A 51799-nucleotide genomic window follows, 5' to 3' on the forward strand; every position below is an offset into this window, starting at 1 on the left:
TAAAATTATAATGACGGATTTTACTTTGTAGCATGGACAAAATGAATAATGAATTTAAATGTAAAAGAATTTTTATAATGAAATAAAAAAGGAGTGGAAGAAATGGAAAAGAAAACAATGGGAATCCATCATATTACAGCGATTGTAGGGCATCCACAAGAAAATGTAGACTTTTATGCTGGTGTATTGGGGTTACGTTTAGTGAAACAAACAGTGAATTTTGATGATCCAGGTACGTACCATCTTTATTTTGGAAATGAAGGAGGAAAGCCTGGAACAATTATTACGTTTTTCCCATGGGCAGGTGCTCGTCAAGGTATTATTGGAGATGGTCAAGTAGGAATTACGTCTTACGTTGTACCAAAAGGTGCAATGGAGTTTTGGGAAAATAGATTAGAAAAATTCGATGTTTCGTATACAAAAATGACTCGTTTTGGAGAGCAGTATTTAGAATTTGATGATCCGCATGGTTTGCATATAGAATTAGTTGAAAGAGAAAAAGGCGAATTAAATAATTGGAGTTTTGGAGAAGTTACACCAGAAGTAGCAATTAAAGGGTTTGGAGGTGCTGTTCTTTTATCTACACAGCCTCAAAAAACAGCTGAATTATTAGAACATATTATGGGTCTTGAGAAAATTGGAGAAGAGGGTGAATTTGTTCGATTCCGTTCTTCTGCTGACATTGGAAATATTATTGATTTGAAATTATCAACAATCGGTCGTGGCCAAATGGGCGTTGGCACAGTTCATCATATTGCCTGGAGAGCGAGTGACGATGCTGATCAGCTAGACTGGAAAGAGCATGTGTCGCGTTTTGGATATCACGTAACTCCTGTACAAGATCGAAATTATTTTAACGCGATTTATTTTAGAGAACATGGTGAAATCTTATTTGAAATTGCAACAGATCCTCCTGGTTTCGCTCATGATGAATCGTTAGAGACGATGGGTGAGGAATTAAAGTTACCGGAACAATATGAACAACATAGAAAACAGATTGAACAAACGCTTTTACCATTTGAAGTGAGAAATTTAGATTAAAGTGATTGAAGGGGGAACAGGATTATGATGAAACATGTTTTTCAAAAAGGAAAAGATACGTCAAAACCAGTATTGTTATTACTTCATGGTACAGGTGGTAATGAATTAGATTTACTACCACTTGCAGAAATAGTTGATCCGGAAGCGTCGGTATTAAGCGTTAGGGGAAATGTGTTAGAGAATGGGATGCCGCGTTTCTTCCGCCGATTAGCAGAGGGCATTTTTGATGAAGAGGATTTAATTTTCCGTACGAAGGAATTAAATGAATTTTTAGATGAAGCGGCTAAAGAATATAAATTCGATAGAAATAACATTGTAGCTATCGGTTATTCGAATGGGGCAAATATCGCAGCAAGCTTATTATTCCATTACGAAAATGCATTGAAAGGTGCTGTACTTCATCACCCAATGGTACCAAGAAGAGGAATGCAATTAGCAAATTTAGCAGGTAAATTTGTGTTTATTGCTGCTGGGACAAATGATCCAATTTGTTCATCAGCAGAGTCAGAGGAATTGAAGATACTATTAGAAAATGCAAACGCGAATGTAACAATGCATTGGGAAAATCGAGGGCATCAATTAACGATGGGTGAAGTAGAAAAAGCAAAAGAGTGGTATGACAAAGTATTTTAAAAAAGAAGCATCTGCTAACGATTAGCAGATGCTTCTTTTTTATTTAAGACTGGATTGCAAGATGAGATGAAGAAAGTGGTAGCTCAATATCAACAATTGTACCTTTATTTAATTCGCTTGAAATGTGTAATTTACCATGATGTTCTTCAATTATTTTGTAACACATCATTAATCCTAGTCCTGTGCCTTTTTCTTTTAAACTATAAAAAGGTTCGCCTAGACGGGAGATACGATCTTCTGGAATGCCACAACCTTCATCGATAATTCGTATTAAGATGAAATTATCCTCTAATGGTTTTGTTTGGATGAAAATATTTCCGCCATTTGGCATCGCTTCTATCGCATTTTTTAATATGTTTATAAAAACTTGTTTTAATTGGTTACCGTCACATTGAATATCATATACGTAATCAAAATGATCCATGATGATATGAACGCTATGCATAATTGCAGTCGGTAAAATAAATGTAACTACCTCTTCAATTAAAGTTTGTATGCTACAAGTTTGGATAGATAATACTTGTGGCTTAGACATCGCCATAAATTGACTCGTGATGGATTCCATTTGTGAAATTTCACTTAACATAACATCGATATACCATTTTTGCTCCTCATTTATTTCAGGGAGGAGCAATGTTAGAAAACCCTTTAGGGAAGTGAGTGGATTCCGAATTTCATGGGCAATTCCAGCTGTCAGTTGTCCGACTACTGCGAGCTTCTCAGATTTTCGTAGTAACTTTTCAGTTTCTTTTAGCTCAGTAACATCTCTCCCCATCACGATAAGACCTTTGCGAGAACCATCAGGATGATAAAGCGGAACTTTTGATATACTTAAGATTAAATCGAAATCATCTCTATGTATAATAAATTCCTCGCCATGAAGAATTTGTCTTTTTTGCCATGCTAGTTCATCGACTTCTTCACAATGTAAAAAAGCTTCTCGGTATGCTTCATTATATTGAATGAGTTCGCTATCTTTTTTCCCGTGGTAAGGTACATGATGGAAGTTGAAGCAAGAAAGTGCGTAGTCATTTGCCTCAAGCCAGCGCCCTTCATGATCTTTAAATATAACAAACGCAGGCATGGAGTTTACTAATGTACGTAATCTCTTCTCACTTTCTTTTAGCATATTCTCAATTCTTTCTGATTTTTCAAGTGGCTTCATAATAGCGTATACACCAGTAAGACGATTTTGAACAAAAATAGGAACTAGTTTTGTCACAACATCTAATAAGAATCCATTTTTATGATAAATAGATAAGATATACTCTTGTTGATTATCCGCTTCAGTATTCTTTATATTTTGTAATACTTGCTCAGAAATATGGGCTCCTAAAATAGAGGTAATATTTTTCTGTTCTAATTCTAAAGAAGTGTAACCTAATATTCTTTCGGCAGAAGGATTTATATGTAGAATAACTCCTTCTAAGTTTAATGAAATAATACTATCAGGATTATGTTCGAACAGAGATGCGTACATTTCTGTTAATGAACGATCTTGTATATGGTTTCGCAAACGTCTAGAAATGTTCGGATGACGTTTTTTTTGAGTTGGTGAATATTTTTTACGACTCATAATAGTTCCTCCGTACAAATAGCATCTAAAAAGATTTGTCTATTCATAACTATAATATAGATGTGATGTGTATTTCTATAAAAAATGGAAGTTATAGAATAAATTTTGTTTTTTTATTTTTTTGCAAAGTGAATGCAGGATGGTAATAAGGGGAGCTTATATTGTTTTATAACCCTTTTGTAAGTTACAGACGGCTGTTTTCCGTATAACATTAGGGTAGAGGAGGGGGAGAGAAAATGAAAAATTATATTCAAGGGATTGATCACGTGCAAGTAGCTGCACCTGTAGAGTGTGAAGAAGAGGCGCGTGATTTTTATGGGAATAAAATTGGTATGGTAGAAATTCCAAAGCCAGAAGAGTTGAAAAAACGAGGTGGATGTTGGTTTAAATGTGGAAATCAAGAAATCCATATTGGTGTCGAGCGGAACTTTACACCAGCTAAAAAGGCTCATCCAGCTTTTTATGTGAATGAAATTAATGAATTTAAGCAAACACTTATAGAGCAAGGTGTAAAAGTGATTGATGATTATGCACGGCCAGATGTAATTCGATTTTACGTATCAGACCCGTTTGGAAACAGAATTGAATTTATGCAAAATAAAGACTAGGTGTATTCCCACCTAGTCTTTAACTTCTTCTGAAAAGTCCTAACACTTCTACAGTTTCTGTAATATTAACGAATGCATTCGGGTCAATTTCAGAAATTGTAAGTTTCATACTTGCTAATTCTTCACGAGAAACGACCGTCATAAGTACACGCTTTTTCTCGCTTGAATAAGCGCCTTCGCCATCAAGTAACGTTATTCCACGTACAACAGTTGAAAGAAGCTGTTTTTTCATTTTTTCTGCTTCATTTGTTACAATCATAAGTGTAACTTTACGATGTTTTGTATGAACAGCATCAATTACTTTACCAGTTACATAAATTGAAAGTAAGCTTGTAAGTGCAACATCCCAGGTGAAGAAGAATCCTGCGATTATTACAACGACTGCATTTAAAATAATAAGGAATCCGCCAAGTTTAATGTCTCGCTTGCGGGATAAAAGCATACCGATAATATCAAATCCACCAGTGGATCCATTACAGTTAAAAACAAGACCAATACCAGCTCCGGCGATGACACCTCCGAAGATAGAAGATAACAATGGATCTGTTGCTACGACTTTTACTGGAACGTAGTATAATGCAACAGATAATACAACTACAGAGACAACTGTGTTAAAAATTACTTTTTTTCCAAGGCCTATGTACCCTAAAATAAGGATAGGTAAGTTTAATACAAAGTTAATAATACCTGTGTTTACAGGGGTTACAATCCCTAAAATAATAGCAATTCCGCCAATTCCACTACTTAAAATTTTGTGGGGGATAAGGAAAAGATTAAAGGCAACCGCAATAATAATAGAACCGATAATAACACCAAGGAATCTGACCATTTCTTTCCCGTCCTTCACTGAAAAATTCATATTATTTCAAGATTATATATGATATTGAAAGTTTTGGGTAAAAACAGTTTATTTTGGTAAATTAGATTAATCGAAAGAATTTGAGTATTTTATCATTTGAAAGGGGATACAGTTGTGAAGATAAAAACATATCAACAGAAAAGCCCGTTGAAGCAAGAATGTGAGGATTCTTATTTTTGTAATAAAGATAAAAAGATTTATGGTGTATGTGACGGTGCAACACCACTTGTCCCGTTTCGCGATGAAAATGGACATAATGGAGCATACATCGCTTCGCATTTATTTGCAAATTATTTTACTGCATTACGAGAGAATCATAGTTTACAATTTGCAGTTGCCAAAGCAAATGAAGCATTACAAAGCAAAATGTTAGAATATGAAGTAGACACGAGAAAAAAAGAGCATTTGTGGTGCACATGTATCGCGGCAGTTCAAATAGTTGGTGAGAAAATTGAATATGCGCAGCTTGGGGACTGTATGATTGTCGCAACTTTTCAAAATGGAACGATGCAAGTATTAACGAAAGACACAGTTGAAGGAATTAGTAAACGAGCAAAAAGGAAGAGGGAAGAAGATCGTAAGAAAGGTTTATCTGTGCCGGAAGAACCTGTTTTTCAAGATGTTCGAGAACAATTAAAGTACAATCGTTATCTTGCAAATATGCCAAATGGTTACTCAGTTGCAAATGGAATGAAAGAAGCGATACATTATTTACAACATGGTGAATTACATACAGATGAAGTGAGTGGAATTTTTATTTGTTCAGACGGGTTATTTCACCCAGATTGGTCATTAGAACAAACTGTTGCATATATAAGAAAGAATAGTATAAACGAATATGTAGCAATCATTGAAGAGCTAGAAGCGGAAAAGAGAATAAGGCCAGATGATAAAACGATTATTATGATTGATTTTTAAGAGGAGGCAGTTCAAATGGAAATTAAATATGTCAATCTAACATTTCAAGATGAATTAGTTCCTTTAGAAAAAGTAAATCAACTGATTATCCACCATACAGCTGAAGATGGATGGGACGTGTATAAAACGCATGAATTTCATCAAACTGTAAGAGGGTGGAGCGGGATTGGTTACAACTATTTTATCGAAAAGGACGGAACTGTAGTGGAAGGGCGAGGTTTACATATTGGAGCGCACGCGAAAGACCATAACCGCCATACAATTGGAATATGTATGACGGGAAATTTCGATAAATACGATCCAACTCCTGCACAAGTGAATGCATTATATTCTTTATGCAAAATGTTTATGAAGCAATTTGCTATAAAGAAAGAAAATATACTAGGTCATAGGGAGTTAGAAGGAGTTACAAAAAGCTGTCCTGGTAATCGTTTTTCTATGGTAGAGTTAAGGAAGATATTATCTTAAATATAGAGGAGTAACAACGATGATGAATATAAAAATACCAAATGATAAAAAAGAAGAACTTGTAGCGCAAATTCAGCAATTTTTCGTTGAAGAAGATTTAGATGAAATTGGACGTTTCCAAGCAGAGCGTTTAATAGAAGAAATGGTTAAATTAGTTGGACCATTTGCATACAATCAAGCAATTGGAGATGCAAGAAAGCTTGTAAGTGAGAAATTAACGAATATCGAAGAAGATTTATACGTGTTAGAGAAGAATGAAGGAAAATAAAAAAAGAGCCGATGGGCTCTTTTTTTATTTGATTGATAGCAAAAAAACATAGGGAAAACACGGAAAAGACATTGAAAATACACCTTTTATTTTTAGAATATTCTTAGTTTTAAAATACTTCAGAAAGGAAGATTGTAATGAGATTAACGCCAAGAGAAATTGATAAACTGCTAGTAGTTGTTGCGGCTGATTTAGCTTATCGACGAAAGGAGAGGGGGCTTAAGTTAAACTATCCAGAAAGTATCGCTATTATTACGTATGAAATTTTGGAAGGAGCAAGAGATGGTAAAAATGTAGCGGAATTAATGGAACTTGGAAAAACCATTTTAAGTGCTGAAGATGTTATGGATGGTATTGCAGACATGATATCAGATATTCAAGTTGAGGCAACTTTTCCTGATGGAACAAAATTAGTAACTATTCATCAGCCAATTCATTAAAGGAAGTGAATGTTATGATTCCAGGGCAATATATCCTTGCGAAAGAAGACATAGTATGTAATGGAAATAAAAAAGCAATGAAAGTCAAAGTGATAAATCAGGGAGATAGACCCATTCAAATTGGATCTCATTACCACTTTTATGAAGTGAATGAGGCGTTAAAATTCAATCGCAGTGTAGCAATTGGACAACATTTAAATATTCCAGCAGGTACAGCGGTAAGATTTGAGCCTGGAGATGAAAAAACGATTGAACTAGTTCCATATTCAGGGGAACAAGAAGTATATGGATTTAAAAATAAAGTGGATGGCGATATTCAATCTTACACAAAAAGAGGGAGATAGCATGAGTTTTAAGATGTCACGTAAACAATATGCTGATTTATATGGTCCAACTACAGGAGATTCTATTCGTTTAGCGGATACACAATTATTCGCACATGTTGATCGAAATGCCACTGTATATGGTGATGAAGCTGTCTTTGGTGGAGGAAAATCAATTAGGGATGGTATGGGACAAAATTCACAACTTACAAGAGAACAGGGGGTTGTGGATGTTGTTATTACGAATGCAATTATTATTGATTATACGGGAGTATATAAAGCGGATATTGGTATAAAAGATGGGAAGATTTCAGCAATTGGTAAGAGTGGTAATCCTTCAGTTATGGATAATATTGATATCATCATTGGAACATCAACGGAAGTAATTTCTGGTGAGCGGAAAATCGTTACAGCTGGAGGTATTGATACACATGTGCATTTCATATCCCCACAACAAATTGATACGGCATTGGCTTCAGGTATAACAACTTTAATTGGTGGGGGAACAGGACCGGCAGAAGGGACTAAGGCAACTACAATAACACCTGGATCTTGGAATTTAAGAAAAATGCTAGAAGCAGCAGAAGCTTTTCCTATAAATCTTGGATTTTTAGGGAAAGGAAATAGTTCAAGTTTACCTGCCCTGGAAGAACAAATATTTGCAGGGGCTATCGGATTGAAAATCCATGAAGATTGGGGAGCAACTTCGTCAGCAATTAATCACTCGTTACAGATTGCTGATAAATATGATATTCAAGTCGCTATTCATACGGATACGTTAAACGAATGTGGTTTTGTGGAAGAAACGATAAAAGCTATTGATAATCGTGTTATTCATACGTACCACACTGAAGGAGCTGGAGGTGGGCATGCACCAGATATTATAAAGATTGCTGCGCTGAATAATATTTTACCATCATCAACGAACCCGACCTTGCCATATACAGTGAATACGCTGGATGAACATTTAGATATGCTCATGGTATGTCATCATTTAAAAGCGAATATTCCAGAAGATGTAATGTTTGCAGATTCAAGGATTCGAAAAGAAACAATCGCGGCAGAGGATATTTTGCAAGATTTAGGGGTTTTCAGCATGATTAGCTCTGACTCACAGGCGATGGGAAGGGTTGGAGAGGTTATTATTCGCAATTGGCAAACCGCCGATAAAATGAAAAAGCAGATTGGTAGTTTAGAGGGAGATAAAGAATATAACGATAATAATAGAATTCAACGTTATATAGCTAAGTATACAATTAATCCAGCTATTACACATGGGATTTCAGAATACGTGGGCTCTATTGAAATAGGAAAGTATGCAGACCTTGTAATATGGGATCCACAATTTTTCGGTGTTAAGCCAGATATGGTTTTGAAAAACGGAATGGTAGTGATGGCATTAATGGGAGACGAGAATGCTTCAATTCCTACCCCACAACCATATTATGAAAAAAAGATGTTTGGTGCATATGGAAAAGCAGTACAGTCAAGTTCGATTACATTTGTATCGAAAGTAGCTTATGAGAATAATATTAAAGAAAAATTAGGTTTAAATAAAGTTGTATTACCTGTTAAAAATACGAGAGAGATTTCGAAGCAAGATATGAAGCTAAATAATGCAACACCAAAAATTGAAGTAGATCCGCAGACATATGAAGTTAAAGTTGATGGACAAGTAATCACGTGTGAAGCAGTAGATGTACTACCTATGGCTCAAAGATATTTTTTATTTTGATATAACGGGGGAGATAAAATGATTATTGAAAAAATTAATAACAACGTATGCAATATGAATGATTTCTCAAACACAAAAAAGCATCTTGATAAGATATTAATTTCTAGTGAGCTTTTACTGAAGAGAGTTCAGAAATTATATTCAGAATCTGGTTTTGAAATTGGGGTGTCTTTAGATAGTGGAGAAACATTGAAGAACGGTGATATTTTATATGAAGATGAAAATCGAATTGTGTATATTGAAGTATTACCAGAAGAGGTAATTGTAATTACTCCAAAATCAATAAAAGAAATGGGGATTATTGCTCATAACTTAGGGAATAGACATTTACCAGCACAATTCGATGAAGGGTGCATGATTTTGGCGAACGACTACTTAGTAGAAGATTTACTTAAAAAGGAAGGTGTTCCTTATCAAAAAGAAAATAGAGTATTACCAAAACCGTTCAAGCATGCTTCGCACAAACATATTTAACCTACTTAACCTACTCCAAATTAGTGATTCGAACTTCCCAACAGGAAGTTTTAGTCACTCTTTTGGATTAGAAACATTTATTCAAGAGGGACAAGTTACAAATAAAGACGGGTTTTTCAAATGGGTTAATCGATATGTAAAAGTCCAATTAACATACACGGACGGCTTAATTTGCAAATATACTTACGAAGCCATTAAGAATAATGAGGGAGAACAAATTACATTTTTAGATGATTTAATAACAGCACAAACATTGCCTTTTGAATGTAGAAAAGCAAATAGAATGATTAGTAAAAGTACTTCTAAATTATTGTGTGAATTGTTCTCGTTTGTAAATTTAAATATATATAAAGAAAATATTATGGGTAATAAATTACAAGGTCATCCGAGTATTGTATACGGAATATTAGGGGCGGAATTGAAAATGACAATAGAAGAAACGCTCTTAGTTTTCTTATACTCAAGTGTTGGAAGTATAATTCAAAACGGTGTGAGAGCCATTCCTCTTGGACAAACAGATGGTCAAAAACTATTACAAGAATGCCATGAATTAATCTGCGAATCTATTGATAGAATTCAAATACTTTCATTAGAAGATTTTGGATTGAATGATCCTGAATTCGAAATAAATCAAATGCAACATGAAGATGTAAATGTAAGGGTCTTCATGTCATAGGGAGGAAGAATAAAATGATAAAGCCTATTAAAATTGGTATTGGTGGCCCCGTAGGTGCTGGGAAAACCATGTTAGTTGAAAAGTTAACAAAACATCTAAATACAGATTATGAAATTGCAGCAATTACAAACGATATTTATACGAAAGAAGATGCAAAGATTTTATTGAAAACAGGTGTTTTATCAGAAGATAGAATTATTGGTGTAGAGACAGGGGGGTGCCCGCATACAGCAATTCGAGAGGACGCTTCTATGAATTTTGAAGCAATTGAAGAACTCATGATTAGACATAATAATTTAGATATTATTTTTATTGAAAGCGGGGGTGATAATTTAGCTGCCACATTTAGTCCGGAGCTAGTGGATTTTTCAATTTATATTATTGATGTGGCACAGGGAGAAAAGATTCCGCGTAAAGGTGGACAAGGAATGATCAAATCTGATGTATTTGTAATTAATAAAACGGATTTGGCACCTTATGTAGGAGCTAATCTTGGAGTTATGGAGCAGGATACGAAAAATTACCGACATAATAAACCATACTTTTTTACAAATTTGAAGGATGAGGAAGGTTTACAAGAATTAATAAATTGGATGAGACAGAACATTATGTTAGAAGGACTGAAAAAATGAAATCCCCTACAGGTGTCTTAAACATTGATATGATGGAAAAGAGACATAAAACCGTACCTATTAAGGTTTATCATAAAGATGCCTTAAAAGTAACGCAGCCAATATATTTGGATGAGTATGGTAGAGCATATTACTATATTATGAATTCTGGTGGAGGCTATTTAAAAGGAGATTTCTATTCTATAAATATAAATGTTGGTAAAGATGCGAAAACATATATAACAAGCCAATCAGCAACGAAAGTTTACAAGACTCCAAATAGTTATGCTTTGCAAGAATTGAATTTTTATATTGGTGAGAATGCTGTTATGGAGTATTTACCAGACCCGTTAATTATGTACAAGGATGCAGCATATAAGCAAAAAACAAATATATATATGCAAAATAATTCTACATTGATTTTATGCGATTCAGTTACGCCTGGTTGGTCGCCAAATATGGAGAAGTTCACATACCAATATTTTAATTCGTTAACAAAAATATATATGGAAAATAAACTTGTAGTATACGATCATTTATTGCTAAACCCTTTCAAAGAGTCGTTAGATCAAATGGGAATATTAAATCAATATTCCCATTATGGTACTTTCATAGTTATTAATGAGAACATTACAAATGATTTAATTGCAACATTGAAAACATCACTTTCTAACACTAACAATATGAAAATTGGAATATCTTCTACACCATGTAAAGGCTTTGTCATTCGCATACTTAGTCATAATACTGAGGATATGGAGTCTATATTTTTTCAGTGTCATCGTTTTGTTAGAGAGAATTGTCTACATGAAGAATTAACATCCTATCGAAAATATTAAGTAGGAGAAGGGGATACTATGACTAATGTGGGATTATTGTTTGTCGGTGCAGTTCTATTTATGAATTCACTAGCAGCTTTTAAACTTATTGATAGCAAAAGTGTAGGATACTTTAATTTATTTGTAGGGGCATTACAAACTTTGACACCATTATATTTATTATTTACAGGAAGTCAATCCGATGAGTGGACTATCCTATCTAATGGAACTATTTTTTTATTTGGTTTTACTTATTTATATGTTGGTCTTACGAATATATTAAAACTTGATTCTTCAGGTGTAGGTTACTATTCTCTTTGGGTTGCTATCATTGCAACGGTTATGGGAATTGTGAATCAATTACATGAGAGTGGTAGTTTGCAAAGTACAATAATTTGGTTCTTTTGGGCATTCCTTTGGTTTTTATTTTTCCTACAAGATGGATTGAAAAAGAAGATTCATATTTATGTAGGTATTGTTTGCTTCATTGAATCTTGGATTACTGCAACAGTACCAGCTCTGTTAACACTTACAAATCATACCGACGTGTTAAATAATTTTGTAATTATTTTAGCGACTATTATAACGATTTTAGTTTTTATTATGGCACTTTTCTTTTTCAAGAGTATTCAATTTAAAGTAGAAAGGGTTAGTAACTATGTGGAAAAGTGAACTGAAAAAGGCAACCGAATTTTTTGTTATTATTATATTTCTTCATGTGCTTGGAATTTTATTATTATTACCGGCGCTATATAAAGGTAATAGCATAATCGGAATGGCTATTATTGCATATTCTTTAGGGTTGCGTCATGCGTTTGATAGTGATCATATTGTCGCAATTGATAATACTGTTCGGAAATTAATTGAAAAAGGTAAAAACTCACAGGGGGTGGGATTTTACTTCTCATTAGGACACTCTACGGTAGTATTTGCGATGATTGTATTAATTGCTTTAATTGGAAAAACGGCAAAACATGGAATGGAGAGCTTTTCAACTATAGGCGGTATTATCGGTACAATCGTTTCTAGTACATTCCTTATCATTATTGGTCTTACCAATCTGTTGTACCTTATTAAAGTGTTGAGAAGCCACGAGGACAAACAGCCAGAAAATTTAGGGTTTATATATCGTTTCACACAGCGCTTATTTACGTTTATTGATAGTCAGAAGCAATTGTATATAATCGGTTTTTTATTTGGACTTGGTTTTGATACAGCGAGTGAAATTGGATTAATTGCTCTTTCTACAGTAACTGCAACAAGTCAATCTATTCCACTTGTAAGTATATTTGCTTTCCCCGTTTTGTTTGCTGCCGGAATGTCATTGATGGATACATTAGATAGTACATTCATGAATACGAATTATAAGTGGGCAATGGAAAATAGTCGAATAAGAAATTCATATAATGTATTAATTACCTCAATATCTGTTATTACGGCTTTTTTAATAGGGGGATATCAACTATTATCTTTGCTTATTGAAAGCTATAATTTACAGGGCCCGTTTTGGAATCTCATACAAGTAGTTAATTTTGATTATCTGGGTATATGTCTTGTTGCATTCTTTATTATTTCTCTTATTGTTTTTGTTGTATGGAATAGAAATGCCTTTAAAGAACCGCTTACAAAGAGCATAGAGAAATAAAAATATATCATATGTCGTTTGGTTCATTATGTATATAAAGTAAAATAAAAAACACGTTAGATGAAAATTCATCCAACGTGTTTTTTATTATTTATGTTCCTTATATTCATGTACTTTTTCTTTCACATTACCAACTGTATCTTTAGCAGTGCCTTTCACCTTATCCCATTTTCCTTCAGCTTGTAATTTCTTATTGTCAGTTACTTTCCCAACAGCTTCTTTTACTTCGCCTTTTACCTTATCAATGGCACCTTCTACTTTTTCTTTTAAACCGTGTTCATGCTTAGTCATACATTTCTCCTCCTTGTAGTTTGATTAGAATTCTCTTTTCATAGTGCAAGTTGAATGATGTACCTAGTAATAGCGTAACAAATCTAGTTGGAATATTCAAATGATTAATAGGATAGAAAAGGAATTGTCATAAAATGTTTAAAAATGTAACGGAAGGAGAAATAAGGTAAATTATAATATGTCTCTTGCGGTCCATATTGATTTTGTATAAGCAATTTTCATGTGGGCACGTTCCATGTTATTTTGACTGCCGCTACCGAACCTTGCTTGTCCAACTATTAAAGTACAATTGGATTCAATAGCTGTCTTAATTCGCTTTTGAATTAATGCAGTATGACAGCCTTTACGCTGAAATTCTGGCAAAGTAGCAGAAGCAGCTAATGATGCGACACCCTTATTTATATACAGGACACCAATACCAGCAGGGATATTTTGAACTTCAGCTATGAAAAAATGCCATCCTGGTTCATTGTAAAGAATTTCATTATTTTGGCGCACGCTATCTTTTGTAAAGGATGGCATATTAAATCCACATACATAAATGTCTGCAAAAATATCAAACTCATTTTCTTTTAGTTTTCGTATTGTAATATTAGAAGGAAGAAGTGATGAACCCTCTCTCGGTATACTATACAAAGCGGTATGGAAGCTAGATTGATAAAACCCTTTTTGAGATAAGTATTGAAATAATTCAGTTGTACCTTGTGCTGGGGTAATTTCAAAACGACAAGGGATTTGTAGTGATTCATAATAAGAAATGATTGCATCAATCGCATCTGCATTTGTAATACCTTTTACCGTATTAAAAGCAGGACCAGCAATTATTTTTGATGAAAAGGCAGTGGCGCTACCGAATTTTTTCATTTGTACTTGCATGGGGTTTCCGCTTATTGTTTGTAGTCTCTCTAATCTAGAAGAGAGCATATCAATTTCTGCATTTTCAATTTCTGTTGCTATATCGAGTGTTATAACAGTAGTCATAAAATTCCTCCGTTAATAAATATATTTCATAGTACATATACGATTTTTGTTTTGAGATTCCTGTTGAAATGTGAGAGAATAAGAGGTTTTTTGGAAGGGAAATGGAAGTGAGCTGTCGAAGGGAGTGGAAACAGATTAAAGGTGGTGCTCTCATGAAACAAAAAACCGTGCAGACATGCTCTAATTGTGGTTCTCAAAACATAGGAGAAGGTGAGTTTGTCGGATATGCACAAATACGGAAAAAGGAAACGATGTTCACATCTTCACCGGTGGATGCTTATATTTGTACAGATTGCGGGAATATCCTTTTATTAAAAGTACGACATTATGAAAAGTTTAAGCAGAAGCCGTTATAATTATTGAGAAATGGTCATATCCAACGTTGTATACGAAACGACTTATGTTAAGGAAAATGAATATGAGTGATAGTTTACATATATATGAGTATGCTACAGATAAAGAGATGACAACTTTTACTGTATGGGATGCTCATCGATCGTTATGTGACACATATAACTATGTAGAAGAAATTGTGGGGCAATATAATGAAGGGCAAGTAGCACCTCTTGGAATTGTATTAAAAGAGGAGAAGAAACTTATAGGCACGTGTGGATTTATAAAATATGATTTGGTCACACATACAGCAGAAATTGCATACGCCTTATCTCGAAAATATTGGGGAAGAGGATTAGCTACGGAGGCTGCATTAGCTTTTTTCTACTATGGTTTTCATGAGTTGCATCTTAATAGTATTGAAGCGGGATGTGATTCAGAAAATGAAGCATCTGAAAAATTAATGAAACGTTTGAATATGGAGTACGAGTGCACGATTCAAAAGGATATGTTCATTAAAGGTAAGTATCGTGACACGAAAAGATATTGTATATCTCGAGAAAGATATATGGATAAATGAAATATTTCATTTAAAAAACTCCTTTAAATGAATAAAGGAGTTTTTTTATTTTTTATAACAATAATTACCTTTAATTGTTATAATTGGTTGTTAAGGGGTCTTGGTTTATTAACGCCATAATCATAGAAGGAAAATAGCTAAATCGTCTATAAAACCACTAAATAACACAATCGCAACCGTAAGTTGACAAAGTGCAACCCCGGGAAGATAGAGATAAGGGCAATGTCTACATACAATTTAGGTAAGAAAACAAAGGGGGGCACACATATGGGATTTGGTGAAAAGCTTTTTAAATTAAGAAAGGAAAAGGGCTTTTCTCAAGAAGCATTAGCTGAAAAATTAAACACAACAAGGCAAGCGGTTAGTAAATGGGAAAACGGTCAAGGTTTTCCTGAGACTGAAAAGTTAATAATGATTGGAAATGCTTTTGAAGTATCACTCGACTATTTATTAAAAGAAACTGCAGAGCAAAGTAATGAAAATGTGGATGGCTATTACGTAAGTCAGGAAATGGCAGAAGGGTATATAGTGTACGGACAAAAGATTTCAAAATATATAGCGTTAGGGTTTAGTTTGCTTATTTTGTCTACAATACCGTATCTATTATTTAAAGAAAATGCAACAATGTCGACATTTCTTGTCATTATCATTGCTGTTCTTGGAATTGGAGCAATGATGGCACCTGTAACGATAGAAGAGAGTCGATACAATGTATTGAAAAAGGAAGAACTACTATTTGATCAAAACTTTCTAAAAGAATTGACAAAAAGATATGTGATTATTAAGAAGAAGTATGCTGCGGTAATGATCGTTGGATTTTGTTTTATAGCAGCAGGCGCGATCCCGTTTTTGTTTGAGAAAAAGCATATCACTTCAGGGGAATTAGTTCAGTATTATCCGTACTGTGTTGTACTTATTGCTATCGGAGTTTATCTTTTTGTTCGTGTGTTAGGAGTATGGGAGATATATCGAATTTTAGTAGAAAATAAGGAATACAGTAATCGTTTTATTTTTAAACTGAAAAAGAAAGTAAGAAAAAGGTAGATAGTTTATAAAAGATAAAAAACATGTTTCGAATCAATGTATTCAAAACATGTTTTTTATCTTTCTGAATTATTTCCAAAGAAATAATTCAGAAAAAACAGAAAAATGTCGTAACCATTTGCGGAATTCTGTTATAATAAACGAAAAATGAAAACGCTTTAAAGGGGGATATAACCAATATGATGATGAATGTACCGCTAACAATTAGTTCTATGATGGAAAGAGCAGAGAAACTGTTTTCGAAGAAAGAAATTGTTTCACGGACACATGATACAGTTACAACGTTAACGTATAAGCAGTTAGGGGAAAGGACGAGAAGACTTTCCAGTGCGTTGAAAAAGCTTGGAATTAAAGAAGGTGAACGTGTAGGAACGTTAGCGTGGAACCATCATCGACATGTAGAAGCGTATTTTGCTATTCCAGGTATTGCTTCTGTTTTGCACACGATTAATATTCGTTTATCTCCTCAACATATTTCATACATTATTCAGCACGCAGAAGACCGAATTCTACTTATAGATGAAGATCTCGTACCGCTCGTTGAAAATATTCAATCACAATTATCAACTGTACAAGCTTACATTATTATGACTGATAAAGATGAACTTCCAAATACTATGCTGGAGCCTGTATATCATTATGAAAAGCTATTAGAAGAAGGCGATCCCAATTTCCAATTTGTAAAAGATATTGATGAAAATACACCTGCTGGTATGTGTTATACGTCAGCGACTACAGGAAACCCAAAAGGTGTTGTATATACGCATCGCAGTACTGTATTGCATTGTATGGCACTCGGTTTAGCTGATACAGCTGCTTTATCGGAAAGTGACGCAGCAATGGCAATCGTCCCGATGTTTCATGTGAACGCTTGGGGACTTCCTTTTGCGGCTACTTGGTTTGGATCAAAACAAGTTCTTCCTGGACCGATGTTTACCCCGAAAATTTTATTAGAGATGATTCAATCAGAAAAAGTGACGTTAGCTGCGGGTGTGCCGACAATTTGGCTCGGCGTATTACAAGAGTTAGAAAATAATAGTTACGATTTATCTAGTATGACGAGAATACTATGCGGAGGTGCAGCGGCGCCGAAAAGTGTTATTAAAGCATTTGAACAGAAACATAATGTTCCGTTCATACATGCATATGGTATGACTGAAACGAGTCCACTCGTAACACTTGCACGTTTAAAAAGTTATGAAACGGAATTATCGTATGAAAAGCAACTAGAAATTCGCTCCAAACAAGGATATCTTGTACCTGGTGTCGAGATGAAAGTAGTCGGTACAAATGGTGAAGTGAAGTGGGATGGTACTGAGATGGGAGAATTATGTTTACGAGCACCTTGGATCGCTGAAAGCTATTATAACGATGATCGTACTGTTGAAGGTTTTCGCGATGGATGGTTATATACTGGTGATGTTGTCACAGTGGATGAGGAAGGTTGCGTGAAGATTGTTGACCGTACGAAGGATGTTATTAAAAGCGGGGGAGAATGGATTTCTTCGGTCGATCTTGAAAATGCTTTAATGGCACATGATGCTATATTTGAAGCGGCTGTCGTTGCAGTTCCTCACCCTCAGTGGCAAGAGCGACCAATTGCCTGCGTCGTTCAAAAGAAAAATAGTACGGTTACAAAAGAAGAAATATATGAGTTTTTAAAACCACAGTTTGCGAAGTGGTGGTTGCCAGACGATATTGTCTTTATGGAAGAAATACCGAAAACATCTGTTGGGAAGTTTTTAAAACAGGCGCTTCGGAAAGAACTGGAGCATTTGCATAGAGAGAAATAAGTGAATTCTTATTTGTAAACTTAAATGAAATAAAAGTTGACAAAAGAAGGGTGGAAAGATAATATAATTTTCGTGATATGTTATCTAAAACCACTTTTAAGTTTACAAACGGGAGAAGAAAATATGCATACAAAAAAATTAGTTTTCGTCGCTTTATTTAGTTCTATTATGGGAGTGTTAGGGTTAATACCTCCGATTGCTCTTTCTATTACACCAGTTCCGATTACATTGCAATCACTCGGTGTTATGCTTGCGGGTGGGTTGTTAGGGTCACGCCTTGGTGCATTAAGTCAGCTTATTTTCTTACTTATTGTAGGAGTTGGAGCACCATTACTTGCTGGTGGACGCGGTGGCCTTGGTGTATTTGTTGGGCCAAGTGCAGGATATTTACTTGGTTACATCATTGGAGCGTTTGTTATTGGTTATTTAATTGAGCGTTTACGTGAAGTTTCTATTATAAAAGTATTATGTATTAATATAATTGGTGGTATTTTCGTAGTTTATGTATTTGGTATTACTGTACAAGCGTTTTTAATGGATGTTTCTGTATGGGAGACAATGAAAGTGAGTGCTGTGTTTTTACCAGGGGATTGTATAAAAGCAATTATTGCGGCAGTACTCGTAACAAAATTACATCGTTCATTGAAACATATTATTACGCCCGCTTTAAAGAATGGAAAATATACAAATGCGGGATGATAAAGGGAAGAAACACGTTAATTCCGTGTTTCTTTTTATTATTTTTGTAAAGAAAGGACGTCTCATATGGGTATTACAAAAGAATACAAAAAGCATGCCTCTTTACAACCAAATAAAATAGCGATAAAGGAAAATGATAGAGTTTTAACATATAAAGAGTGGTTCGAATCAGTTTGTAAAGTAGCAAACTGGTTGCATGCAACAGAATCAAAAAATAAAACAATAGCAATCCTATTAGAAAATCATATAGAGTTTTTACAACTATTTGCTGGTGCCGCTATGGGCGGGTGGGTTTGTGTTCCGTTAGATATAAATTGGAAACAAGATGAGTTCAGAGAAAGAATTGAAATCAGTAATCCGGATATGATTGTGACAGAACGATATAAGGTAAATGATTTACCGCATGAAGAAGGAAGAGTAATTGAAATTGATGAGTGGAAAAGAATGATGGAGAAATATCTTCCTACACATTCCACTGTAGAAAGTTTACGAAATGCTCCCTTTTATATGGGATTTACATCAGGATCAACTGGAAAAGCAAAAGCATTTTTACGTGCACAGCAATCGTGGATTCATAGTTTTGATTGTAATGTACATGACTTTCATATGAAAATGGAGGATTCAATTTTAATAGCTGGGACGCTCGTTCATTCTCTTTTCTTATACGGGGCAATAAGTGCATTATATGTAGGACAAACGGTGCACATTATGAGAAAGTTCATTCCGAATCAAGTATTAGATAAGTTAGAAACTGAAAATATATCGGTTATGTATACAGTTCCGACAATGCTTGAATCTTTATATAAAGAAAATAGATTAATAGAAAATAAAATGAAAATTATTTCATCAGGAGCGAAATGGGAAGCTGAAGCGAAAGAAAAAATAAAGAATATATTTCCTTATGCGAAAAGATATGAATTTTATGGTGCATCAGAGTTAAGTTTTGTAACAGCACTAGTCGATGCAGAAAGCGAAAGAAGGCCAAATTCAGTAGGAAAACCTTGTCACAATGTGCAAGTTCGAATATGTAATGAAGCAGGCGAAGAAGTACAAAAAGGCGAGATAGGAACTGTTTATGTGAAAAGTGATCAGTTTTTTATGGGATACATAATAGATGGGGGTTTAACACGGGAGTTGAATGCAGATGGCTGGATGACAGTGCGAGATGTAGGCTATGAAGATGAAGAAGGCTTTATATATATTGTTGGTAGAGAGAAGAATATGATTTTATTTGGAGGAATCAATATTTATCCAGAAGAAATAGAAAGTGTATTACATGAACACCCAGCTGTTGATGAAATAGTTGTAATTGGTGTGAAAGATAGTTACTGGGGTGAAAAGCCCGTCGCGATCGTAAAAGGAAGTGCTACGAAACAACAATTAAAGAGTTTTTGCTTACAACGATTATCCTCGTTTAAAATACCGAAAGAATGGCATTTTGTAGATGGAATACCTTATACAAATAGTGGGAAAATCGCTCGTATGGAAGCAAAAAGTATGATTGAAAACCGGGAGAAAACATATGAATAAGGCAGTTATTGTAGAGGCGAAAAGAACACCTATCGGTAAGAAGGATGGGATATTAAAAGAGTATGAAGTTCAGCAATTAGCAACGCCGCTTCTTACGTTTTTAAGTAAAGGAATTAAGAGAGAGATAGACGATGTTATATTAGGAAATGTTGTTGGGCCAGGAGGGAATGTTGCAAGATTATCTGCTTTAGAGGCAGGACTTGGCTATCATATTCCTGGTGTAACGATTGATCGGCAATGTGGTGCTGGTTTAGAAGCAATTCGAACTGCGTGTCATCTCATTCAAGGCGGGGCAGGTAATTGCTATATCGCCGGAGGAGTAGAGAGTACAAGTACGTCACCTTTTCAAAAAAGAGCAAGATTTTCACCTGAAACAATTGGTGATCCTGACATGGGAGTAGCTGCTGAATATGTTGCGGAGCGTTATAACATAACGAGAGAAATGCAAGACGAGTACGCTTGTCTTAGTTATAAACGGACACTGCAAGCGTTAGAAAAAGGATATATACATGATGAAATATTTTCTTTTAATGGATTATTAGATGAATCTATAAAGCCAGAAATGAATTATGAACGAATCATTAAAAGAACAAAGCCCGCATTTTTACAAAATGGAACAGTGACGGCAGGTAATTCATGTGGTGTAAATGATGGGGCATGTGCTGTTCTTGTAATGGAAGAGGGACAAGCCCTAAAGTTCGGTTATAAACCTGTCCTTCGTTTCGTTCGTAGTACTGTAGTGGGAGTGGATCCCAATCTTCCAGGGACTGGTCCGATATTTGCGGTGAACAGATTATTAAACGAAATGAATGTAAAAGTAGAGGACATCGATTATTTTGAAATAAATGAAGCATTCGCCTCAAAAGTTGTTGCTTGCGCAAAAGAGTTACAAATTCCGTATGAAAAATTAAATGTAAATGGTGGGGCAATTGCGCTCGGTCATCCGTACGGTGCATCTGGGGCTATGCTTGTAACACGTTTGTTTTATCAGGCTCAAAGAGAGTCTATGAAATATGGAATTGCTACATTAGGAATTGGAGGCGGGATAGGGATTGCGCTATTATTTGAGAAAGTAGAAGACTAGTGAGGTAACTAGTTTTCTACTTTTTGAGGAACATAAACATTGCTGCCAGGCTTCGCTTTCATTTCGTTCCAAGCAGCAATCGCATCAGCTTTTGCTTTTCCTTTATTATTTGGATCTTCGAAAAAGTCCCGAGTAAAGCGATTGTATTCAAATTGCGCGCTGATCGTTGTTTTATAAGTAGGATCTTTTTTTCGTTCGTTTTCTTCATACCAAAATGTTATCGCGTCTTCATATGTTTTTCCAACATTCTCTTTAAAAAACTTTTGAAGAGCTACTGTAAAGCGGAAGTTTGTTCCGATTTTTTCTTTGAAAAAAGCACGAACATCTTCGCTACAGCGGTGATTTTTAGTAATAATCGTTTGAAGAGAAAGGTCTTTATAAGAGAGGGGAGCTTTGCTCACTTTTTGCACAGAGCTGTTTTTTAAGACTTTCCCCGTAGTTAAATAATGTGAGATACGCTCGGTTATTTCGGTCTTAGAGCCACTAGCTGGCAAACCATGCTCGCGACAAAATGTTTGCAGTTCTGCTTTTAACCAATAATAGTTTTGAAAATCTTCAAGTGATATAGATTTTGTTAAAGGTGGACGCATGAATATAACAACTTCTTTCTTCCATAATTTTCTTTAATTATAAAACGTATGTTCTCTTTGTGGAAGGATTAATTTGTAAATATAACAGGAAGAGGAGATTACATATGGAAAATGTAATGCAAGTTCGTGTTACGGGAATTTTAATTGAAGATGAAAAAGTATTGCTAGTAAAGCAAAAAGTGGCTAATCGCGATTGGTCTTTACCTGGAGGAAGGGTAGAGAATGGTGAAACGTTAGAAGAAGCGATGATTCGAGAAATGAGAGAAGAAACGGGATTAGAAGTTAAAATTAAGAAGCTACTCTATGTTTGTGATAAACCAGATGCTAGTCCATCTTTGTTACATATTACGTTTCTGCTTGAAAGGATTGAAGGTGAAATTACACTACCTTCTAACGAGTTCGATCATAATCCGATTCATGATGTGCAAATGGTACCGATTAACGAATTAAGTTATTATGGTTTTTCGGAAACTTTTATCAATCTTATAAGTGGCGGTTTTGCAAATGCAGGAAGTTATCAAGGGTTGAAACAACATATAGGCCTGTAAATATAGTTGAAGGATAGCCGTTAGCTATCCTTCATAAACATGTTTTACACTGCTGACTGTAAAGAAGAGACAAGCTGATTTAAAAACTCGTCCCCGTTCATCACCGCTTTTCCGCCGCCGCGTGCACTCTTTTTATTTCCGCCACCTTTTCCTTCAATTGCAGGAAGAGCATCTTTTAAAAGAGCATTCATATCGAGCGTTACTGTTTTTCCGCAAGCGAGAATACATTGTAGTTTGTCATCATTTTCGATGACGAAATACGTAATTGCATGCTCTTGTTGTTCTGTAATGATAGCTGATAGTTTTGCAATTTCTTGCATAGAACGATCTGTAAATGCTTTAGAAATAAGTAACCCAGCATGTATTTCGGTGGGCTGTTGCAGTAATTCATTTGCCTCTGCAAATAATAATTTTTCATTCATTGTTTGTATTGTTTTTTCGTTTTCCTTTTGAGAGGTAAGAAGCTGTGCTACTTTTGCTGGGATATCAGTTTCGCTACTGTTTAATTGTTTGGAAACATCTTTCATAATTTGTTGCTGTTGCCCCATTAATTTAAGTGTACGCCAACCAGCGATAAAGGTTAAGCGTATACCACCTTTATTGCGCTCCCATCCTAGTACTTGAATAGGACCAACTTCACCAGTGCATTTCGGATGGGTTCCACCACAGCCATTGTAGTCGTAATTTTCGATAATAACAACACGTATATTCTCTGTCATAGTTGGTTCTTTACGAAGAGGTAATGTTTTTGCTTCTTCTAAGTTCATCCACTCTATATGGATTGGGTGGTTTTCAAAAACGATTTTATTGGCAATTTGTACTGCCTTTTCAACCGTTTCTGCATGCAGATTTTCTGTTTCTAAATCAATTGTTATCGTTTCTTTTCCAAGATGGAATCCAATCGTAGGTATGTTGAAATAGTCCCAAAAAACAGCAGATAAAATGTGCTGAGCTGCATGTTGCTGCATATGATCAAACCGGCGCTCCCAATTGATTTTACCTTCTACGTCTTCTGTGTGTAATTGTTCTTCAATGAAGTGGCGGATTTCTTCGTCGACTTCTTCAACATCAAGTACAGCAATACCATTTAAAGTTCCAGTGTCATGTGGTTGTCCGCCACCAGTCGGATAAAATGCGGTTTCGTTTAAAACAACGTATAAGTTACCGTCTTTATCATAATCTTGCTTTATAATTTTAGTAGTAAATTCTTGCTTATAAGCGTCAGTGTAATATAATTTGTGCTCCAATTTTCTTTCTCCTCTCGCATTAACTAGTTTCATTGTAAAGCAATTGAAATTAGTTTCCTAATATTTCAGAAGAAAGAAACTATTTTTAGAATTTTCTTGCTATAATAAGAAGAAAATGCGGGGGTGGAATAAATATGTTATATGAAAATGGCGTAGATAAACTGCTTAGTTTAAGCAAAAATATTTCTGAATTGTATCGAGAATTAAATGAAGTGACCCGGATTTTAACGGATTGTAATCGAGAAAGTGTGAAGTTTGATCGGTTATATGTAAAAGAGTTACTTTGGAAGAAAGAAGATGTAATAGAGAAATATGACCAGCTACTTGTACAACTTTGTATTAACGAATGCTTTGATCTAAAAAGTGTCATTACAGGCGAATATAAGTATACATATGAAGAAGTGGAGAACATCGTTTTACAATTTAATGAGAAGTATAATGTTGCAATATTAATTAAAGATGTTTGTAAAGAATTACAGTTTACATATGGCATAGATATGGATATAACGAGAACAGCGCGGGTATCAACAGCGCAAGTATAAAAAGGGAAAAGAAAGCAGATCCTTTGCTTTCTTTTTTTATGTAAGAACAGGGAGAGTAGGTTTTTAAGATGAAGGGGAAGTTGCAAAATATTCATCCGTTAGGAATGACAATTATAATAGGGACTTTATTTGCGAGGTTCGCCACGTCAATGAGTATTCCTTTTTTAGCAATTTATTTAACGACTGTGAAAGGTGTATCAGCTGGAATGACAGGTGCTATTATCGGAACGAGTGCACTTGTTGGAGTGTTTGCTAGTTTTATCGGAGGGAATTTATCAGATCGATTCGGTCGAAATATGATTATAATATGGTCCATGATCGTTTGGGTCTTTGTATTCATTGGTTTTTCACTTGCAGATCATGTTTTAAGTTTCTTTTTATTAAATGCTTTGAATGGATTATGTAGGTCATTTTTTGAGCCAACATCAAGAGCGTTATTATCAGATTTAACGAAACCTGAGTATCGTTTACTCGTATATAATTTGCGTTACGGTGCAATCAATGTTGGAGTAGCGATTGGCCCACTTGTCGGGTTACAGATTGGAAGCGCAAAATCAACAATTCCGTTTTTAGTAGCAGCTGGAGTATACATTTTATATACAGCTATATTAGCGTTCCAATTTAAGAAGTATCCGATTGAAAAAAAGAAAGTAAATACAGAAAAGCCTGTCACAATGTTAAAGGCAATTCGTATTTTGCGAAAGGATGTCGTATTTTTAGTTGCACTAGTTGGTATTATTTTGAGTAATTGTGGTTTTTCTCATTTAACGACAACAGTATCTCAATATTTTGCAAATGCACATATATTTCAGGATGGAGTGAAATTATTTTCATATATGCTAGCTTTAAATGCGATTGTTGTAGTCGTAATTCAATACCCTGTTATTCAAATTTGTAAAAAGTATACACCGTTAGTATCCATTATGGTGGGGGCTTTATTTGTGAGTGGGGGATTATTTGGCTTTGGAATAGTAGAATCCATGCTAGGTGCTGCCGTTTGTACAATTATTTTTACAATTGGAGAAGTCTTAATGTTTTCGATGACGGATGTATTTATTGATGATATTGCTGTTGCGTATCTAAAAGGAACATACTTCGGTGCGATGGGCTTTTCGGGAATTGGAGCAGTAATAGGTCCGTGGTTTGGAGGAGTACTTCTCGATTACTACGGGTACCAAAATGGGTTTGCAGTATTTTCAGCATTAGCTATATTCTCAACTGTGGCATTTCCTGTGCTTTTAGTTACAAAAGGTTTATTGAAAAAAAGATATGATAGAAATTCTAATATAGAAATGCATGCGAAATAACATAAGCCCCAGTACCAACTGGGGCTTATGTTTGTATTATATTAACTCTTAATTTGAAAAAAGAACTTTCTTTTCATGTTTATCAGCAACTTCATTTTTGGAAATATGAATGGCCAAAAAACCATTCTCTAAGCAGGCTAGCATCTTCTTATAAATAACATTAGCGGGTAAAGGGATAGTTCGCTGCAAAGAAATGTTTTTATGAAGTATGCAAATGGTTAGGCCTGTCTCCATCTTTTTAATGACTACATTTTGTTCATTGGCATTTGGTACATCTGTTTCCAAAATGTATTCTTGTTCAGTTTCGCAAAGGTCAATATGAATTTGATTTGGGAAACTAAAGTTACTACAAGAGTCAGAACAAAACTGATCCATCCATTCTTCGAAACCATCAACATGAAAAAGACAATCCTTCTTTTTCTTGCCCATGTAAGACACCCTCCGTAAAATCTCAATTCATACTATGTTATGCATGAATGAATTAGGGGTGAAGAATAAATGGGAAAATATAAACATTGTATGTGGAAAAGATAGCTAGTGTGCACTTTTTGTTTTACATATCATGATGCGCATGATGTTTTTGGCGTGAATGGTTACGGTTTTTTACTTTATGAGATCCGCTTAATGGTTCAGGTTGTCCTTTTTTTTCTTTCGCTTCACGATTGTTTTTTCCCATTGTATGTGACACCTCCTCTTCCTTTTTAGAATGAGAGAAGTTTGCAAATTTATACGAGAATGTTTTTAGAAAAAAAGGTAAAGATAATTGGGACTAACTATTACAGAAAGGGGATTATATAATGCCATATCATAAAGATAAACAACAAGCGTTTCAAGCAGCGCAGCAAGGCGTTACACAAGCAGAAAATGCATTTAACAACATTGTGAAAAATGATCCAAACTACGGTCATGATTTAAAAGAATTACGCCAAGAGGTTCAGGAAGCATATGAACAAATTCAAAATGCACTAGAGGTAGCTTCAGAAACACAACGTCCACAACTTGAGCAATATGAAAATAATCTCCAAAATATAATGCGAAATGTAGATCAATTAGAAAAGTAAATTAGGTTGTTGTGTATTTGACAACCTCTTACTTTAATGAACATTATGCGAACACAGAAAATTTTTCTATTCGTTTTTTCTTTATTATGCGCAGTACATATATTTCAAGTTGAAAAAGTGGAAGCGAAAATGTTGCTCAGAAAAGAGCTAGAACCAACTGGCTATGTAACGTGGGAAGTACCTAATAATGAAAAAATTATTGCCATTACATTTGATGATGGACCAGATCCAACGTATACACCACAAGTTTTACATTTATTACGTCAATATAAGGCTGAAGCGACATTTTTTATGATTGGATTTCGAGTTCAGCGCAATCCATATTTAGTGAAACAAGTGTTAAAAGAGGGACATGAGATTGGAAATCATACGATGAATCATTTATATGCAAATAGTTCATCAGATGAAAAATTAAAAAAAGATATTTTGGATGGAAAGAAATTTTTCGAAAAATGGGTGAAAGAACCGTTGCTATTCCGTCCTCCTGGTGGATATATTAACGATGCTGTATTTAAAACAGCAAAAGAAGCAGGTTATCAAACCGTTCTATGGTCGTGGCATCAAGACCCACGTGATTGGGCAAATCCAGGGGTGGAATCTATCGTAAATCATGTAGTGAAAAATGCTAAAAGTGGCGATATTGTATTGTTACATGATGGAGGAAATGATCGTAGTCAAACGGTAGCAGCACTAGCAAAAATTTTACCTGAGCTAAAAAAACAAGGCTATCGATTTGTAACGGTTTCAGAATTGTTACGTTATAAACATTAGAAAAAATCCCAAAAGGTGAATGTTCCTTTTGGGATTTTTCGTTACTGGTTCTTTTTGCGTTTCTTATTATTTTGTCTTTCTGCAGGAGTTAAGTTTTCATTTGCAAACTCTTCGTTATAACCAGTACCTTGTCCTTGTGTGGATGCTGCATTCATTCCTGAAATAGTATGATTTGCTTTTCTTTTACCCATTTTATTTCACCTCTATAACATTTTTTGTATGTTGAATGATGAGCAGTTCATAGTGTGTATGAACTATAAGTAAAGCGCTAATAGAGCACTTTACTTTATGGTAATAGTATTCATAAGGAGCATGAACACTATTCAAATTTAGAAACATAAAGAAAACTTATGATAATCTATAAGTTTCTTATTATTTACTTATTTAGAAAGTTGTAATAAGATATTATCGTAAGGTATTGAAAAGTTTGTCTACATTTTATATTCAGACAACTTAGTCACGTTTAACAGGGGGGAAACATAATGGTCAAACATAATCCATTTCAATCACGTGCAACTTTTGAAGTAGATGGAAAAACGTATCATTATTATGATTTGAAAGCGCTTGAAAATGCAGGGGTTGGCAACGTATCTCAATTACCATATTCCGTGAAAGTTTTACTTGAATCAGTACTTCGTCAAGTAGACGGACGTGTAATTACAGAAGAGCATGTTACAAATTTAGCGAAATGGGGAACGAAAGATGTGCAAGATATCGATGTTCCATTTAAACCATCTCGTGTAATTTTACAAGATTTCACTGGTGTACCAGCTGTTGTTGATTTGGCTTCGCTTCGTAAAGCAATGGCAGACATGGGTGGAGATCCTGATAAAATCAATCCAGAAATTACTGTAGACCTTGTAATTGATCACTCTGTACAGGTTGATAGAGCGGGTACGGCAGACGCGCTTGCATTCAACATGGACTTAGAGTTTAAACGTAATGAAGAACGTTATAAATTTTTAAGCTGGGCACAAAAATCATTTGATAACTATCGTGCAGTTCCACCAGCTACAGGTATTGTACACCAAGTAAACCTTGAATATTTAGCACCAGTTGTTCATGCTGTGAAAAATGCTGAAGGTGACTTAGTTGCATACCCAGATTCATTAGTTGGAACAGACTCACATACAACAATGATTAATGGTATCGGCGTTCTTGGATGGGGTGTTGGTGGTATTGAAGCAGAAGCAGGAATGCTTGGACAGCCTTCATACTTCCCAGTACCTGAAGTAATCGGTGTGAAATTAACAGGTACACTTCCAAGTGGTACTACAGCAACTGACGTTGCCTTAAAAGTAACGCAAGTATTACGTCAAAAAGGTGTAGTTGGTAAATTCGTTGAGTTCTTCGGTAATGGACTAAAGAGCATGCCTTTAGCTGACCGTGCAACAATTTCAAATATGGCACCAGAATACGGCGCAACTTGTGGATTCTTCCCAATCGATGATATTTCATTAGAATACTTACGTTTAACAGGTAGAGATGAAGAACAAATTCGCGTTGTTGAAGAATACTGTAAAGCGAACGGTTTATTCTATACAGCAGACAGTAAAGATCCAATCTACACTGATCTTGTAGAAATTGATTTAAATACAATCGAATCTAACCTTTCTGGACCGAAACGCCCACAAGATTTAATTCCACTTTCAGATATGAAAGATGCGTTCCACAAAGCTGTTTTAGCACCAGTTGGAACACAAGGACTTGGATTTAATGAGCAAGAGTTCGATAAAGAAGTGAAGGTTACATTAGAAGATAAAGAAGTAACGATGAAAACAGGTGCAATTGCAATCGCTGCAATTACAAGCTGTACAAATACATCAAACCCATACGTATTAATTGGAGCAGGTCTAGTTGCGAAGAAAGCAATTGAAAAAGGACTTGTAGTACCTGAGTATGTAAAAACATCATTAGCACCAGGATCTAAAGTTGTTACTGAGTACTTAGATAAGTCTGGTTTAACAACATATTTAGATCAATTAGGTTTCCAAACAGTTGGTTACGGTTGTACGACTTGTATCGGTAACTCTGGTCCATTAGCGCCAGAATTAGAAGAAGCAATCGCAGCAAACGACTTACTAGTAACATCTGTTTTATCTGGTAACCGTAACTTTGAAGGGCGTATCCACCCACTTGTAAAAGCAAACTACTTAGCATCACCACCACTAGTTGTGGCATATGCACTTGCAGGTACTGTTGATATTGACCTGAAAAATGATGAAATCGGTAAAGATGCAAATGGCAATGCTGTTTACTTCAACGATATTTGGCCATCAGCTAAAGAAATTGAAGATGTAGTTCAAAGTGTTGTTACATCTGAACTGTTCAAGAAAGAATATGCACAAGTATTTAACAGCAATGAGCGTTGGAATGAAATCCAAACTTCAAATGAAGCGTTATATACTTGGGATAATGATTCAACATACATTCAAAACCCACCATTCTTTGAAGGATTATCTAAAGAGCCAGGTGAAGTTGAAACATTATCAGGCCTACGCGTAGTTGGTAAATTTGGTGACTCTGTAACGACAGACCACATTTCACCAGCAGGTTCAATCGGTAAGCATACACCAGCTGGACGCTACTTATTAGAAAACGGCGTACAACCAGTTGACTTCAATTCTTACGGTTCTCGTCGTGGTAACCATGAAGTTATGATGCGTGGTACATTCGCGAACATCCGTATTAAAAACCAAATCGCACCAGGAACAGAAGGCGGATATACAACATATTGGCCAACAGGTGAAGTAACGTCTATCTATGATGCTGCTATGAAATATAAAGAAGATGGCACAGGCCTTCTAGTTGTTGCTGGTAAAGATTACGGTATGGGAAGTTCTCGTGACTGGGCTGCGAAAGGAACAAACTTACTAGGTATTAAAGCAGTAATTGCAGAAAGCTTTGAGCGTATTCACCGCAGTAACTTAGTGTTAATGGGTGTACTACCACTTCAATTTAAAGATGGCGAAAGTGCTGAAACGTTAGGTCTTGTTGGTAACGAGTCATTTGAAATTCAAATCGACAAAACAGTTAGACCACGCGATCTTGTGAAAGTAGTTGCAACTGATGCAGATGGCAATGAAAAACAATTTGAAGTAGTAGCTCGTTTCGATAGTGAAGTAGAAATTGACTACTACCGTCACGGTGGTATTCTGCAAATGGTTCTTCGTGAGAAAATTGAAGAGTCTAAAGTGTCGAACTAAATAATTGAAATGAATAATAAGGAAGCTAACAATAGTTAGCTTCCTTATTTTATGGAAAGGGATGAAACCATATGGTTTCATCCCTTTCTTTTTTATTACGAAAAATGGAGGAAACGTCATGAAAGAATATAAAAGAATTTTGTTACCGTTACAGAAAGAAAAAATATTAGTAATAGCAGCTGTATGTAGTGGGATAATTGCTGCCATTTTAAATTTATCCCGCCCAATTTTCATGGGATTAATTGTAGACAATCTTATTCAAAGGGGCTAAAAGGTGCGTATGTATATATAGCTTTGTTTGCGGGTAGTCACTTTTTAATGTGGGCGAACAATCTTTTATTTGATTATATAAGTTCAAAAGCGAGTCAACGTATATTACAAACGAAACGTATAGAATTATTGCGTCACTATTTCTCATTACCGTTTGAAGAGAGTGAGAAGATTAAGCAAGGAGAGTTAGAAACTTTGGTCGTGTCTGATATTCCGAACTGGGTCAGATTATATGGCTCTATATTAATAGAATATATACACGCTATTGCCCAATTTATTGGAGCTTTCATAGCACTACAACATATAGATATACAGTTTATATTGTGGGTAACTCCGTTTTTATTTTTAAGTACAATTGTTCCAATACTGATGGGAGAAAAGGTAAGAGATATTGCAAGCGTTTCTCAAAAAAATCACTCAAGTGTTGTAGAGATGGTGTCACAGTTTGTAAAGGGGATACAAGATTTGCGGAGTTTACAAAAAGAAAAATGGGCAATTCGCTTATTTAAAGAAGTAACGGCACAATCGTATAAATCAGAAGTAAAGAAGACGATGATGCAACATTGCATTGGAGTAGTTGGAACGGTGATTGAAACAGGAGCATATATTGTTGTTCTCATTATAGGTGCACAAAAAATAATGAGGGGAGAAATAGAAGTTGGTTCACTCATTGCAGTGTTAGCGACAATTGAGATGCTCTTTTTCCCTGTCTGTTATGTGGGCGATTTATTAATAATGACACAAGTTGCAGTCGCTTCGGCAAATAGAGCTTTTTGCTTTTTAAATAAACGAGCAGCAGATAGCAATGTAGAAAGAGCGATGGGGATCAGGATAACAAATGTTTCATTTCAGGAGAATGACGAAGAGAAATGCAGAATTCATAATATTGATTTGCAAATTCGTCCTGGTGAACTCGTTATGATTGTGGGAGAAAGCGGTGCAGGAAAAACAACGCTTTTAAAGTTAATAACGGGCTTGTATAAACCATCTAACGGTAGCATTGCTTTTATGGTAATGAAGCTCGTATGACTACAGTGTGGCAAGAACCACGTTTTTTCCGAACGACGGTAACAGAGAATATGTATTTCGGGGAAGAGGGTTTAGAAAATCAGTTAGAAAAAAATAGTGAACTTATAAATGCAACGCCGATTATTAGAGGGTTACCTGAAGGGAGTTAAACTGTGCTACATAAAAGCGGTGAAGAGTTTTCGGGAGGCGAAAGAAAACGTCTTGCATTATTGCGCGCGATTGTATCAAATCCAACTCTTATTATTTTAGATGAACCGACGGCTGAGTTAGATCCGGGCAATCAAGAACTGGTTTGGAATATGATTGAAGGGATAGGGAGAGATGTAACGAGAATTGTGGCAACACATGATGTAGAGAGAGCGATGATAGCAGATTGTGTTGTTGTCATAAAGAATGGGACTATTGTGGAATGTGGGAATCCTAGAGAATTATTAAATTGCAACTCATTGTACAAAGAGTTGCAAACAAAAAGATAAGAGATATGTAATGCTCTTATCTTTATTCCGCTATTTGCCGGGCAGCCCGATTGGTGAGGGCTGATTAAAGTTTCACTTTATTCGGTCTCATTAAGTTGATAAGTATAAGAATTCGAATCACTAGAATTAACTTCTTTGACGAGAGTAAGTTGATTTGTATCTGGATTATATTTGAAAATCTTAATTGTATGTTCGCTACTTAGTAATGGATTATATTCTTGAATAGCGAATGTATTTTCCGCGATTTGTGTCATATTACTGGTGGGAACATTTTCTATGGAATCATGATTTGTAGAAATTTCAACGACTTTTTCACTGTTGAAAAATAAAAGAACGATTACTAAAATAACTAAGCATATTCGTATATAGCGTAGCTCTTTGGTGATAGGGTGTTCTCCCAAAACAATCATCCTTTCTATAGCTATTCTATAGTAGTAATGGTAGTCATCGTGAAAAAAGTAATAATGCCGAGGCCTGCCAAAAGGATAAATGAGATTAATGCGATATAGAGACAAATATGTCCAACTTGTTTTTTTTCAGGATCTTTACTAAATAGTGAGATAATCCATGTGATAATTCCGATTGGGGAAAATATAAAACTAAGAATATATAGAAGTATTTTTTTAAATAAATTCATGAGAGCTCCTTTCATTGTAAAATGTTCTATGTATTTCTAATTATATGATTAAAAGGTAAATATTTCATCTTAGTTATAAAAATTCTGATTATTTAGAATGTGAATATTTCCAAGCTTGTCCGTATAAGCTAAAATAAGGTATATAGTATTGTGATGAATGTGTTAAAAGAAGATAATACGTTAGGGTGATATAAAATGTGGCGGAAGCTTACGATTATTGTAGTGTTACTTTGTTTAGCGGGATATGCAGCTTATGAACAGTTTGGTCATAAAGAGCAGGCGGTAAAAGTGAAGCAAGAAAAAAGTGAAGCTGCGATGAAAGAGATTATCGCAAGGAATGGTATTGAGATAGGGAAGAGTGCACCGGACTTTACATTAACGAAGTTAGATGGGACAAATGTAAAGTTATCGGATTTAAAAGGAAAGAAAGTAATTTTAAACTTTTGGGCTACGTGGTGTGGACCATGTCAGCAAGAAATGCCTGATATGGAGGCTTTCTATAAAGAACATAAAGAGAACGTAGAAATTTTAGCGGTCAATTATACGCCTTCAGAAAAAGGTGGGGGGGAAGAGAAGGTAAGCAATTTTGCTAAAGAAAAAGGAATTACTTTTCCTATTTTATTGGACAAGAACATTGATGTGACAACAGCTTATAAAGTAATTACGATTCCAACTTCGTATTTTATAGATACAAAAGGTGTCATTCAAGATAAGTTTATTGGGCCGATGACACAAAAAGAGATGGAGAAAAGAGTTGCTAAATTAAAATAATGGTGAAAAGGTAGAGATGGAGAGTTCCCATTTCTGCCTTTTCTTTTTCAAGTAGTAATCACTTCATGATATGATGTAAGAAATATAACCGTTTAGAGATAAAGGAGTGTATGGAGTGGGGAATGTATCCTTACCGTTAGATTATGTTGTAATTGATTTTGAAACAACAGGATTTAACCCTTATAATGATAAAATTATTCAAGTTGCAGCAGTGAAATATCGTAATCATGAATTAGTAGATCAATTTGTTTCATACGTGAATCCAGAGCGGCCAATTCCGGACCGAATAACGAGTTTAACAGGTATTACTAATTATCGCGTTTCAGATGCACCGACGATTGAAGAAGTGTTACCTTTATTTTTAGCATTTTTACATACAAATGTTATTGTGGCCCATAATGCTTCTTTTGATATGCGCTTTTTGAAAAGTAATGTAAATATGCTTGGGTTGCCTGAACCTAAAAATAAAGTAATTGATACTGTATTTTTAGCAAAGAAATACATGAAGCATGCGCCTAATCATAAACTTGAAACGTTAAAACGAATGCTTGGAATTCGTTTAAGCTCTCATAATGCATTTGACGATTGCATTACGTGTGCTGCTGTTTATCAAAAGTGTGCAGCTATTGAAGAAGAAGGGAAACGAAAAGTAAATAAGGCTATGCTTGATGAAACTGCGGTATATGAAGCGGTGAAAGAAATACTTGCATGTAATAAACGTAATGTAGAATGGCTACGTTGTATGAACGTAGGAAGTTATTTAGATATAAAAGCTTTTTATCCAGTTATGAGATTAAAGGTAAAAGGGCGAAAGAAATATGTATTAACAGAGATATTAGAAGAAGATGTGAAAGAAATATGTACAAGTTTAAAATGTGAACCGGCGTTAAAAAGTGAAGTTGGTAATACGAGAATTATGCTTAATAGCTTAGAGGATGTTATGAAATTAGAAAGTTATATTTTAGAGCAGTATGATTTTGTATTACAGGCGCTTCATGATTATAAAGAAAATGAAATGAATGCAGATGAAAAGTTGAAAGAATATTTAAATATTATGGTATAAAAAACTCCGTGTGCAATATATTGTACACGGAGTTTTTTTAGGAGTACTAAAACATAAAATTTTCTTACAAATCTGATTAAAGAGTTTTTTGTTTGCTCATACTATGTAATAAGAAAGCGAAGGAGAGAGGGTGAACAACATGAGAAGAAGTCGCCGTAAATCGTTTGAAGAACTTGTAAATGAAAATAAACAACAATTATTAAGCGATCGTGAGGCAATTGATCGCATTGAAGAGCGCATTGAAAAACGTTATGAAATGAAACTTTTTAAGCAAGCTGAATAATTCTTAACACTAGTACGATACTAGTGTTAAGGAGGCGATAGTAATGGGTAATCCGAAAAAAAATTCAAAAGACTTTGCACCGAATCATATTGGAACACAATCAAAAAAAGCTGGTGGAAATAAAGGAAAGCAAATGCAAGATCAAACAGGTAAACAACCGATTGTTGATAATGGTTAAAGAAAAGGAGAATATTACATTCTCCTTTTTTATGTATAAATTTGAGGAAAGATAGGTAATTTAAGATGGTGTGTATATACAATATTAGGAGGGAAGTACATGCCAAATCCAGATAATCGAAGTGACAACGCTGAAAAGTTACAAGAAATGGTGCAAAATACAGTTGATAACTTTAATGAAGCAAAAGAAACAGCGGAACTTTCTAATGAAAAAGATCGTGCTGCTATTGAAGCAAAAAATCAAAGACGTTTAGAAAGTATTGACTCATTAAAAAGTGAAATCAAAGATGAATCTTAACAAAATGTACAAAAAGGGCTGACTTTTGTCAGCCCTTTTTCGTAATCGTAAAGTTTTCAACAAGTAAACGCCAATTTTGTGGAAATGGCAAGCCAATCTTCCAATAACTAATACCGCCAATGCCCTGCTCTTTCATTAAATTGAATTTACTTTGAATAGACCTCGCATCTTCAAACCAAACTTCATGTTGTACGCCATTTTCGTCAAAGTAATTAAAATGTGGAGCTTGAGCTGTGAAATCATAGCGGATAGGAACATTATATTTACGAGCAAGTGCAACAGCTGCGACAGAGCTAACTGCTTTTGCTGGTGGATTCCCTTGTTTGAACGGAAGTTTCCAATCGAATCCGTATAAGTTTTGCCCCATCATAATTTTTTGGGGAGGCATTTGAGATTTTGCGTATTGAAGTACTTCTTTTACAGGACCGATAGGAGAGATTGCCATTGGTGGCCCGCCCTGCCAACCCCAGTCATATGTCATAATGACGACGAAATCAACAATTTGCCCTTGCGCTTTATAATCATGGGCTTCGAAAAATTTTCCCTTTTGATTTGAACTTGTTTTCGGTACGAGAGTTGTGCTTAATGTGTACCCGCTAGGTAAGCGTGTTTTTACATTTCGTAAAAAGCGATTATACGCCTCGCGGTCTTCGGGTGCTACACTCTCGAAATCGAAATGAATGTCTCGCATGCCATATTTTTCAGCTGTTTGCAAAATGTTAGTAATAAATTTGTTTTGAATCGTTGCGTCGCGTAAAATAACCGATGTTAGATCGGCACTGAAATTACCATTTTCGATATTTGTAATAACGAGCATAGGGATTGTTTGCCCTTGCGTTGCAATATTAGCAATTTTAGCTGTTTCAGTAGGTTCTTTTAATGTGCCATCTCTTTTTGCCTCAAAACTAAAATAAGCTAAATATGTTAAAAATGGATTGATGGCACGTGTAGCATTAACTAAACTCTCTTTAATCGGTATAGTGGAAGGTTGTAAATAAGCGATGGATTCTACAGCTCGTTTTGTGCCTTTTGGTACATATAATTGTTGTCCGACATGGAGAATAGATTTTAAAGATAAATTATTAACTTTAGCTAAACTAGCGAGGGGGACATTATATGTTTGAGAAATCCGATAGAGGCTGTCACCAGGCTGTACATAATAATTATTTCCTTTCGTATTAACAATAAGTGCCTGACCAACAACGAGCGTTTCAGCGGGATTTAGTCCATTGTCTTTTACTATTTCGTCAGGTGTTGATCCATATTTTGATGCCAAGCTATATACGCTATCACCGCTACGAACCGTTACAATTTGAATCATATGCTTGCTCCTTTCGGGAAAAGATTCACTATTTTTATTTTATTTTTGATGTCACTGTATTATGATTAAATGTATGCAAGGTAGCAGAAGTGAAAGAAGGGAAGAAACAGTTAGTGTATATCTACAAAAATATATAATTAGTGATAAAATATTTGTAGATGAAAAATTGTCGCCGGAGTAAAGTAGTTTCATGGGATGAAAAATATGAAAGTATATTCAATTGGTGATTTTGCAAAAAAAGGCAGGTAGGATAGAACAAACTAGTTGCCATCTTCAAGGGAAAATAAGCTAAGAAGATGGTTAAGGGGTTGCTGGAAAATGATGCTTGCGAAGAAAGTGAGAATCAAGCCGAATAAAGAACAAGAATTGCAACTTTGGAAATCTGTTGGTACGGCAAGATGGGCTTATAATTGGACACTGGCGAAGCAAGAAGAGAATTACAAGAATGGCGGAAAGTTCATATCAGACGTTTTTTTACGGAAAGAATTAACTGTATTAAAGCAGTCTGAAGAATATGCTTGGTTGTACGATGTTTCAAATAATATAGCCAAACAAGCGATTAAAGATGCTTGTGAAGCATATAAGCGATTTTTCAAGGGACTGGCTGATAAACCACGATTCAAAAGCAGAAGGAAAGCAAAACTCTCTTTTTACAATGATAATGTCAAGTTAAAAGTAAAAGAAAAACAAGTTTTGATTGAGAAAGTTGGTAGGGTAAAAACATCCGAAAAGTTACCTGTAGGGGTTAAGTACTCTAATCCACGCGTTAGCTTTGACGGTAAGTATTGGTATTTGTCTGTCGGTATTGAACAGGAGTTTACAAAAGAGAAATTAACGGCTGTTTCGTTAGGAATAGATATTGGAATCAAAGAATTAGCATATTGTTCTGATGGGCAGAGGAAGAACAATATCAACAAAACAAAAATGGTAAGACAGGTAGAGAAACGCCTTCGTAGGTTGCAACGTCAAGTTTCTCGTAAATATGAAATGAATAAGGAGGGAAACCGTTTTGTCAAAACAAGCAACATTATAAAAATCGAGAAAGAGATACGACAACTACATAGAAGGTTATCAAATATCAGAAAGAATCATCTTCATCAATCCACGAGCGAAATTGTGAAAACCAAGCCATTTCGCATTGTGATGGAGACGTTGCATATGAAAGGTCTGATGAAGAATAGATACCTAGCTAAAGCGATTGCGAAGCAGTGTTTATATGAGTTCAAAAGACAAATTCAATACAAGTGTGAAAAATATGGTATTGAATTTGTAGAAGCTGATACATGGTATCCTTCTTCAAAAATGTGTTCCAGTTGTGGAAGCATTAACAAAGAACTAAAACTTTCTGACCGTGTATACAAATGCACTTGTGGTCACGAAATGGATAGGGATTTAAATGCGGCTATCAATTTGTCACGGTATGAATTAGCCAGTTAACATCTAAAAAAGTTACGGCTAATATGTAGGATTCGTTGTATCCGAATTTACGCCCTCGGAGTGTTACATCAAACGAAAGTAGCTTCTGTGAAATCGGACACGTAGAACAGGGAAATAAACAAAAATTATAGATTTTTATAAGTTTATGGCAACGGCGAATATACATATGTTTGTAGCAGAACATGAAGTTGAAATCCGTTATGCGGAAACAGATCAAATGGGTGTTGTTTACCATTCAAACTACTTAGTGTGGCTTGAGTTAGGTCGCACGAAACTTATACAAGATTTAGGTTTTTCATATGTTGAAATGGAGAAAGAAGGAATTATTTCTCCTGTGTTAGATTTACAAATTTCATACCGTAAAGCGATGCGTTACGGAGAAAAAGCAATCGTAAAAACATGGGTAGATACTGTGAGCCCACTTCGCGTTGTATATGGATATGAAATATATAATGGTGATGGTGAACTTTGTATTACTGCAAGTACGACGAATATTTGTGCGAAAAAAGAAGGGTTCCGCCCTGTATCATTTAAAAAGTTATATCCTGAGTGGTATGCGAAATATGAGGAAATTAAGAAAAAATAAAAAAGCGTGGCAGAAGCCACGTTTTTTTATTTTTCATAATTAAATTGTGGGAAGTCGTCACCTTCGTTAAGTGTAACAGATAAATTATGTCCATCGAAGAACCATTCATCATCGCCTTCAATAAAGAAGTTAATACCTTCTTCTTGAATTTGAACAGCAGGATGTGCAGGATCATCTTTACGAATCCCTAAAGAAAGTCCTTTTTGCACAGTACTGCAACCACCGTATTGTACGAAAAAGCGTAGTGTTTCATTTGATTGTAAGTTTAATTCATTTTTATACCATTGTGCTGCTTCTTTTGTTACGGAAAGATTCATGTATAGTTCCTCCAAATTATGTTGCTTTTTCTTTAGTATAAAAAATAACGCAAAAAGACGCTATTAATATGCTTCACGTTTTCTTTTTGCGTTATGTGGGTTACGATCTTATTTTTGCTTTTTTGAAAAGTTTGCTTTTGGTTCAGTTTTATTTATAATTCGTCCGATATTTGCACGGTGTTTATAAATAACCATACCTGCTAATAAACACATCGCAATAATGAAGATTTTATCCCCGCTAACAATGGATGCAATAACAGCAACAACTGCTGTTACCATAGAAGAAAGTGATACGTATCTTGTTGTAAATAAAAGGGTGAAAAATACAACAGCCAATATTGCAAAAACAACTGGTGAATAGCATAATAGCACCCCAGCAGAAGTTGCAACTGCTTTACCACCGCGGAATTTCGCGAAGATTGGATAGACATGTCCAAGAACAGCCGCTAACCCGAACCATAGTGGATGAATATCTAATCCGAAAATCATTGGTAGACTTGTTGCTAATGTCCCTTTTAAAATGTCAGCAATTGTAACGGTAAAACCTGCTTTTTTCCCTAATGTGCGGAATGTGTTTGTTCCGCCTAGATTACCGCTCCCGTGCTCACGAATATCGATTCCGTAGCCGATTTTTCCAACAACTAGTGCAAATGGAATCGAGCCAAGTAAGTAGGCAACGATAAATAAAAGATATGTAGTAACCATAAGTTCAGTCTCCTTTATTCAAATGTGTTGATAAAGGGTAAAAAGAGTTTTTCCCGTATATTGTACCATACATTTGTAAAGAGCACATTTCTTTTTTGTAAATGAAAAATTCATTATTTCGTGAAAAAAATTTCACAGTAATGTTACATTTCTCACAGAAACAGTAAGACTATATGTAGTAACATTTTAATCAAAAGATAACAACATATTGGTGGAGGGTTATAAATGTTACAAAATAATACACGTGGAGAAGAAGAATTAATGAAAGTGTTTGAGACAATAGTCCACGGCAATGAACAAGATTTGATGCAAGAAAATGCAAATGTAGACGGCCGCTCTCCAATGGGCGTAATGGGAACGTTCGCATCTGAGAGTGCAAAATATTATGCTGTTGAGAATTTATTGTCAGATCAAGTGAAAAAAGCGATAAATGAAAATATATTATATCCACATGATTTAGATTTTTATGCAACAGGAACGACGACTTGTTCACAAATTCCGTTAGCACAAATGCTTGCTAACGGTTTTCATACTGGACATGGACATATGAGACAACCGCAAGACATTAAAAGTGCATTGGCTCTTTCGTCTATTATTTTTCAAGCGAATCAAAATATGCAGCATGGTGGTCAATCGTTTGCACTCTTTGATATTGATTTAGCACCTTATGTACGAAAAACAATTGAGAGACATAAAAAACGATTACAATCATATCCGCTTACGAAAGAACAAATAGAAGAATTCGCATGGAAAGAAACGGAAAATGATACGTATCAAGCGTGTGAGGCTTTCGTTCATAATTCGAATAGTATGCATAGTAGGGGTGGAGGACAAGTACCGTTTATTTCCATTAATTACGGAACAGATACATCAAAAGAAGGAAGAATGTTAATTAAACAACTTTTAAAAGCGACACAAGCTGGACTTGGTAAAGGAGAGACACCGATTTTTCCGATTCAAATTTTCAAGATGAAAAAAGGTGTGAATTTTGAAGAAAGTGATCCAAACTACGATTTATTTGAATTAGCATTAGAGACAACGGCTGAACGATTATTCCCTAACTTTTCATTTTTAGATGCTCCGTTTAATGCAGTGCATTATGATGGAAGACCAGAAAGTGAAGTATGTTACATGGGATGTCGTACCCGTGTTATGTCTAATATACATGGAGAAGAAACAGCGATTGGTAGAGGGAATTTATCATTTACGTCTATTAATTTAGTGAAATTAGCGTTAATTAGTGGTTCAAAAGAAGCGTTTTTTGAAGCGCTAAACTATTATTTAGATTTAGGAATTAAGCAGCTATTAGAAAGATATGCGTATCAATGTACGAAACGAGCAAGAGATTTTCAGTTTTTATATTCACAAGGTGTATGGCGTGGTGGAGAAACGTTGCAGCCTGAAGACTCCGTAGCCTCGATTTTAAAACAAGGGACGTTAAGTATTGGTTTTATCGGTCTTGCGGAATGTTTAGTAGCTTTAACAGGAAAGCATCATGGGGAAGATGGAGAATCATGGAAACTTGGGTATGAAATTATTTCCTTTATGAGAGATAGAATGGATAAAGCGACAGAAGAACATCAACTGAATTTCTCAGTAATTGCAACTCCAGCAGAAGGATTATCAGGGAAGTTTGTGAAAAAAGATAGAGAAGAATTTGGTGAAATTAATGGTATAACGAACCATAATTACTATACGAATTCATTCCATATTCCAGTTTATTATAACATTCAAGCGATAAATAAAATCCGTTTAGAAGGCCCGTTCCATGCTCTCTGTAATGGAGGACACATTACTTATATTGAACTAGATGGAGCAGCAATGCATAACAAAAAGGCATTAAAACAAATTGTACAAGCCATGGCAGAACATGGCGTTGGATACGGTTCAATTAATCATCCTGTTGACCGTTGTAAGTGCTGTAGTTATCACGGGGTTATTGGGAATGAATGTCCAAGTTGCGGGAATAAAGATGAGGCTAATATAGAAAGAATTCGCCGTATAACAGGCTATCTTGTAGGAGATATGTCGAAGTGGAATAGTGCGAAACGTAGTGAAGAGATAGATCGGGTGAAACATAAATGAAAGTGATGAATATTATTCATGATAGTGTAGTAGATGGAGAAGGATTGCGGACAGTCGTGTTTTTTGCGGGCTGTCCGCATCGTTGCGTTGGTTGCCATAATTCGAAATCGTGGAATATTTGCAATGGAACGGAAATGACAGTAGAAGAAATTGTGAAAGAGATTGCAAGTAATCCATTAACTGATGTAACATTTTCAGGTGGAGATCCATTTTTTCAAGCTGCTGAAGTGAAAAAGGTAGCAAAAATCGTGAAAGATTTGAAAAAAAACCTATGGATGTATACAGGTTATACGTTAGAAGAGATACAGAGTTCTCAAAATAATGATATGATAGAGTTGTTACATTATGGGGATGTTTTAGTCGATGGAAGGTTTGAAATTGAGAAAAAAGATTTAACACTTCCATTTCGCGGAAGCTCCAATCAACGTATTATTCGATTGAAAGAGTAAAAAGGCGGGATAGATTATATGAATAAAACAGTATTGCTTGTTGAAGATGAAAGAAGATTACGTGAAATTGTTAGTGATTATTTTCGTAATGAAGGCTTTGAAGTAATCGAAGCAGAAGATGGAAAAAAAGCGTTAGAGTTATTTGCAGAGCATGAAATTGATTTAATTATGTTAGATATTATGTTACCGGAAATAGATGGATGGTCTGTTTGTAGAAGAATTAGAAAAGAATCAGCAGTACCAATTATTATGTTGACAGCACGTTCGGATGAGGATGATACATTGCTAGGTTTCGAATTAGGTGCAGACGAGTATGTAACGAAACCATTTAGCCCGAAAGTATTAGTAGCTCGCGCAAAGACGTTATTGAAACGTGCGGATGGTGCGGTAGGAGTAGCGGAAGAAAATGCTATGTCTTTAGCTGGAATAGAAGTAAATCGTCTATCTAGAACTGTTTTAGTAGATGGAGAAGAAATTATATTGACACATAAAGAATTTGAACTTCTTGTGTATTTAATGGAGAACAAAGGAATCGTGTTATCACGTCAACATTTATTAGATCAGTTATGGGGATATGACTATTACGGTGATGACAGAACGGTTGATACCCATATTAAAAAACTTCGAAATAAGCTAGGAGATAAAGCGAAGCATATCGGTACTGTTATTCGAGTTGGTTATAAATTTGAAGAATAATCTAGAACGATTTGTGTAATTTAGCCTAGGGAAATGGCGATTTTATACTCTCTTTTGAAGGTAGAATGTACAAAAAATACTTTTTTTGTCTACAATGTTAGATAGGAGTATTTTTTTAATTAGATTTCACGATGAGTTCACAAGAAGGACACAAAACGTGACTATACTGAAAATACGAATTCACCAGAGAGGGGAAATAAAACATGGGATATTACGACGGACCAAATTTAAATGAAGAGCATAGTGAAACGAGAGAAGTGAGAAAATCAGGTAGTAAAAAAGGCTATTTCTTCACAGGTTTAGTGGGGGCTGTAGTCGGAGCGGTTTCGATTAGTTTTGCAGCACCATATATGCCATGGGCTCAAAATAATGGAGCGCCAGTATCATCATTTAGTTCGGATTCAAAAGTAGAAGGTACTGTAGTTCCTGTTGTAAATAAAGCGAAAAATGAAACTGATTTACCTGGTATGATTGAAGGGGCGAAAGATGTTGTTGTAGGTGTTATTAATATGCAACAAAGTGTTGATCCATTTGCAATGCAACCGACAGGTCAAGAACAACAAGCTGGTTCAGGATCAGGTGTTATTTATAAAAAAGCAGGGAATAAAGCATATATCGTAACAAACAACCACGTAGTAGATGGTGCAAATAAACTTGCTGTAAAACTAAGTGATGGTAAAAAGGTAGATGCAAAGTTAGTAGGGAAAGATCCTTGGTTAGACTTAGCTGTTGTTGAAATTGACGGGGCTAATGTGAATAAAGTTGCAACTTTAGGTGACTCAAGTAAAATCCGCGCGGGTGAAAAAGCAATTGCAATCGGTAACCCACTAGGTTTTGATGGAAGTGTAACGGAAGGTATAATCAGTAGTAAAGAACGTGAAATTCCAGTTGATATTGATGGCGATAAACGACCAGATTGGCAAGCACAAGTTATTCAAACAGATGCAGCGATTAACCCTGGTAACAGTGGTGGTGCATTATTTAACCAAAATGGTGAAATAATTGGGATTAACTCAAGTAAAATTGCACAACAAGAAGTTGAAGGAATTGGCTTTGCTATTCCAATTAATATCGCAAAGCCAGTTATTGAATCACTTGAAAAAGACGGAGTAGTGAAACGTCCAGCCCTTGGAGTAGGTGTCGTTTCATTAGAAGATGTGCAAGCTTATGCAGTCAATCAATTGAAAGTACCGAAAGAAGTAACGAATGGTGTTGTATTAGGTAAAATTTACCCAATATCACCGGCTGAAAAAGCTGGTTTAGAGCAATATGATATTGTAGTAGCATTAGATAATCAAAAAGTAGAGAATGCTCTTCAATTCCGTAAATATTTATATGAAAAGAAAAAAGTAGGCGAGAAAGTAGAAGTTACATTCTACCGTAACGGTCAAAAAATGACGAAATCGGCTACTTTAGCAGATAATTCAGCTACAAAGAATCAATAATCGAAATAAAAGAAAGTCTCTTTCATATTGAAAGAGACTTTCTTTATCGGCTATACTAAAGGAATAGGAGGGATTAATTATGACAATTGAAAACCCAACTCGTACGGAAATTGGTGAAGTGTTAAAGAAAAGCAAAACAATTGCGGTTGTTGGATTATCAGATAAGCCAGAACGTACATCGTATATGGTTTCAAAAGCAATGCAAGATGCTGGATACCGCATTATTCCAGTTAATCCAACAGTAGATGAGGTGCTTGGAGAAAAGGCAGTTTCTTCACTAAAGGATATTAAGGAACACGTTGACATAGTAAATGTATTTCGTCGCTCAGAGTTTTTAATGGATGTTGCAAAAGAATTTGTAGAGATTGATGCAGATGTTTTTTGGGCACAATTAGGAGTACAAGATGAGGATACATACAAATTTTTAAAAGAAAAAGACTATACTGTAATAATGGATCGTTGTATTAAAGTAGAACATGCGATGACAAAATAGTATAGATTTAAAGGTAGAAAGATTGATTCAGCCCTCATTATAGATAAGTAGGGCCGATGAACGAGGTGTTCATCATGAGATTTTTTAAAGGCTGTTTTTGGGGGTTGTTATTTGTAATCCCATTTTGGATCTTGATCATTTGGATCATAATAAAGGTTTGGAATGTGTAATCTTGGAATACATATCCATTTCTCGTTGACAAACGATTATTTTTCTGAAATAGTAGCCTAGAGGAATCCTTGTGAGAAAACAAGGATTTTTCTATTGAAAATGGTATATAAAAGAGATAAGATAACTTGCCAAAACTATAGTCGAGGCGTTATTCTATAATAGAAACATATGTTCTGATTTTGGATTAGGAAAGGGGCAAGGAGTTTGGCGAAGCATCAGTTCCAATATAATGAAGATGCGATTCAAGTGTTAGAAGGACTTGAAGCCGTTCGAAAACGCCCGGGTATGTATATCGGGAGCACGGACAGCCGTGGATTGCATCATTTAGTATATGAAATAGTAGATAACTCCGTTGACGAAGCGTTAGCGGGATTTGGCGACGAAATTTCAGTCGTAATACATAAAGATAATAGTATTAGCGTTATAGATAAAGGGCGAGGAATGCCTACGGGAATGCATAAACTTGGGAAACCTACACCTGAAGTTATTTTAACTGTACTTCATGCCGGTGGTAAGTTTGGTCAAGGTGGTTACAAAACGAGTGGTGGTTTGCACGGTGTTGGGGCATCGGTTGTAAATGCCTTATCAGAATGGTTAGTCGTAACGATTAAGCGTGACGGAAATATTTACGAACAACGCTTTGAAAATGGCGGTGTTCCTGTAACGACGCTTGAGAAAATCGGGAAGACGAAAGAGTCTGGTACTACGATGCATTTCAAACCAGATACAACGATTTTCAGCACAACAAATTATAATTATGAAACATTATGTGAGAGATTACGTGAATCTGCATTCTTATTAAAAGGAATGAAAATCTCGATAAAAGATGAACGAAATGATTTAGAGGATGTATTTCATTATGAAACGGGAATTGAAGCTTTCGTTTCATATTTAAACGAAGAAAAAGATTCCATTCATCCAGTTGTATATTTCACTGGTGAACAAAATGGAATTGAAGCAGAACTAGCATTTCAATTTAACGATGGCTACTCAGAAAACATTTTATCGTTTGTAAATAACGTACGTACAAAAGATGGTGGAACACACGAAGCTGGATTTAAAACAGCGATGACGCGTGTGTTTAACGAGTATGCTCGTAAAGTAGCACTATTAAAAGAAAAAGATAAAAACTTAGAAGGCACAGATATTCGTGAAGGTGTAGCGGCTATCGTTTCGGTACGTGTACCAGAAGAAGTGCTTCAGTTTGAAGGGCAAACGAAAGGGAAACTAGGTACAAGTGAAGCGCGTTCTTCAATTGATGCCATTGTATCTGAGCATTTAGCATACTTTTTAGAAGAAAATCCTGATGTAGCTACACTTCTTGTGAGAAAAGCAATTAAAGCAGCACAAGCCCGTGAAGCAGCCCGTAAAGCAAGAGAAGAAGCGCGTAGTGGTAAGAAAAAGAAAAAATCAGAAGGTACGTTAAGCGGGAAATTAACACCTGCACAATCACGTAACCCGCAAAAAAATGAACTGTACCTAGTAGAGGGTGACTCTGCCGGTGGTTCTGCGAAACAAGGACGAGACCGACGTTTCCAGGCCGTATTACCGTTACGTGGTAAAGTAATTAATACAGAAAAAGCAAAGCTTGCTGATATCTTTAAAAATGAAGAGATTAATACAATCATTTATGCGATTGGCGGCGGTGTAGGAAATGAATTTGATGTTGAAGATATTAACTACGATAAAGTTGTAATTATGACCGATGCCGATACGGATGGGGCTCATATTCAAGTATTGTTATTAACGTTCTTCTACAGATATATGAAGCCACTTATCGAAGCTGGTAAAGTGTTTATCGCACTTCCTCCTTTATACAAAGTAAGTAAAGGAAAAGGTAAGAGTGAGGTAATTGAATACGCTTGGTCAGATGAGGAATTAGACGGTGTAACGAAAAAAGTTGGAAAAGGCTATATGTTACAACGTTATAAAGGACTTGGTGAAATGAATGCGGATCAATTATGGGAAACAACAATGAATCCTGAAACGCGTACATTAATTCGCGTGAAAATTGATGATGCAGCAAGAGCAGAGCGTCGCGTTACAACATTAATGGGCGATAAAGTAGAACCGCGCCGTAAATGGATTGAACGTAATGTACAGTTTGGTATGCAAGAAGAAGGAAATATTTTAGAAAATGAAATGATTATGGAGACGGAGGTGGAATAACATGCAAGCAGAGAAGTTTCATGACCTCCCGCTTGAAGACGTGTTAGGTGATCGCTTTGCACGTTATAGTAAATATATTATTCAAGATCGTGCACTTCCAGATGCACGTGATGGCTTAAAGCCAGTACAAAGACGTATTTTATATTCTATGTATGTAGAAGGTAATGTACATGATAAAGCGTTTCGTAAATCAGCTAAAACAGTAGGTAATGTTATCGGTAATTATCATCCACATGGAGATTCCTCTGTATATGAAGCAATGGTACGCTTAAGCCAAACTTGGAAAGTACGTAATGTTTTAGTTGAAATGCATGGTAATAACGGTAGTGTTGATGGGGACCCAGCGGCAGCGATGCGTTATACGGAAGCTCGTTTATCACCAATCGCATCTGAATTATTACGTGATCTTGATAAAGAAACAGTTGAATTCGTGTCAAACTTTGATGATACGAGTGAAGAACCGGTTGTATTACCAGCAGCGTTCCCGAATTTATTAGTGAACGGATCTACAGGGATTTCCGCTGGTTATGCAACAGAAATTCCTCCGCATCATCTTGGAGAAGTTATTGATGCTACAATGATGCGTATTGATAAGCCAAATAGTACTGTTGATGATTTATTAACAGTTATGAAAGGACCAGATTTCCCAACAGGCGGTATTATTCAGGGGATTGATGGTATTAAAAAGGCGTATGAAACAGGTAAAGGTAAAATTATTATTCGCGGAAAAGCAGAAGTTGAAACAGTGCGCGGTGGGAAACAACAAATTGTAATCACTGAAATTCCTTACGAAGTGAATAAGGCAAATCTTGTAAAGAAAATGGATGAATTACGTCTAGATAAAAAGTTAGATGGTATTGCTGAAGTGCGTGATGAGACAGATCGTACTGGTTTACGAATTGTTGTTGAATTAAAGAAAGAAGCAAACGCCGAAGGTATTTTAAATTATTTATATAAAAATACAGATTTGCAAATTCCATATAACTTTAATATGGTAGCGATCAATAATCGTCGTCCAACACTTATGACATTACCGAAAATTTTAGATGCTTATATTGGACATCAAAAAGAGGTTATTACGAGACGTTCGCAATATGAATTAAGAAAAGCAGAAAATCGTCAACATATTGTAGAAGGTTTAAAGAAAGCATTATCGATTTTAGACCAAGTAATTGAAACAATTCGAGCTTCAAAAGATAAACGTAACGCGAAAGATAATTTAAGTGCAAAATTTGGCTTTACAGAAGCACAGGCAGAAGCAATTGTTTCCTTGCAATTATATCGCTTAACGAATACAGACATTACGGCGTTACAAGAAGAAGCAGATGAGCTTAATAAGAAAATTATTGAGCTACAGGCAATTTTACAAAGTGAAAAAAGATTACTTCAAGTAATTAAAACAGATTTAAAGAGAGTTAAGAAAACATATAGTGATGATCGACGCGCAATTATTGAAGATCAAATCGAGGAAATTAAAATCGATGTAGAAGTGATGATCCCACAAGAAGATGTCATCGTTACTGTAACGAAAGAAGGGTATGTGAAACGTACTGGATGGCGCTCACACAATGCCTCAAACGGCAAAGACTTCGGTATGAAAGAGGGTGACATCTTACTTGAACGATTCGATACGAATACGACAGAGACAGTCCTCTTATTTACGAATAAAGGAAACTATATATATCTGCCAGTATACGAAATGCCAGATATTCGTTGGAAAGATTTAGGTCAGCACGTTGCTAATATCGTTTCACTCGACCGGGATGAAACAATCATTTGGGCAACGGTTGTACAGAACTTTGAGGAAGAAAAACGATTTATCGTATTTGTAACAAGAAATGGTATGATAAAGAAAACAGAATTAAATCAATATAAAGTTCAGCGTTATTCAAGGGCATTCGTTGCTGTAAACTTGAAAAAAGATGATGAAGTTGTCGATATATTTGCGACAGATGGAACGAGTGATATCGTTCTTGCTACACACGGTGCATATGCACTTATTTTCCATGAAGATGAAGTAAGTCCAGTCGGTGTAAGAGCTGCTGGCGTGAAAGCAATTAATTTAAAAGAAGATGACTATGTCGCTTCTGGTAAACCGTTAAATGGTGACAAAGATCAACTTATTCTCGTAACACAGCGCGGTGCTGTAAAACGTCTAAAAGCATCAGAAATTGAAAAATCAACGAGGGCGAAACGAGGTCTTGTTATTTTCAAAGAATTAAAACGTAATCCGTACCGCATTGTCGGTATTGAAATTGTTCGGGACGATGAATTAGTTTACATGAAGACAGAGAAAAACATTGTAGAAGAGATTGATCCGAAAGCGTATCGAAATAAAGACCGGTATAGTAATGGTAGCCTAGTGCTAGATGTTAATGATACTGGTGAAGTAGTAGAAACGTGGACGAAGAAAAGACCAGAATAAAGAGGGCATCTTGCTATGAATAATAGCAAGATGCTTTTTTCTAGGCAATTTATTATGTAAATAATAATAATCTTGTTATAATAACTCGATGAAATCGTTCTCATAAAGTGAAACTTTAATCAATGGGGATTTTCTTTATCCACACTGATTATTAGTTGAACCAATCGGGCTTTAACAAGCAGTTGATTTCTCACCTAATTCCTTAGCTTTCGCTGAATTTTTGGTTAGGAATCTTACTGCCTGTTAAAGCGGGACAAATGGAGGGGCAACATGAAAAAAATAGGTGTAGGGATTGTAGGATTTGGTTTTTCTAGTACGACATTTCATATCCCACTATTACAAACGATAGAAGAATATGATATTCGTGCTGTATTATCCTCAAAAGAAGAGGTAGTAAAAGAAACATTACCAAATGCTAATGTTGTTAGTACAATTGATGAATTGGTGAAGCGAGCTGATGTTGACTTAGTTGTTATTACATCACCTAATACAACTCATTTTCCATATGTAAAAGAAGCAATTTTAAACGGTAAGCATGTTGTTGTAGAAAAACCATTTGTTGTCTCAATTGAAGAAGGGGAAAAGCTTATTTCATTAGCAGAGCAGCATAATGTAATGTTAAGCGTATATCATAATCGTCGTTTTGATAATGATTTCTTAACAATTAAGAAATTGTTAGGAGAAAACAGAGTAGGGAATGTATACGCATATGAATCGAATTTTGATCGTTTCCGTCCACATGTACGTGATCGATGGAGAGAAAAAAATCTACCAGGCTCCGGTATATTATACGATTTAGGGTCGCATTTAATTGACCAAGCGTTATCAATATTCGGGAAACCAGATGCGATAAGTGCAGATGTAATAAAACAACGACCAGGTGCAGAGGTGGATGATTATTTCCACATAGTACTTCATTACGGAGTTAAACGTGTCATTTTACGTAGTAGCAGTTATGTGAAAAAAGCTGGACCGCATTTTATAGTGCATGGAGAGAAAGGTTCTATCGTGAAGTACGGTATGGATTCGCAGGAAGAGCAATTAAAAAATGGAATGAAGCCAGGTGATAACGGTTATGGAGTAGACGATGAAGAGAATTTTGCTACTTTAGAAACAGAAGAAAACTTAGAGCGTATTCCAACAGAAGTCGGTTGTTATGACAATTATTATAAAGGTGTGCGAGATAGTATATTAAATGGTGAGAAACTACCTGTAACAGCAAAAGAAGGTTTAGATGTTATTAAACTGATTCAATTAGCGATTGAAAGCAGTGAAAAAGGTAGAGTCATTTCTATAAAATAAAAAGACACGAAATTCGTGTCTTTTTTATTAGGAATATGTGAATATGATTAATTATTTAGTTTAGTCGTTTATCATACATTAATTGGATTTGTATGCCATAAGGATCTTCAATAATACCATATGCTTCACTAAATATATTTTTTTCTAGCGGAGAGATTATTTTCACATGCTTATCGGAAATTAAATTATTATAAAACCTTTGTATTTCTTCTAAATTAGCGCTTTGAATGCAAAGTGACATGTTATTTCCAACGTTATAACGTTCATTAGTATTCATTGTATCTTCTGCTATCATTAGCTTTGTATTCCCAATTTGTAAAACAGAGTGAGCAATATGTTCTTTATTTTCACTTGTAATTTTAAAAGAACGATCTCTTTTCGCCAGTTCTTCATACGTAACAACCATTAATTTTTTGGCTTCTAAATTACGTGTATAAAAGTTAATCGCCTCCTTTGCTTGCCCGTTCATTGAAAGAAAAATAGCTATCTCTAAT

At 35.3% G+C, this 51799-nt stretch carries 58 protein-coding genes and 1 pseudogene; 44 read left to right on the top strand and 15 right to left on the bottom strand.

The window, feature by feature from the left end:
• Positions 1 to 102 precede the first annotated feature (102 nt).
• Together ACQGSG_RS07610 and ACQGSG_RS07615 are read left to right on the top strand one after the other, a co-directional pair.
• Complete coding sequence (locus ACQGSG_RS07610; RefSeq protein WP_000412731.1) at positions 103 to 1041, top strand: ring-cleaving dioxygenase; 939 nt, start codon at positions 103 to 105, stop codon at positions 1039 to 1041.
• Between the two features lie 24 nt (positions 1042 to 1065).
• Positions 1066 to 1674 (top strand): alpha/beta hydrolase, encoded by a 609-nt coding sequence (locus ACQGSG_RS07615; protein WP_000975483.1) that lies wholly within the window; start codon positions 1066 to 1068, stop codon positions 1672 to 1674.
• Positions 1675 to 1717: 43 nt separating this feature from the next.
• Here ACQGSG_RS07615 and ACQGSG_RS07620 read toward each other — a convergent pair whose 3' ends face one another.
• The gene (locus ACQGSG_RS07620; RefSeq protein WP_325842485.1) at positions 1718 to 3250 is read right to left on the bottom strand and encodes a BA3702 family sensor histidine kinase; all 1533 of its coding nucleotides are present in this window, start codon (positions 3248 to 3250) and stop codon (positions 1718 to 1720) included.
• A gap of 236 nt (positions 3251 to 3486) precedes the next feature.
• On the opposite strand from ACQGSG_RS07620, the gene ACQGSG_RS07625 reads away from it, so the two are divergent.
• Complete coding sequence (locus ACQGSG_RS07625) at positions 3487 to 3858, top strand: VOC family protein (RefSeq protein WP_000800767.1); 372 nt, start codon at positions 3487 to 3489, stop codon at positions 3856 to 3858.
• 19 nt (positions 3859 to 3877) lie between these two features.
• Here ACQGSG_RS07625 and ACQGSG_RS07630 read toward each other — a convergent pair whose 3' ends face one another.
• Positions 3878 to 4687: a YitT family protein gene (locus ACQGSG_RS07630; protein ID WP_000251344.1), complete on the bottom strand. Its 810-nt coding sequence runs from the start codon at positions 4685 to 4687 to the stop codon at positions 3878 to 3880.
• Positions 4688 to 4813: 126 nt separating this feature from the next.
• Between ACQGSG_RS07630 and ACQGSG_RS07635 the strand changes: the two genes are divergently transcribed.
• From ACQGSG_RS07635 to ACQGSG_RS07690, 12 genes are all read left to right on the top strand, one after another.
• Positions 4814 to 5635, top strand: coding sequence for a protein phosphatase 2C domain-containing protein (locus ACQGSG_RS07635; RefSeq protein WP_002062026.1), 822 nt, complete (start codon positions 4814 to 4816; stop codon positions 5633 to 5635).
• Positions 5636 to 5650: 15 nt separating this feature from the next.
• A complete protein-coding gene (locus ACQGSG_RS07640; RefSeq protein WP_000404192.1) occupies positions 5651 to 6103 on the top strand; it encodes a peptidoglycan recognition protein family protein in 453 nt (150 codons plus the stop codon).
• Between the two features lie 19 nt (positions 6104 to 6122).
• On the top strand, positions 6123 to 6371 hold the full coding sequence (locus ACQGSG_RS07645; protein WP_000981075.1) for a DUF2164 domain-containing protein: 249 nt from the start codon (positions 6123 to 6125) through the stop codon (positions 6369 to 6371).
• A gap of 137 nt (positions 6372 to 6508) precedes the next feature.
• Positions 6509 to 6811, top strand: coding sequence for an urease subunit gamma (locus tag ACQGSG_RS07650; protein ID WP_001241328.1), 303 nt, complete (start codon positions 6509 to 6511; stop codon positions 6809 to 6811).
• Between the two features lie 14 nt (positions 6812 to 6825).
• On the top strand, positions 6826 to 7155 hold the full coding sequence (locus ACQGSG_RS07655) for an urease subunit beta (protein WP_000612160.1): 330 nt from the start codon (positions 6826 to 6828) through the stop codon (positions 7153 to 7155).
• Between the two features lies 1 nt (position 7156).
• On the top strand, positions 7157 to 8869 hold the full coding sequence (gene ureC, locus ACQGSG_RS07660; RefSeq protein WP_098877469.1) for an urease subunit alpha: 1713 nt from the start codon (positions 7157 to 7159) through the stop codon (positions 8867 to 8869).
• Positions 8870 to 8887: 18 nt separating this feature from the next.
• A complete protein-coding gene (locus ACQGSG_RS07665) occupies positions 8888 to 9343 on the top strand; it encodes an urease accessory protein UreE (RefSeq protein WP_000582805.1) in 456 nt (151 codons plus the stop codon).
• Positions 9321 to 10019, top strand: a complete 699-nt coding sequence (locus ACQGSG_RS07670) for an urease accessory protein UreF (RefSeq protein ID WP_000946573.1) — start codon at positions 9321 to 9323, stop codon at positions 10017 to 10019. The genes ACQGSG_RS07665 and ACQGSG_RS07670 overlap by 23 nt, the downstream gene beginning before the upstream one ends.
• A gap of 14 nt (positions 10020 to 10033) precedes the next feature.
• The gene (gene ureG / locus ACQGSG_RS07675) at positions 10034 to 10651 is read left to right on the top strand and encodes an urease accessory protein UreG (protein WP_000594928.1); all 618 of its coding nucleotides are present in this window, start codon (positions 10034 to 10036) and stop codon (positions 10649 to 10651) included.
• Complete coding sequence (locus tag ACQGSG_RS07680; protein ID WP_098877468.1) at positions 10648 to 11469, top strand: urease accessory protein UreD; 822 nt, start codon at positions 10648 to 10650, stop codon at positions 11467 to 11469. Before ureG ends, ACQGSG_RS07680 begins: the two co-directional genes overlap by 4 nt.
• A gap of 18 nt (positions 11470 to 11487) precedes the next feature.
• On the top strand, positions 11488 to 12120 hold the full coding sequence (locus tag ACQGSG_RS07685; protein ID WP_000185993.1) for an AmiS/UreI family transporter: 633 nt from the start codon (positions 11488 to 11490) through the stop codon (positions 12118 to 12120).
• Complete coding sequence (locus ACQGSG_RS07690; protein WP_098877467.1) at positions 12107 to 13093, top strand: HoxN/HupN/NixA family nickel/cobalt transporter; 987 nt, start codon at positions 12107 to 12109, stop codon at positions 13091 to 13093. Before ACQGSG_RS07685 ends, ACQGSG_RS07690 begins: the two co-directional genes overlap by 14 nt.
• 87 nt (positions 13094 to 13180) lie before the next feature.
• Here ACQGSG_RS07690 and ACQGSG_RS07695 read toward each other — a convergent pair whose 3' ends face one another.
• Both ACQGSG_RS07695 and ACQGSG_RS07700 read right to left on the bottom strand, forming a co-directional pair.
• A complete protein-coding gene (locus ACQGSG_RS07695) occupies positions 13181 to 13384 on the bottom strand; it encodes a CsbD family protein (protein ID WP_000160423.1) in 204 nt (67 codons plus the stop codon).
• Between the two features lie 171 nt (positions 13385 to 13555).
• Positions 13556 to 14365, bottom strand: coding sequence for a GNAT family N-acetyltransferase (locus ACQGSG_RS07700; RefSeq protein WP_061655812.1), 810 nt, complete (start codon positions 14363 to 14365; stop codon positions 13556 to 13558).
• Between the two features lie 152 nt (positions 14366 to 14517).
• On the opposite strand from ACQGSG_RS07700, the gene ACQGSG_RS07705 reads away from it, so the two are divergent.
• From ACQGSG_RS07705 to ACQGSG_RS07735, 7 genes are all read left to right on the top strand, one after another.
• Positions 14518 to 14721 (top strand): hypothetical protein, encoded by a 204-nt coding sequence (locus ACQGSG_RS07705; protein WP_000810948.1) that lies wholly within the window; start codon positions 14518 to 14520, stop codon positions 14719 to 14721.
• Entirely contained in the window at positions 14718 to 15278 is a 561-nt protein-coding gene (locus ACQGSG_RS07710; protein WP_000582844.1) for a GNAT family N-acetyltransferase, read from the top strand. The genes ACQGSG_RS07705 and ACQGSG_RS07710 overlap by 4 nt, the downstream gene beginning before the upstream one ends.
• Positions 15279 to 15545: 267 nt before the next feature.
• A complete protein-coding gene (locus ACQGSG_RS07715) occupies positions 15546 to 16322 on the top strand; it encodes a helix-turn-helix transcriptional regulator (protein ID WP_325842484.1) in 777 nt (258 codons plus the stop codon).
• A gap of 179 nt (positions 16323 to 16501) precedes the next feature.
• A complete protein-coding gene (locus ACQGSG_RS07720) occupies positions 16502 to 18115 on the top strand; it encodes a long-chain fatty acid--CoA ligase (protein WP_061655810.1) in 1614 nt (537 codons plus the stop codon).
• 123 nt (positions 18116 to 18238) lie between these two features.
• Positions 18239 to 18814 (top strand): biotin transporter BioY, encoded by a 576-nt coding sequence (locus ACQGSG_RS07725; protein ID WP_098877465.1) that lies wholly within the window; start codon positions 18239 to 18241, stop codon positions 18812 to 18814.
• Positions 18815 to 18880: 66 nt separating this feature from the next.
• Positions 18881 to 20344, top strand: coding sequence for an acyl-CoA synthetase (locus tag ACQGSG_RS07730; protein WP_061655809.1), 1464 nt, complete (start codon positions 18881 to 18883; stop codon positions 20342 to 20344).
• A complete protein-coding gene (locus tag ACQGSG_RS07735) occupies positions 20337 to 21428 on the top strand; it encodes an acetyl-CoA C-acyltransferase (protein ID WP_058839937.1) in 1092 nt (363 codons plus the stop codon). Before ACQGSG_RS07730 ends, ACQGSG_RS07735 begins: the two co-directional genes overlap by 8 nt.
• Before the next feature lie 8 nt (positions 21429 to 21436).
• Here the strand turns inward: ACQGSG_RS07735 and ACQGSG_RS07740 are convergent, their stop codons facing one another.
• A complete protein-coding gene (locus tag ACQGSG_RS07740) occupies positions 21437 to 22018 on the bottom strand; it encodes a DUF6434 domain-containing protein (RefSeq protein WP_061655807.1) in 582 nt (193 codons plus the stop codon).
• Positions 22019 to 22122: 104 nt separating this feature from the next.
• On the opposite strand from ACQGSG_RS07740, the gene ACQGSG_RS07745 reads away from it, so the two are divergent.
• The gene (locus ACQGSG_RS07745) at positions 22123 to 22566 is read left to right on the top strand and encodes an NUDIX hydrolase (protein ID WP_000432562.1); all 444 of its coding nucleotides are present in this window, start codon (positions 22123 to 22125) and stop codon (positions 22564 to 22566) included.
• Positions 22567 to 22610: 44 nt separating this feature from the next.
• On the opposite strand, the gene ACQGSG_RS07750 is transcribed toward ACQGSG_RS07745, so the two are convergent.
• Positions 22611 to 23813, bottom strand: coding sequence for a DHHA1 domain-containing protein (locus ACQGSG_RS07750; protein ID WP_325842482.1), 1203 nt, complete (start codon positions 23811 to 23813; stop codon positions 22611 to 22613).
• A 134-nt stretch (positions 23814 to 23947) separates the two neighbouring features.
• On the opposite strand from ACQGSG_RS07750, the gene ACQGSG_RS07755 reads away from it, so the two are divergent.
• Positions 23948 to 24355 (top strand): hypothetical protein, encoded by a 408-nt coding sequence (locus ACQGSG_RS07755; RefSeq protein WP_142338743.1) that lies wholly within the window; start codon positions 23948 to 23950, stop codon positions 24353 to 24355.
• 68 nt (positions 24356 to 24423) lie between these two features.
• Positions 24424 to 25662 carry an MDR family MFS transporter gene (locus ACQGSG_RS07760; protein WP_053512819.1) on the top strand — a complete coding sequence of 413 codons (1239 nt, stop codon included), beginning with the start codon at positions 24424 to 24426 and terminating at the stop codon, positions 25660 to 25662.
• 48 nt (positions 25663 to 25710) lie between these two features.
• Here ACQGSG_RS07760 and ACQGSG_RS07765 read toward each other — a convergent pair whose 3' ends face one another.
• Both ACQGSG_RS07765 and ACQGSG_RS07770 read right to left on the bottom strand, forming a co-directional pair.
• Positions 25711 to 26091, bottom strand: a complete 381-nt coding sequence (locus ACQGSG_RS07765) for an Hsp20/alpha crystallin family protein (protein ID WP_000516731.1) — start codon at positions 26089 to 26091, stop codon at positions 25711 to 25713.
• A gap of 124 nt (positions 26092 to 26215) precedes the next feature.
• Positions 26216 to 26338: a small acid-soluble spore protein P gene (locus ACQGSG_RS07770; protein WP_000517649.1), complete on the bottom strand. Its 123-nt coding sequence runs from the start codon at positions 26336 to 26338 to the stop codon at positions 26216 to 26218.
• A gap of 121 nt (positions 26339 to 26459) precedes the next feature.
• On the opposite strand from ACQGSG_RS07770, the gene ACQGSG_RS07775 reads away from it, so the two are divergent.
• Together ACQGSG_RS07775 and pdaB are read left to right on the top strand one after the other, a co-directional pair.
• On the top strand, positions 26460 to 26723 hold the full coding sequence (locus ACQGSG_RS07775) for a hypothetical protein (RefSeq protein ID WP_001146295.1): 264 nt from the start codon (positions 26460 to 26462) through the stop codon (positions 26721 to 26723).
• A 45-nt stretch (positions 26724 to 26768) separates the two neighbouring features.
• On the top strand, positions 26769 to 27494 hold the full coding sequence (pdaB, locus tag ACQGSG_RS07780) for a polysaccharide deacetylase family sporulation protein PdaB (protein WP_325842481.1): 726 nt from the start codon (positions 26769 to 26771) through the stop codon (positions 27492 to 27494).
• 41 nt (positions 27495 to 27535) lie between these two features.
• Here pdaB and sspO read toward each other — a convergent pair whose 3' ends face one another.
• A complete protein-coding gene (gene sspO / locus ACQGSG_RS07785; RefSeq protein WP_426947168.1) occupies positions 27536 to 27685 on the bottom strand; it encodes an acid-soluble spore protein SspO in 150 nt (49 codons plus the stop codon).
• Positions 27686 to 27976: 291 nt separating this feature from the next.
• Here sspO and acnA point away from each other — a divergent pair, with 291 nt between their 5' ends.
• Positions 27977 to 30700 (top strand): aconitate hydratase AcnA, encoded by a 2724-nt coding sequence (gene acnA, locus ACQGSG_RS07790; protein ID WP_000238558.1) that lies wholly within the window; start codon positions 27977 to 27979, stop codon positions 30698 to 30700.
• A 118-nt stretch (positions 30701 to 30818) separates the two neighbouring features.
• Positions 30819 to 32475, top strand: a pseudogene (locus ACQGSG_RS07795) (ABC transporter ATP-binding protein).
• Positions 32476 to 32552: 77 nt separating this feature from the next.
• Here ACQGSG_RS07795 and ACQGSG_RS07800 read toward each other — a convergent pair.
• Together ACQGSG_RS07800 and ACQGSG_RS07805 are read right to left on the bottom strand one after the other, a co-directional pair.
• Positions 32553 to 32885: a YmzC family protein gene (locus ACQGSG_RS07800; protein WP_074595727.1), complete on the bottom strand. Its 333-nt coding sequence runs from the start codon at positions 32883 to 32885 to the stop codon at positions 32553 to 32555.
• A gap of 11 nt (positions 32886 to 32896) precedes the next feature.
• Positions 32897 to 33112: a hypothetical protein gene (locus tag ACQGSG_RS07805; protein ID WP_001048152.1), complete on the bottom strand. Its 216-nt coding sequence runs from the start codon at positions 33110 to 33112 to the stop codon at positions 32897 to 32899.
• Between the two features lie 195 nt (positions 33113 to 33307).
• Between ACQGSG_RS07805 and ACQGSG_RS07810 the strand changes: the two genes are divergently transcribed.
• The 5 genes from ACQGSG_RS07810 to tlp all read left to right on the top strand — a co-directional run bounded on the left by ACQGSG_RS07810 (position 33308) and on the right by tlp (position 35704).
• On the top strand, positions 33308 to 33883 hold the full coding sequence (locus tag ACQGSG_RS07810) for a redoxin domain-containing protein (protein WP_000269054.1): 576 nt from the start codon (positions 33308 to 33310) through the stop codon (positions 33881 to 33883).
• Positions 33884 to 33998: 115 nt separating this feature from the next.
• Complete coding sequence (locus tag ACQGSG_RS07815; RefSeq protein WP_000528755.1) at positions 33999 to 34946, top strand: 3'-5' exonuclease; 948 nt, start codon at positions 33999 to 34001, stop codon at positions 34944 to 34946.
• A 139-nt stretch (positions 34947 to 35085) separates the two neighbouring features.
• Positions 35086 to 35229, top strand: coding sequence for an FbpB family small basic protein (locus ACQGSG_RS07820; protein ID WP_001254703.1), 144 nt, complete (start codon positions 35086 to 35088; stop codon positions 35227 to 35229).
• Positions 35230 to 35272: 43 nt separating this feature from the next.
• Entirely contained in the window at positions 35273 to 35407 is a 135-nt protein-coding gene (sspN, locus tag ACQGSG_RS07825) for an acid-soluble spore protein SspN (RefSeq protein ID WP_000527987.1), read from the top strand.
• Between the two features lie 99 nt (positions 35408 to 35506).
• Complete coding sequence (tlp, locus tag ACQGSG_RS07830; protein WP_001133511.1) at positions 35507 to 35704, top strand: small acid-soluble spore protein Tlp; 198 nt, start codon at positions 35507 to 35509, stop codon at positions 35702 to 35704.
• Between the two features lie 28 nt (positions 35705 to 35732).
• Here the strand turns inward: tlp and ACQGSG_RS07835 are convergent, their stop codons facing one another.
• Positions 35733 to 37025, bottom strand: a complete 1293-nt coding sequence (locus ACQGSG_RS07835; protein ID WP_000614862.1) for a glycosyl hydrolase family 18 protein — start codon at positions 37023 to 37025, stop codon at positions 35733 to 35735.
• Positions 37026 to 37343: 318 nt separating this feature from the next.
• On the opposite strand from ACQGSG_RS07835, the gene ACQGSG_RS07840 reads away from it, so the two are divergent.
• Positions 37344 to 38462, top strand: a complete 1119-nt coding sequence (locus tag ACQGSG_RS07840) for a transposase (protein ID WP_325842480.1) — start codon at positions 37344 to 37346, stop codon at positions 38460 to 38462.
• Positions 38463 to 38628: 166 nt separating this feature from the next.
• Positions 38629 to 39048, top strand: a complete 420-nt coding sequence (locus tag ACQGSG_RS07845) for an acyl-CoA thioesterase (protein ID WP_000495812.1) — start codon at positions 38629 to 38631, stop codon at positions 39046 to 39048.
• Between the two features lie 26 nt (positions 39049 to 39074).
• Here the strand turns inward: ACQGSG_RS07845 and ACQGSG_RS07850 are convergent, their stop codons facing one another.
• On the bottom strand, positions 39075 to 39365 hold the full coding sequence (locus ACQGSG_RS07850; RefSeq protein WP_001054453.1) for a HesB/YadR/YfhF family protein: 291 nt from the start codon (positions 39363 to 39365) through the stop codon (positions 39075 to 39077).
• Positions 39366 to 39473: 108 nt separating this feature from the next.
• Entirely contained in the window at positions 39474 to 40070 is a 597-nt protein-coding gene (plsY, locus tag ACQGSG_RS07855; protein ID WP_000258974.1) for a glycerol-3-phosphate 1-O-acyltransferase PlsY, read from the bottom strand.
• Positions 40071 to 40295: 225 nt separating this feature from the next.
• Here plsY and ACQGSG_RS07860 point away from each other — a divergent pair, with 225 nt between their 5' ends.
• The 8 genes from ACQGSG_RS07860 (at position 40296) to ACQGSG_RS07895 (ending at position 51305) form a co-directional block, all read left to right on the top strand.
• Entirely contained in the window at positions 40296 to 42155 is a 1860-nt protein-coding gene (locus ACQGSG_RS07860) for an anaerobic ribonucleoside triphosphate reductase (protein ID WP_000940073.1), read from the top strand.
• Positions 42152 to 42604 carry an anaerobic ribonucleoside-triphosphate reductase activating protein gene (nrdG, locus tag ACQGSG_RS07865; protein WP_065703475.1) on the top strand — a complete coding sequence of 151 codons (453 nt, stop codon included), beginning with the start codon at positions 42152 to 42154 and terminating at the stop codon, positions 42602 to 42604. Before ACQGSG_RS07860 ends, nrdG begins: the two co-directional genes overlap by 4 nt.
• Before the next feature lie 18 nt (positions 42605 to 42622).
• Positions 42623 to 43300 carry a response regulator transcription factor gene (locus ACQGSG_RS07870; protein ID WP_001044679.1) on the top strand — a complete coding sequence of 226 codons (678 nt, stop codon included), beginning with the start codon at positions 42623 to 42625 and terminating at the stop codon, positions 43298 to 43300.
• A gap of 203 nt (positions 43301 to 43503) precedes the next feature.
• On the top strand, positions 43504 to 44745 hold the full coding sequence (locus ACQGSG_RS07875; protein WP_000542641.1) for a S1C family serine protease: 1242 nt from the start codon (positions 43504 to 43506) through the stop codon (positions 44743 to 44745).
• 79 nt (positions 44746 to 44824) lie between these two features.
• On the top strand, positions 44825 to 45238 hold the full coding sequence (locus ACQGSG_RS07880; protein WP_000151387.1) for a CoA-binding protein: 414 nt from the start codon (positions 44825 to 44827) through the stop codon (positions 45236 to 45238).
• A gap of 375 nt (positions 45239 to 45613) precedes the next feature.
• A complete protein-coding gene (parE, locus tag ACQGSG_RS07885; RefSeq protein ID WP_001062202.1) occupies positions 45614 to 47578 on the top strand; it encodes a DNA topoisomerase IV subunit B in 1965 nt (654 codons plus the stop codon).
• Position 47579: 1 nt separating this feature from the next.
• Positions 47580 to 50003 (top strand): DNA topoisomerase IV subunit A, encoded by a 2424-nt coding sequence (gene parC, locus ACQGSG_RS07890; protein WP_001147465.1) that lies wholly within the window; start codon positions 47580 to 47582, stop codon positions 50001 to 50003.
• 270 nt (positions 50004 to 50273) lie between these two features.
• Positions 50274 to 51305, top strand: coding sequence for an oxidoreductase (locus ACQGSG_RS07895; RefSeq protein ID WP_000719773.1), 1032 nt, complete (start codon positions 50274 to 50276; stop codon positions 51303 to 51305).
• Between the two features lie 55 nt (positions 51306 to 51360).
• Here the strand turns inward: ACQGSG_RS07895 and ACQGSG_RS07900 are convergent.
• Positions 51361 to 51799: VOC family protein (locus ACQGSG_RS07900; protein ID WP_426947173.1), on the bottom strand; the 439-nt coding region annotated here is incomplete at its 5' end.

The organism is Bacillus sp. GMa5/1, from assembly GCF_050172015.1.
GTDB classification, from domain to species: domain Bacteria; phylum Bacillota; class Bacilli; order Bacillales; family Bacillaceae_G; genus Bacillus_A; species Bacillus_A cereus.

What these genes read in the sequence shown, in the direction of transcription:
- ACQGSG_RS07610 (WP_000412731.1), top strand. Translation starts at nt 103, where the DNA reads ATGGAAAAGAAAACAATGGGAATCCATCATATTACAGCGATTGTAGGG.
- ACQGSG_RS07615 (WP_000975483.1), top strand. Translation starts at nt 1,066, where the DNA reads ATGATGAAACATGTTTTTCAAAAAGGAAAAGATACGTCAAAACCAGTA.
- ACQGSG_RS07620 (WP_325842485.1), bottom strand. Translation starts at nt 3,250, where the DNA reads ATGAGTCGTAAAAAATATTCACCAACTCAAAAAAAACGTCATCCGAAC.
- ACQGSG_RS07625 (WP_000800767.1), top strand. Translation starts at nt 3,487, where the DNA reads ATGAAAAATTATATTCAAGGGATTGATCACGTGCAAGTAGCTGCACCT.
- ACQGSG_RS07630 (WP_000251344.1), bottom strand. Translation starts at nt 4,687, where the DNA reads ATGGTCAGATTCCTTGGTGTTATTATCGGTTCTATTATTATTGCGGTT.
- ACQGSG_RS07640 (WP_000404192.1), top strand. Translation starts at nt 5,651, where the DNA reads ATGGAAATTAAATATGTCAATCTAACATTTCAAGATGAATTAGTTCCT.
- ACQGSG_RS07645 (WP_000981075.1), top strand. Translation starts at nt 6,123, where the DNA reads ATGATGAATATAAAAATACCAAATGATAAAAAAGAAGAACTTGTAGCG.
- ACQGSG_RS07650 (WP_001241328.1), top strand. Translation starts at nt 6,509, where the DNA reads ATGAGATTAACGCCAAGAGAAATTGATAAACTGCTAGTAGTTGTTGCG.
- ACQGSG_RS07655 (WP_000612160.1), top strand. Translation starts at nt 6,826, where the DNA reads ATGATTCCAGGGCAATATATCCTTGCGAAAGAAGACATAGTATGTAAT.
- ureC (WP_098877469.1), top strand. Translation starts at nt 7,157, where the DNA reads ATGAGTTTTAAGATGTCACGTAAACAATATGCTGATTTATATGGTCCA.
- ACQGSG_RS07665 (WP_000582805.1), top strand. Translation starts at nt 8,888, where the DNA reads ATGATTATTGAAAAAATTAATAACAACGTATGCAATATGAATGATTTC.
- ACQGSG_RS07670 (WP_000946573.1), top strand. Translation starts at nt 9,321, where the DNA reads ATGCTTCGCACAAACATATTTAACCTACTTAACCTACTCCAAATTAGT.
- ureG (WP_000594928.1), top strand. Translation starts at nt 10,034, where the DNA reads ATGATAAAGCCTATTAAAATTGGTATTGGTGGCCCCGTAGGTGCTGGG.
- ACQGSG_RS07680 (WP_098877468.1), top strand. Translation starts at nt 10,648, where the DNA reads ATGAAATCCCCTACAGGTGTCTTAAACATTGATATGATGGAAAAGAGA.
- ACQGSG_RS07685 (WP_000185993.1), top strand. Translation starts at nt 11,488, where the DNA reads ATGACTAATGTGGGATTATTGTTTGTCGGTGCAGTTCTATTTATGAAT.
- ACQGSG_RS07690 (WP_098877467.1), top strand. Translation starts at nt 12,107, where the DNA reads ATGTGGAAAAGTGAACTGAAAAAGGCAACCGAATTTTTTGTTATTATT.
- ACQGSG_RS07695 (WP_000160423.1), bottom strand. Translation starts at nt 13,384, where the DNA reads ATGACTAAGCATGAACACGGTTTAAAAGAAAAAGTAGAAGGTGCCATT.
- ACQGSG_RS07700 (WP_061655812.1), bottom strand. Translation starts at nt 14,365, where the DNA reads ATGACTACTGTTATAACACTCGATATAGCAACAGAAATTGAAAATGCA.
- ACQGSG_RS07705 (WP_000810948.1), top strand. Translation starts at nt 14,518, where the DNA reads ATGAAACAAAAAACCGTGCAGACATGCTCTAATTGTGGTTCTCAAAAC.
- ACQGSG_RS07715 (WP_325842484.1), top strand. Translation starts at nt 15,546, where the DNA reads ATGGGATTTGGTGAAAAGCTTTTTAAATTAAGAAAGGAAAAGGGCTTT.
- ACQGSG_RS07720 (WP_061655810.1), top strand. Translation starts at nt 16,502, where the DNA reads ATGATGATGAATGTACCGCTAACAATTAGTTCTATGATGGAAAGAGCA.
- ACQGSG_RS07725 (WP_098877465.1), top strand. Translation starts at nt 18,239, where the DNA reads ATGCATACAAAAAAATTAGTTTTCGTCGCTTTATTTAGTTCTATTATG.
- ACQGSG_RS07730 (WP_061655809.1), top strand. Translation starts at nt 18,881, where the DNA reads ATGGGTATTACAAAAGAATACAAAAAGCATGCCTCTTTACAACCAAAT.
- ACQGSG_RS07735 (WP_058839937.1), top strand. Translation starts at nt 20,337, where the DNA reads ATGAATAAGGCAGTTATTGTAGAGGCGAAAAGAACACCTATCGGTAAG.
- ACQGSG_RS07740 (WP_061655807.1), bottom strand. Translation starts at nt 22,018, where the DNA reads ATGCGTCCACCTTTAACAAAATCTATATCACTTGAAGATTTTCAAAAC.
- ACQGSG_RS07745 (WP_000432562.1), top strand. Translation starts at nt 22,123, where the DNA reads ATGGAAAATGTAATGCAAGTTCGTGTTACGGGAATTTTAATTGAAGAT.
- ACQGSG_RS07755 (WP_142338743.1), top strand. Translation starts at nt 23,948, where the DNA reads ATGTTATATGAAAATGGCGTAGATAAACTGCTTAGTTTAAGCAAAAAT.
- ACQGSG_RS07760 (WP_053512819.1), top strand. Translation starts at nt 24,424, where the DNA reads ATGAAGGGGAAGTTGCAAAATATTCATCCGTTAGGAATGACAATTATA.
- ACQGSG_RS07765 (WP_000516731.1), bottom strand. Translation starts at nt 26,091, where the DNA reads ATGGGCAAGAAAAAGAAGGATTGTCTTTTTCATGTTGATGGTTTCGAA.
- ACQGSG_RS07770 (WP_000517649.1), bottom strand. Translation starts at nt 26,338, where the DNA reads ATGGGAAAAAACAATCGTGAAGCGAAAGAAAAAAAAGGACAACCTGAA.
- ACQGSG_RS07775 (WP_001146295.1), top strand. Translation starts at nt 26,460, where the DNA reads ATGCCATATCATAAAGATAAACAACAAGCGTTTCAAGCAGCGCAGCAA.
- pdaB (WP_325842481.1), top strand. Translation starts at nt 26,769, where the DNA reads ATGCGAACACAGAAAATTTTTCTATTCGTTTTTTCTTTATTATGCGCA.
- sspO (WP_426947168.1), bottom strand. Translation starts at nt 27,685, where the DNA reads ATGGGTAAAAGAAAAGCAAATCATACTATTTCAGGAATGAATGCAGCA.
- acnA (WP_000238558.1), top strand. Translation starts at nt 27,977, where the DNA reads ATGGTCAAACATAATCCATTTCAATCACGTGCAACTTTTGAAGTAGAT.
- ACQGSG_RS07800 (WP_074595727.1), bottom strand. Translation starts at nt 32,885, where the DNA reads ATGATTGTTTTGGGAGAACACCCTATCACCAAAGAGCTACGCTATATA.
- ACQGSG_RS07805 (WP_001048152.1), bottom strand. Translation starts at nt 33,112, where the DNA reads ATGAATTTATTTAAAAAAATACTTCTATATATTCTTAGTTTTATATTT.
- ACQGSG_RS07810 (WP_000269054.1), top strand. Translation starts at nt 33,308, where the DNA reads ATGTGGCGGAAGCTTACGATTATTGTAGTGTTACTTTGTTTAGCGGGA.
- ACQGSG_RS07820 (WP_001254703.1), top strand. Translation starts at nt 35,086, where the DNA reads ATGAGAAGAAGTCGCCGTAAATCGTTTGAAGAACTTGTAAATGAAAAT.
- sspN (WP_000527987.1), top strand. Translation starts at nt 35,273, where the DNA reads ATGGGTAATCCGAAAAAAAATTCAAAAGACTTTGCACCGAATCATATT.
- tlp (WP_001133511.1), top strand. Translation starts at nt 35,507, where the DNA reads ATGCCAAATCCAGATAATCGAAGTGACAACGCTGAAAAGTTACAAGAA.
- ACQGSG_RS07835 (WP_000614862.1), bottom strand. Translation starts at nt 37,025, where the DNA reads ATGATTCAAATTGTAACGGTTCGTAGCGGTGATAGCGTATATAGCTTG.
- ACQGSG_RS07840 (WP_325842480.1), top strand. Translation starts at nt 37,344, where the DNA reads ATGATGCTTGCGAAGAAAGTGAGAATCAAGCCGAATAAAGAACAAGAA.
- ACQGSG_RS07845 (WP_000495812.1), top strand. Translation starts at nt 38,629, where the DNA reads ATGTTTGTAGCAGAACATGAAGTTGAAATCCGTTATGCGGAAACAGAT.
- ACQGSG_RS07850 (WP_001054453.1), bottom strand. Translation starts at nt 39,365, where the DNA reads ATGAATCTTTCCGTAACAAAAGAAGCAGCACAATGGTATAAAAATGAA.
- plsY (WP_000258974.1), bottom strand. Translation starts at nt 40,070, where the DNA reads ATGGTTACTACATATCTTTTATTTATCGTTGCCTACTTACTTGGCTCG.
- ACQGSG_RS07860 (WP_000940073.1), top strand. Translation starts at nt 40,296, where the DNA reads ATGTTACAAAATAATACACGTGGAGAAGAAGAATTAATGAAAGTGTTT.
- nrdG (WP_065703475.1), top strand. Translation starts at nt 42,152, where the DNA reads ATGAAAGTGATGAATATTATTCATGATAGTGTAGTAGATGGAGAAGGA.
- ACQGSG_RS07870 (WP_001044679.1), top strand. Translation starts at nt 42,623, where the DNA reads ATGAATAAAACAGTATTGCTTGTTGAAGATGAAAGAAGATTACGTGAA.
- ACQGSG_RS07875 (WP_000542641.1), top strand. Translation starts at nt 43,504, where the DNA reads ATGGGATATTACGACGGACCAAATTTAAATGAAGAGCATAGTGAAACG.
- ACQGSG_RS07880 (WP_000151387.1), top strand. Translation starts at nt 44,825, where the DNA reads ATGACAATTGAAAACCCAACTCGTACGGAAATTGGTGAAGTGTTAAAG.
- parC (WP_001147465.1), top strand. Translation starts at nt 47,580, where the DNA reads ATGCAAGCAGAGAAGTTTCATGACCTCCCGCTTGAAGACGTGTTAGGT.
- ACQGSG_RS07895 (WP_000719773.1), top strand. Translation starts at nt 50,274, where the DNA reads ATGAAAAAAATAGGTGTAGGGATTGTAGGATTTGGTTTTTCTAGTACG.